The sequence below is a fragment of the Acidovorax soli genome (assembly GCF_014207955.1).
GTDB lineage: Bacteria > Pseudomonadota > Gammaproteobacteria > Burkholderiales > Burkholderiaceae_C > Acidovorax > Acidovorax soli_A.
Window position 1 is genome coordinate 1 of sequence record NZ_JACHLK010000003.1, and the last position, 56,765, is coordinate 56,765.

The 56,765-nt window shown below is 68.4% G+C and carries 49 protein-coding genes (1 of these 49 running past the window's edge); 29 read left to right on the forward strand and 20 right to left on the reverse strand.

The window, feature by feature from the left end; genetic code table 11:
• Positions 1-385: 385 nt before the first annotated feature.
• Entirely contained in the window at positions 386-1,159 is a 774-nt protein-coding gene (locus tag HNP48_RS08790; protein ID WP_184856550.1) for an NAD(P)-dependent oxidoreductase, read from the forward strand.
• Between the two features lie 55 nt (positions 1,160-1,214).
• Here the strand turns inward: HNP48_RS08790 and HNP48_RS08795 are convergent, their stop codons facing one another.
• A complete protein-coding gene (locus HNP48_RS08795) occupies positions 1,215-1,865 on the reverse strand; it encodes a hypothetical protein (protein WP_184856551.1) in 651 nt (216 codons plus the stop codon).
• A 286-nt stretch (positions 1,866-2,151) separates the two neighbouring features.
• Complete coding sequence (gene pmbA, locus HNP48_RS08800; RefSeq protein ID WP_260420169.1) at positions 2,152-3,573, reverse strand: metalloprotease PmbA; 1,422 nt, start codon at positions 3,571-3,573, stop codon at positions 2,152-2,154.
• Positions 3,574-3,636: 63 nt separating this feature from the next.
• On the opposite strand from pmbA, the gene yjgA reads away from it, so the two are divergent.
• On the forward strand, positions 3,637-4,299 hold the full coding sequence (gene yjgA, locus HNP48_RS08805; protein WP_184856552.1) for a ribosome biogenesis factor YjgA: 663 nt from the start codon (positions 3,637-3,639) through the stop codon (positions 4,297-4,299).
• Positions 4,286-4,903, forward strand: a complete 618-nt coding sequence (mog, locus tag HNP48_RS08810) for a molybdopterin adenylyltransferase (protein WP_184856553.1) — start codon at positions 4,286-4,288, stop codon at positions 4,901-4,903. Before yjgA ends, mog begins: the two co-directional genes overlap by 14 nt.
• 76 nt (positions 4,904-4,979) lie before the next feature.
• Here the strand turns inward: mog and cysE are convergent, their stop codons facing one another.
• On the reverse strand, positions 4,980-5,756 hold the full coding sequence (gene cysE / locus HNP48_RS08815; protein ID WP_184857073.1) for a serine O-acetyltransferase: 777 nt from the start codon (positions 5,754-5,756) through the stop codon (positions 4,980-4,982).
• A 34-nt stretch (positions 5,757-5,790) separates the two neighbouring features.
• Entirely contained in the window at positions 5,791-6,552 is a 762-nt protein-coding gene (locus tag HNP48_RS08820; RefSeq protein WP_184856554.1) for an RNA methyltransferase, read from the reverse strand.
• A gap of 159 nt (positions 6,553-6,711) precedes the next feature.
• Between HNP48_RS08820 and HNP48_RS08825 the strand changes: the two genes are divergently transcribed.
• Complete coding sequence (locus tag HNP48_RS08825) at positions 6,712-7,650, forward strand: inositol monophosphatase family protein (RefSeq protein WP_184857074.1); 939 nt, start codon at positions 6,712-6,714, stop codon at positions 7,648-7,650.
• 30 nt (positions 7,651-7,680) lie between these two features.
• Here the strand turns inward: HNP48_RS08825 and HNP48_RS08830 are convergent, their stop codons facing one another.
• Genes HNP48_RS08830 through HNP48_RS08840 form a run of 3 tightly spaced genes read right to left on the reverse strand, consistent with a single transcriptional unit; the run spans position 7,681 to position 16,291 of the window.
• A complete protein-coding gene (locus HNP48_RS08830) occupies positions 7,681-8,811 on the reverse strand; it encodes a two-component system response regulator (RefSeq protein ID WP_184856555.1) in 1,131 nt (376 codons plus the stop codon).
• 25 nt (positions 8,812-8,836) lie between these two features.
• The gene (locus tag HNP48_RS08835) at positions 8,837-13,708 is read right to left on the reverse strand and encodes a PAS domain S-box protein (RefSeq protein WP_184857075.1); all 4,872 of its coding nucleotides are present in this window, start codon (positions 13,706-13,708) and stop codon (positions 8,837-8,839) included.
• 36 nt (positions 13,709-13,744) lie between these two features.
• A complete protein-coding gene (locus tag HNP48_RS08840; protein WP_311773818.1) occupies positions 13,745-16,291 on the reverse strand; it encodes an EAL domain-containing protein in 2,547 nt (848 codons plus the stop codon).
• 364 nt (positions 16,292-16,655) lie between these two features.
• Here HNP48_RS08840 and HNP48_RS08845 point away from each other — a divergent pair, with 364 nt between their 5' ends.
• Together HNP48_RS08845 and HNP48_RS08850 are read left to right on the forward strand one after the other, a co-directional pair.
• Positions 16,656-17,117 (forward strand): DUF2141 domain-containing protein, encoded by a 462-nt coding sequence (locus HNP48_RS08845; RefSeq protein WP_221480156.1) that lies wholly within the window; start codon positions 16,656-16,658, stop codon positions 17,115-17,117.
• A 22-nt stretch (positions 17,118-17,139) separates the two neighbouring features.
• Positions 17,140-18,672 carry a carotenoid oxygenase family protein gene (locus HNP48_RS08850; protein ID WP_184856556.1) on the forward strand — a complete coding sequence of 511 codons (1,533 nt, stop codon included), beginning with the start codon at positions 17,140-17,142 and terminating at the stop codon, positions 18,670-18,672.
• Positions 18,673-18,703: 31 nt separating this feature from the next.
• On the opposite strand, the gene HNP48_RS08855 is transcribed toward HNP48_RS08850, so the two are convergent.
• A complete protein-coding gene (locus HNP48_RS08855) occupies positions 18,704-19,615 on the reverse strand; it encodes a glutaminase (RefSeq protein ID WP_184856557.1) in 912 nt (303 codons plus the stop codon).
• Between the two features lie 175 nt (positions 19,616-19,790).
• On the opposite strand from HNP48_RS08855, the gene HNP48_RS08860 reads away from it, so the two are divergent.
• Positions 19,791-21,953: a bifunctional diguanylate cyclase/phosphodiesterase gene (locus HNP48_RS08860; RefSeq protein ID WP_184856558.1), complete on the forward strand. Its 2,163-nt coding sequence runs from the start codon at positions 19,791-19,793 to the stop codon at positions 21,951-21,953.
• 186 nt (positions 21,954-22,139) lie between these two features.
• The gene (mutS, locus tag HNP48_RS08865) at positions 22,140-24,761 is read left to right on the forward strand and encodes a DNA mismatch repair protein MutS (protein ID WP_184856559.1); all 2,622 of its coding nucleotides are present in this window, start codon (positions 22,140-22,142) and stop codon (positions 24,759-24,761) included.
• Positions 24,762-24,780: 19 nt separating this feature from the next.
• On the opposite strand, the gene HNP48_RS08870 is transcribed toward mutS, so the two are convergent.
• The 8 genes from HNP48_RS08870 to HNP48_RS08905 all read right to left on the reverse strand — a co-directional run bounded on the left by HNP48_RS08870 (position 24,781) and on the right by HNP48_RS08905 (position 31,894).
• Positions 24,781-25,764, reverse strand: a complete 984-nt coding sequence (locus tag HNP48_RS08870) for a tripartite tricarboxylate transporter substrate binding protein (protein WP_184856560.1) — start codon at positions 25,762-25,764, stop codon at positions 24,781-24,783.
• A 118-nt stretch (positions 25,765-25,882) separates the two neighbouring features.
• Positions 25,883-26,689: a 4-hydroxy-2-oxoheptanedioate aldolase gene (gene hpaI, locus HNP48_RS08875; protein ID WP_184856561.1), complete on the reverse strand. Its 807-nt coding sequence runs from the start codon at positions 26,687-26,689 to the stop codon at positions 25,883-25,885.
• A gap of 11 nt (positions 26,690-26,700) precedes the next feature.
• Entirely contained in the window at positions 26,701-27,504 is an 804-nt protein-coding gene (gene hpaH, locus HNP48_RS08880; protein ID WP_184856562.1) for a 2-oxo-hept-4-ene-1,7-dioate hydratase, read from the reverse strand.
• Between the two features lie 6 nt (positions 27,505-27,510).
• Positions 27,511-27,966, reverse strand: coding sequence for a 5-carboxymethyl-2-hydroxymuconate isomerase (locus tag HNP48_RS08885; protein ID WP_184856563.1), 456 nt, complete (start codon positions 27,964-27,966; stop codon positions 27,511-27,513).
• 10 nt (positions 27,967-27,976) lie between these two features.
• Entirely contained in the window at positions 27,977-28,900 is a 924-nt protein-coding gene (hpaD, locus tag HNP48_RS08890) for a 3,4-dihydroxyphenylacetate 2,3-dioxygenase (protein ID WP_184856564.1), read from the reverse strand.
• A 2-nt stretch (positions 28,901-28,902) separates the two neighbouring features.
• Positions 28,903-30,360 (reverse strand): 5-carboxymethyl-2-hydroxymuconate semialdehyde dehydrogenase, encoded by a 1,458-nt coding sequence (gene hpaE, locus HNP48_RS08895; RefSeq protein ID WP_184856565.1) that lies wholly within the window; start codon positions 30,358-30,360, stop codon positions 28,903-28,905.
• 32 nt (positions 30,361-30,392) lie between these two features.
• The gene (locus HNP48_RS08900; RefSeq protein ID WP_184856566.1) at positions 30,393-31,190 is read right to left on the reverse strand and encodes a fumarylacetoacetate hydrolase family protein; all 798 of its coding nucleotides are present in this window, start codon (positions 31,188-31,190) and stop codon (positions 30,393-30,395) included.
• A complete protein-coding gene (locus HNP48_RS08905) occupies positions 31,187-31,894 on the reverse strand; it encodes a fumarylacetoacetate hydrolase family protein (protein ID WP_184856567.1) in 708 nt (235 codons plus the stop codon). Before HNP48_RS08905 ends, HNP48_RS08900 begins: the two co-directional genes overlap by 4 nt.
• Before the next feature lie 123 nt (positions 31,895-32,017).
• Here HNP48_RS08905 and hpaR point away from each other — a divergent pair, with 123 nt between their 5' ends.
• The 3 genes from hpaR (at position 32,018) to HNP48_RS08920 (ending at position 33,163) form a co-directional block, all read left to right on the forward strand.
• Complete coding sequence (gene hpaR, locus HNP48_RS08910; protein ID WP_184856568.1) at positions 32,018-32,479, forward strand: homoprotocatechuate degradation operon regulator HpaR; 462 nt, start codon at positions 32,018-32,020, stop codon at positions 32,477-32,479.
• Positions 32,480-32,588: 109 nt separating this feature from the next.
• A complete protein-coding gene (locus tag HNP48_RS08915; RefSeq protein WP_184856569.1) occupies positions 32,589-32,882 on the forward strand; it encodes an antitoxin of toxin-antitoxin stability system in 294 nt (97 codons plus the stop codon).
• Positions 32,879-33,163 (forward strand): type II toxin-antitoxin system RelE/ParE family toxin, encoded by a 285-nt coding sequence (locus HNP48_RS08920; RefSeq protein ID WP_184856570.1) that lies wholly within the window; start codon positions 32,879-32,881, stop codon positions 33,161-33,163. Before HNP48_RS08915 ends, HNP48_RS08920 begins: the two co-directional genes overlap by 4 nt.
• Before the next feature lie 86 nt (positions 33,164-33,249).
• Here HNP48_RS08920 and HNP48_RS08925 read toward each other — a convergent pair whose 3' ends face one another.
• The gene (locus tag HNP48_RS08925; protein ID WP_184856571.1) at positions 33,250-34,455 is read right to left on the reverse strand and encodes a S9 family peptidase; all 1,206 of its coding nucleotides are present in this window, start codon (positions 34,453-34,455) and stop codon (positions 33,250-33,252) included.
• A 300-nt stretch (positions 34,456-34,755) separates the two neighbouring features.
• Between HNP48_RS08925 and HNP48_RS08930 the strand changes: the two genes are divergently transcribed.
• From HNP48_RS08930 to HNP48_RS08965, 8 genes are all read left to right on the forward strand, one after another.
• The gene (locus tag HNP48_RS08930) at positions 34,756-35,583 is read left to right on the forward strand and encodes a proteasome-type protease (RefSeq protein WP_184856572.1); all 828 of its coding nucleotides are present in this window, start codon (positions 34,756-34,758) and stop codon (positions 35,581-35,583) included.
• A gap of 76 nt (positions 35,584-35,659) precedes the next feature.
• The gene (locus HNP48_RS08935; RefSeq protein ID WP_184856573.1) at positions 35,660-36,475 is read left to right on the forward strand and encodes an alpha/beta fold hydrolase; all 816 of its coding nucleotides are present in this window, start codon (positions 35,660-35,662) and stop codon (positions 36,473-36,475) included.
• Positions 36,476-36,706: 231 nt separating this feature from the next.
• Positions 36,707-37,528, forward strand: a complete 822-nt coding sequence (locus HNP48_RS08940; protein WP_184856574.1) for a carotenoid biosynthesis protein — start codon at positions 36,707-36,709, stop codon at positions 37,526-37,528.
• Positions 37,528-39,018, forward strand: coding sequence for an oxygenase MpaB family protein (locus HNP48_RS08945; RefSeq protein WP_184856575.1), 1,491 nt, complete (start codon positions 37,528-37,530; stop codon positions 39,016-39,018). Before HNP48_RS08940 ends, HNP48_RS08945 begins: the two co-directional genes overlap by 1 nt.
• Positions 39,019-39,110: 92 nt before the next feature.
• Positions 39,111-40,847, forward strand: a complete 1,737-nt coding sequence (locus HNP48_RS08950; protein WP_184856576.1) for a diguanylate cyclase — start codon at positions 39,111-39,113, stop codon at positions 40,845-40,847.
• A gap of 231 nt (positions 40,848-41,078) precedes the next feature.
• A complete protein-coding gene (locus HNP48_RS08955; protein ID WP_184856577.1) occupies positions 41,079-42,860 on the forward strand; it encodes a diguanylate cyclase in 1,782 nt (593 codons plus the stop codon).
• A 1-nt stretch (position 42,861) separates the two neighbouring features.
• Complete coding sequence (locus HNP48_RS08960; protein ID WP_184856578.1) at positions 42,862-44,664, forward strand: diguanylate cyclase; 1,803 nt, start codon at positions 42,862-42,864, stop codon at positions 44,662-44,664.
• A 97-nt stretch (positions 44,665-44,761) separates the two neighbouring features.
• Positions 44,762-46,264, forward strand: coding sequence for an FAD-binding oxidoreductase (locus HNP48_RS08965; RefSeq protein WP_184856579.1), 1,503 nt, complete (start codon positions 44,762-44,764; stop codon positions 46,262-46,264).
• 18 nt (positions 46,265-46,282) lie between these two features.
• Here HNP48_RS08965 and HNP48_RS08970 read toward each other — a convergent pair whose 3' ends face one another.
• Both HNP48_RS08970 and HNP48_RS08975 read right to left on the reverse strand, forming a co-directional pair.
• Positions 46,283-47,608, reverse strand: a complete 1,326-nt coding sequence (locus tag HNP48_RS08970) for a diguanylate cyclase domain-containing protein (RefSeq protein ID WP_184856580.1) — start codon at positions 47,606-47,608, stop codon at positions 46,283-46,285.
• Positions 47,609-47,938: 330 nt separating this feature from the next.
• Positions 47,939-48,763: an undecaprenyl-diphosphate phosphatase gene (locus tag HNP48_RS08975; RefSeq protein ID WP_184856581.1), complete on the reverse strand. Its 825-nt coding sequence runs from the start codon at positions 48,761-48,763 to the stop codon at positions 47,939-47,941.
• Positions 48,764-48,971: 208 nt separating this feature from the next.
• Here HNP48_RS08975 and HNP48_RS08980 point away from each other — a divergent pair, with 208 nt between their 5' ends.
• The 9 genes from HNP48_RS08980 (at position 48,972) to HNP48_RS09020 (ending at position 55,240) form a co-directional block, all read left to right on the forward strand.
• On the forward strand, positions 48,972-49,382 hold the full coding sequence (locus tag HNP48_RS08980; protein WP_184856582.1) for a DUF2306 domain-containing protein: 411 nt from the start codon (positions 48,972-48,974) through the stop codon (positions 49,380-49,382).
• A gap of 58 nt (positions 49,383-49,440) precedes the next feature.
• Complete coding sequence (locus tag HNP48_RS08985) at positions 49,441-50,016, forward strand: DUF6622 family protein (protein ID WP_184856583.1); 576 nt, start codon at positions 49,441-49,443, stop codon at positions 50,014-50,016.
• A 38-nt stretch (positions 50,017-50,054) separates the two neighbouring features.
• A complete protein-coding gene (locus HNP48_RS08990) occupies positions 50,055-50,351 on the forward strand; it encodes a 2TM domain-containing protein (RefSeq protein WP_184856584.1) in 297 nt (98 codons plus the stop codon).
• A gap of 26 nt (positions 50,352-50,377) precedes the next feature.
• Entirely contained in the window at positions 50,378-51,445 is a 1,068-nt protein-coding gene (locus HNP48_RS08995) for a serine aminopeptidase domain-containing protein (protein ID WP_184856585.1), read from the forward strand.
• A gap of 20 nt (positions 51,446-51,465) precedes the next feature.
• The gene (locus HNP48_RS09000; protein WP_184856586.1) at positions 51,466-51,621 is read left to right on the forward strand and encodes a hypothetical protein; all 156 of its coding nucleotides are present in this window, start codon (positions 51,466-51,468) and stop codon (positions 51,619-51,621) included.
• Positions 51,622-51,633: 12 nt separating this feature from the next.
• Positions 51,634-51,936, forward strand: a complete 303-nt coding sequence (locus tag HNP48_RS09005) for a 2TM domain-containing protein (protein ID WP_184856587.1) — start codon at positions 51,634-51,636, stop codon at positions 51,934-51,936.
• 21 nt (positions 51,937-51,957) lie between these two features.
• Positions 51,958-53,022 (forward strand): sensor histidine kinase, encoded by a 1,065-nt coding sequence (locus tag HNP48_RS09010; protein ID WP_184856588.1) that lies wholly within the window; start codon positions 51,958-51,960, stop codon positions 53,020-53,022.
• The gene (locus tag HNP48_RS09015; protein WP_184856589.1) at positions 53,019-53,852 is read left to right on the forward strand and encodes a LytTR family DNA-binding domain-containing protein; all 834 of its coding nucleotides are present in this window, start codon (positions 53,019-53,021) and stop codon (positions 53,850-53,852) included. Before HNP48_RS09010 ends, HNP48_RS09015 begins: the two co-directional genes overlap by 4 nt.
• Before the next feature lie 128 nt (positions 53,853-53,980).
• Positions 53,981-55,240 (forward strand): putative Na+/H+ antiporter, encoded by a 1,260-nt coding sequence (locus tag HNP48_RS09020; RefSeq protein ID WP_184856590.1) that lies wholly within the window; start codon positions 53,981-53,983, stop codon positions 55,238-55,240.
• Here the strand turns inward: HNP48_RS09020 and HNP48_RS09025 are convergent, their stop codons facing one another.
• Positions 55,241-55,852, reverse strand: a complete 612-nt coding sequence (locus tag HNP48_RS09025; RefSeq protein ID WP_184856591.1) for a glutathione S-transferase family protein — start codon at positions 55,850-55,852, stop codon at positions 55,241-55,243.
• Positions 55,853-55,976: 124 nt separating this feature from the next.
• Between HNP48_RS09025 and HNP48_RS09030 the strand changes: the two genes are divergently transcribed.
• A protein-coding gene (locus HNP48_RS09030; RefSeq protein WP_184856592.1) for a YafY family protein crosses the window boundary here: on the forward strand, positions 55,977-56,765 show its 5' portion. Its footprint extends 198 nt past the window's final position; 789 of the gene's 987 nt are visible here — the first part of the coding sequence; its start codon is at positions 55,977-55,979; the stop codon falls past the right edge of the window.

A 56,765-nucleotide genomic window follows, 5' to 3' on the forward strand; every position in this document is an offset into this window, starting at 1 on the left:
CACGAGCGCAAGCCGTTCTACGCTGCAGCGTGGGTCTGGCTGGCGCAGGCCCGCATGCTCTTGGGGCGGCTCAAATAGGTTTCTTCTACACCCTCTTGGCGACGCAAGAGAAAGTTACTGCGCCGCCGGGCGCACATCCCGGCTCCCGCCCTCAACAAAGGCACGCGGCCACTACAGAACACGCCCCGTGAAATCCATCACAAACCAGGCAATGCGATCCGAACATGCATCGGCGGCGACGGCAACAAATGCAACCCAAGCCGTGAACAAATTCACCGCCTCGCCAATGCATCACAGCTCGGGGCAGTGACATCCAGGGGGACTGCATGGAATGATCGCGCCCAGGCTCTCGAAGCCCTCCACACCAACCATCCATCCAGACCCCATGAAACGCATCCTCATCCTCGGCGCCACCGGCTCCCTCGGCCGCCATGTGCTCGAACAGGCCGTCGCCGCCGGCCACCAGGTCTCCGTGCTCGTGCGCAACCCCGCCAAGCTGCCCACAGAAACCCGCTCCCTCATCACCGTGCACCAGGCCGACCTCGGCCAGATCGCCACGCCGGACCTGGCGGCCCTCGTGCGTGGCCACGACGCGCTCATCAACTGCGCGGGCATGGTCACCGAAGGCCAGGTGTTCGTGGACCTGGTGGGGCACATCGCCGAAGCGGTCGAATCGCTGCCTGCCATGGAACGGCCCGTCTGCTGGTTCCTGGGCGGCGCTGCGGCGCTGGACATCGGCAACACCGGCCGCAAGGGCGTTACCCTGCCCAAGGTGCGCGACACCTACTGGCCGCACGGCAAGAACTACGAGCGCATCTGCGCCTCGCCGCTGGACTGGCGCATGCTGTGCCCGGGGCCCATGGTGGAGCAGCCGGCACTCGGCCAGGACCGGATGCGGATCTCCACGGAACACCTGCCCGTGCAGCTGCCCGGCTTTGCGCGCGCGCTGCCGGCCCCCCTGCTTTTGCTGGTCTTCGCGTCCAGGATTCCGCAGATGATCGTGCCATACGCAGATGCCGCAGCGCTGATGCTCGCGCACCTGGAGCCCGCCGACGCAATGTCACGCCACCGCGTGGGGCTGGCACTGCCCGAAGGCATGCGCGGCAAGAAAGACACCTGGGCCGCCCGGCCCGCCGCATCATCATCAGCAGCAGCATAAGGAATCTGGGCCGAAAGCAACGCCTGCCAGGCCCATCCGCCGCAGACGACCCCGCCTATTGGAGCGACAGGTTGAAAAAATACCTCTTGGGTTCGTCCCTGTAGACGCGATCCCAAGGGTCGCGCTTGAGAACCACCGCCGTTTCGCTCCATTGAAGGACATCCTCAATGCGCCAGCCTTCAGGGGTCTTTGCCAGCACGTATCGGTACTGGAAACCGTGCTCAACGCCTTTTTTCGCGTAATTCGGCACCACTTCATCCGGCTTGGGACCTATAGCGTCCCGCATCACCACTTCGATGACGGAACGAGTCTCCGTTTCCATGTGAACCTTCTTGATCTGCCGGTCAATTTTCGTTTTCTGACAGCCACCGAAAAGGGACTGCCGGGCTTTGAGTGGATCGCCGGCGAGCAGAAGGCCGAGAGAGTTGCGGAACTCCGTGACTTCGGATGAGAGCTTTTGGCACGTACGGTACTCGTACTCTTGCTGCTCATCCAGATAGGCCCACCAGGACTTCAAGGCAAAGTCGGGGGTTGACGTATCAATCTTCGGCACAACTGGACTGGGAGCACCGCCAACAGCTGCCGCAACGGTATCTTTCAAGCTCGGCGAGTTCGGCGACTCAACAGGCGCCTTGTCCGAGCACGCCGCCACGGCCGCAGCCACGAACACCCATCCGACCATCTTTTTCTGCACGTTGGTCCCCATCTTCTGCTCCCTTCAGCAGGTTCAATTGCAATACCGCGCGGAAGCGCGTTTGCCCCATGGGCTGGCGCATGTGGCCCCGCCCGGCCCAAATCAGACACGGCAATCGGCTCCCGAGTGGTCACCAAATGCCTGACGGGAGGCGGGCACACGGAGTCTTGCAATGCCCACGGTTCGGCACCGCAATGAAAAGCACCTTGGCAAGCGTGCCGAGCGCCTTGGCTATTTGTCTATTTGCCAGGCTCAAGCAGGAGCGGTGGAAGCACGAACATGCCGCGCAGCGCCGCAATCAGCTGCCCGCCACCTTCATGCGATTGATCAGCACGGACCCCACCGTCTTGGCGCCATAGTTGTAGGTGTCGGCCCCGACCGCCTCGATGCCCAGCAGCATGTCCTTCAAGTTGCCGGCAATGGTGATCTCGTGCACCGGGTAGGCGATGCGGCCCTTCTCGACCCAGAAGCCGCTCGCGCCGCGCGAGTAGTCGCCGGTCACGTAGTTCACGCCCTGGCCCATGAGCTCGATCACGAACAGGCCCGTGCCCAGTTTCTGCAGCATCGCATCGAGGTCATCGCCTGCGCGGGTCAGGCGCGAGCTCAGGGTCAGGTTGTGCGAGCCGCCGGCATTGCCCGTGGTCTTCATGCCCAGCTTGCGCGCCGAGTAGGTGGACAGGAAGTAGCCCTCCACCCGGCCGCCATCGACCACCTTGCGCGGTGCCACGCGCACGCCCTCGTCGTCGAACGGCGAGCTGCCCTTGCCGCCCAGGATGAAGGGGTCTTCTGCGATGTCGATGTGCTTGGGGAACACGCGTTTGCCCAGCGAATCCAGCAAGAAGGTGCTCTTGCGGTAGAGCGCACCGCCGCTCACGGCCTGCACAAAGCCGCCGAGCAGGCCCGAGGCCAGCGTGGATTCGAACAGCACGGGGCACTCGACCGTGGGGATCTTGCGGCTGCCCAGGCGCGACAAGGCGCGCTCGGCGGCATAGCGGCCCACGGCCTGGGGCGAGGCCAGCTCGGCCGCATCGCGCATGGAGCTGTACCAGACATCGCGCTGCATCTCGGCATTGCGGCCGGGCAGCGAGGCGATGGGCGCCACCGAGAAGCTGTGGCGCGACGAGGCATAGCCACCGCGAAAGCCGCGCGTGTGGGCACTGAAGAAATGGCTTTGCTGGGCCGATACGCCGGCGCCCTCGCTGTTGGTGATGCGGCGGCTGGTCTTCAGCGCCGCGGCCTCGCATTCCATCGCCATCTTCGCGGCCTGCTCGCTGTCGATGGACCAGGGGTGGAACAGGTCCAGGTCGCGGTGCGTGTCTGTGGGCGCGATGTCATCGGCATCGGGCAGGCCGGCCATCGGGTCCTCGGCCGTGAAGCGGGCGATGTCATAGGCGGCCTGGGCCGTCTGCTCGATGGCCTTGCTGGAAAAATCCGAGGTGCTGGCATTGCCGCGGCGGTTGCCGATGTAGACGGTGATACCGAGCGACTTGTCGCGGTTGCGCTCCACGGTCTCGAGTTCGCCCTTGCGCACGCTGACCGACAGGCCGCAGCCTTCCGAGGCCTCGGCACCGACGTCGGTCGCGCCCAGCTTCTTGGCATGGGCCAGGGCACGGTCCACCAGTTCCTCAAAGAACGGGCGGCTGTAGCTGAAGCCGCTGTCAGGGGTGCTCGAAGGGGTGGCTGCCGGGGCGCCCAGGGCGTGTTTGGAGGGTTTTTTCATAGCGGCAGCTATGATACTTGCCGCTGTGGCGCGCGCTGCGCCACCCCCCATTTGTCCCCACCCATGTCACGCAAACCCAAAAAAGGCTACTTTGTGAAGGGCCATTTCGTTGCCGAAGGCAGCGAACTGGACCTTCAGCTCAAGGCCGAACTCAAAGGCACGCCCGATGCGAGCCGCACCGATCTCAAGCGTGAAAGCGACGCCCTGCAAGACCTGGGCAAGGAACTGCTGACCCTGCGCAGCGACCTGTTCGACAAGCTGAACCTGCCCGACAAGCTCGCCGATGCGCTGGCCGAGGCCAAGCGCATCACCAATTTCGAAGGCAAGCGCCGCCAGATGCAGTACGTGGGCAAGCTCATGCGCAAGCTCGAGCCCGAGCTGGTGGACGCCGCCCGCCTGGCACTCGACGAGCAGCGCAAGGGCTCGGCCGACGAAAAACTCGCCCTGCACCTGGCCGAGCACTGGCGCGACCGGCTGATCGCCGACGACGAGGCCCTGGACGCCTGGCTGGCCGAGCACCCCGGCACCGATATCCAGCAACTGCGCGCCCTGATCCGCCAGGCGCGCAAGGACGCGCCCCCTGCCGACAAGGCAGCCGAATCGCAGGGCCTGGCGCCGCGCAAGGGCCGCGCCTACCGCGACCTGTTCCAACTGGTGCGCGAGCACCAGGGGGGCGGCCCTGCAGGCGAAGCAGGTGAATCCGAGGACGAGAATGGCGATGACTGACGCAGCAGCGGCCGCCGCCCCGCACGAGCCGGTGCGTATCGGCATCGTCTCCATCAGCGACCGCGCCAGCAGCGGCGTGTACGAAGACAAGGGTCTGCCGGCCCTGCAGGACTGGCTCACGCGCGCCCTGCACAACCCGATCAGCTTTGAAGCGCGCCTGATCCCCGACGAGCAGGCGGGCATCAGCGCCACCCTGGTCGAGCTGGTGGACACCGCCGGCTGCAGCCTGGTGCTGACCACGGGCGGCACGGGCCCGGCCCTGCGCGACGTGACGCCCGAGGCCACGCTGGCCGTGGCGCACAAGGAAATGCCGGGCTTTGGCGAACAGATGCGCCAGATCAGCCTGAAGTTCGTGCCCACGGCGATTCTTTCGCGCCAGGTGGCGGTGGTGCGCGGCCAGGCCCTCATCATCAACCTGCCCGGCCAGCCCAAGGCGATCGCCGAAACACTGGAAGGCCTGCGCGCGGCCGATGGCAGCCAGCTCGTGCCCGGCATCTTTGCCGCCGTGCCCTACTGCATCGACCTGATCGGCGGGCCCTACCTCGAAACCCGCGACGAGGTCTGCAAGGCCTTTCGGCCCAAGAGCGCGGTGCGCCAGCGCTGACCCACCAGGGCGCCAGAAACCCGCACAGTCTACAGCCGCTTACTCAGGCAGCAGGTCCGGCAGCGGGGCTGGGCGCCTATTTGCCGACCAGCTCGTTGAGCTTGCCGGCCTCGAACTGTTCCTTGAGCGCCGCGTCGCAGGGCACGCAGTCCTTGGTGGCCTGCACGGTGGAGAGTTTCTCGATGGCCTGCCACAGGAGCGTGATCTGGTGCTCCTGCGAGGAGGCGTTGTCGATCAGGCCGCGCATGGCCTGGGACAGGGGGTCGTCCTCCTGCGTGATGCCGTAGGCCGTGAACTTGCGCGACTGCGGCTCGGTCACGTCGGCGCTCTGGCCCGCCTTCGAGGGAATGATGCGCGCCGGGATGCCCACGGCCGTGGCCCCCGCGGGCACGGGCTTGATGACCACGGCATTGCTGCCGATCTTGGCGCCGTCGCCGACCTCGAAGCCGCCCAGCACCTTGGCGCCCGCGCTCACCACCACGTCCTTGCCCAGGGTCGGGTGGCGCTTGGCACCCTTGTAGAGCGAGGTGCCGCCCAGGGTCACGCCCTGGTAGATGGTGCAGCCATCGCCGATCTCGGCCGTCTCGCCGACCACCACGCCCATGGCGTGGTCGAAGAACACACGCTCGCCGATCTTGGCGCCCGGGTGGATCTCGATGCCGGTGGCCCAGCGTGCAATGTGCGAGATGAAGCGCCCCAGCCACTTGAAGCCGTGGTTCCAGCACCAGTGCGCGGGCCGGTGCAGCCAGATGGCGTGCAGGCCGGGGTAGCAGGTGATCACCTCCCAGGTGCTGCGTGCAGCGGGATCGCGATCGAGGATGCACTGGATGTCGGAGCGCAGGCGTGCAAACATGGCCATGGTTGTTTTTGGAATATGGAAATGCAGTCTAGCGCTTTGCCTGCGCCGTTTCGATCATGGCTTTTGCGACACCACGCAGGATGTGGATTTCCTCGGGCCCCAGTTGCGCGCGGTTGAAAAGCTGGTTCAAACGCGGCATGAGCTTCTTGGGCGCCCCGGGATCGAGGAAACCGATGTCCACCAGCGCCCGCTCCCAGTGCGTGAGCATGCCGGCCACCTGGGCCGCATCGGCCAGCTCACGCTCCGGCGCTGCAGGGGGCTGCGGCGCGGCACCAAAGCCGCCAAAGCCACCGAGGGCCATGCGCCAGTCGTAGGCGACCACCTGGATGGCCGCGCCCAGGTTCAGCGAGCCAAAACCCGGGTTGGTGGGGATGGAGAGCGCCACATGGCAGCGGTACACATCCTCGTTGGCCATGCCGAAGCGCTCCGAGCCGAACAGGAAGGCCACGCCCGATTCCACCGGAGCGTCGGGCGCTCTCGGTGCGGTCAGCTGCGCGAAGTGCTCGCGCGGCGAACGGGTGGGCGGCCCGAAGTCCCTGGGCGTCATGGCCGTGGCGCACAGGTGGCTCATGCCGTCGAGCGCCTCGTCCAGCGTGGCGACGATGCGCGCCTTGTCCAGCACATCGAGGGCACCGCTGGCGCGCTGGATGGTCTCCTCGCGCCGCAGCACATTGGCCCAGCGCGGCGCAACCAGCACGAGCTCGTCGAAGCCCATGGTCTTCAGGGCGCGCGCGGCGGCGCCGACATTGCCGGCATGGCTGGTGTTGATCAGGACAAAACGGGTCTTCATGGAATGGCAAGGGGCCGGGTGTGCCCCAGAAATGGGACAAAAAGCGGCAAAACAGGTAAAATCAGCGCCCTATTGTCGCCGCCCGCATCGCCGGGCGGTGTTCCACGCTCCTCTTTCGCAAGGCGCCCCCTGCTGGCGCACTGCTTGAAACCACAATTTATGTCGTCCAACCTGCACCCCATGCTCAACGTGGCCATCAAGGCCGCACGCGCCGCCGGCGCCATCATCAACCGCGCGGCCCTTGACGTGGAGGCCGTGCGCATTTCGCAAAAGCAGGTGAACGACTTTGTGACCGAGGTGGACCACGCGGCCGAGAAGGCTGTGATCGATACGCTGCTGGGCGCCTACCCCGGCCACGGCATCCTGGCCGAGGAATCGGGCACCCAGTACGGTGCCAAGGATTCGGAATTCGTCTGGATCATCGACCCGCTGGACGGCACCACCAACTTCATCCACGGCTTTCCGGTCTACTGCGTGAGCATCGCCCTGTCCGTCAAGGGCAAGATCGAGCAGGCCGTCATCTACGACCCCACGCGCAACGACCTGTTCACGGCCACCAAGGGCCGTGGCGCCTACATGAACGAGCGCCGCATCCGCGTGAGCAAGCGCACCCAGCTCAAGGACAGCCTGATCTCCACGGGCTTCCCCTTCCGCCCCGGCGACAACTTCAAGGCCTATATGCTCATGATGGCCGAGGTGATGCAGCGCACCGCCGGCCTGCGCCGCCCCGGCTCCGCCGCGCTCGATCTGGCCTATGTGGCCGCGGGCTTCACCGAGGGTTTCTTCGAAACCGGCCTGTCCATCTGGGACGTTGCCGCCGGCTCGCTGCTGGTGACCGAGGCCGGTGGCCTGGTGGGCAACTTCACGGGCGAAGCCGAGTTCCTGGAGCAGCGCGAATGCCTGGCCGGCGCCCCCCGCATCTATGGCCAGCTGGTGCCCATCCTGGGCAAGTACAGCAAGTTCGCCGGTGCCGGCGACAAGGCCGCCGTGCGCCAGGCAACGGCCACCGAAGACGCTGACCCCGCCGATGCCGCCTCCGAAGGCGATGCCGGCGCGGCGCAGGACAGCGCCGACAAGGACGAGAGCGCTCCGCTCTGATGGATTGCAGGGCGTTCCGCCGCCCTGCCCTCACGCCGGGTCGGGGTATTTCTGCGCGATGACGCGGAAGTCTTCGGCCACCTCCACGAAGGCATCGACCATGTCCGGGTCGAAATGCGAGCCCCGGCCGCGCACGATGGTGCTGCAGGCCTGGTCGTGCGAGAAGGCAGGCTTGTAGACGCGCTTGCTGATCAGTGCGTCGTACACATCGGCCACGGCCATGAGCCGCGCCGACACGGGGATGGCATCGCCCGCCAGACCCTCGGGATAGCCCGAACCGTCCCATTTCTCCTGGTGGCTGTAGGCGATCTCCTTGGACACGCTGAGGAAGGCCACGCGCATGCCCAGGCGCTTTTCGGCGTCCTCGATGGCCGCGCGGCCCAGCGTGGTGTGGGTCTTCATGACCTCGAACTCCTCCACCGTGAGCTTGCCGGGCTTGAGCAGGATGCTGTCCGGGATGCCGATCTTGCCGATGTCGTGCAGCGGTGCCGACTTGTAGAGCAGATCGATCATGCGGTCGTTGAGCGCATGTTCGAAGCGCGGGTGGTGGCGCAGGCGCTCGGCCAGCGTCTTCACGTACAGCTGGGTGCGGCGGATGTGGTTGCCGGTCTCGTTGTCGCGCGTCTCGGCCAGCGAGGTCATGGCCATGATGGTCACGTCCTGGATGGCCTGCACCTCCAGCGTGCGCAAGGCCACCTCGCGCTCCAGGTAGGAGCTCTTGTCGCGCAGGAAGTCGGCCGTGGCCTTGAGCGCCAGGTGGGTGTTCACGCGCGCCAGCAGAATGGGCGGGCTGATGGGCTTGGTGATGTAGTCCACCGCGCCCAGCGCCAAGCCCATGCGCTCGTCATCGGGGTCGGAGCGGGCCGTGAGGAAGATCACCGGGATGTCGCGCGTGGAGGGCGAGGCCTTCAGGCGCCGGCAAACCTCGTAGCCGTCCACCTCGGGCATCATGATGTCCAGCAGGATGAGGTCGGGCGGCGTGCCCGACTGGGCGATCTTGAGCGCCTTCTCCCCGTGGTTGGCCACCTTCACCAGGTAGTGCTCGCGCAGCAGGCTGCCCATCAGCGTGAGGTTGTCGGGCGTATCGTCCACCACCAGTACCGTGGCAATCGGCTTGTCCACAAGGGTCGGCTGCTGAGAGGCGAAGGGCGCGTTGTCCATGGGCTTTCCTGCGGAAGGGGAGCATTCAGGGGGCGTTGGCGGAATCCGGCGAGGATGGCGGCCCGGGTACCACAGTGGCGATGGTATCCAGCGCCTGTTCGAAATCAAAGTTCCGAATGTGCACATCCACCGCCTTGAACACCGGGTCCAGGAATCCCTCCAGCACGCTGGCATTGTGTTGCAAAAACTCGGCGGCTGCCGGGTCGTCCTGCAACAGCAGCGTGCGCAGCTGGTGCAGCAGTTCCGCCGGGGCCTTGGTCGGCACCATGCCGTCGGCATCGACCGGGCCCGGAGCGCTGGCAGACCACGGCTCCAGCGCCTCGATCAGGGGCCCCAGCACCGCGCCCAGCGCCACCAACAGAGGCGCGGTGACCTCCTGCCGCTGCGGCCCCTTGCGCAGCAGGTCCTCCAGCTGGTAGGCGCGGTCGGCCACAGGCTGGGCGCCAATGTTGGCCGCCACCGAGCGCAGCGTGTGCGCCAGGCGCTCGGCCAGGCCCACATCGCCCGCGTCGAGTGCGGCCCCGATCTCCCGCACCGTGCCCGCCTGCCCCTGGGCGAAGCGGCGCAGCATGTCGCCATAAAGCGCGGGCTTGTTCAGGGCCCGCTGCAGCCCCAGCGCCGTGTCCAGCCCGGTCACCAGGGGCCAGGCCACAGGCCGGGGGGGGCTGGGCGGCACGGCGGCACCGTTGCGCAAAGGCAGCGGCGGCGGCAGGCCCTGGGGCACGCCCAGCCCGGGGCGCGGCTGTATCCAGCGCGCCAGGGCTTTCCACAGCGCTGCCGGGTCGATGGGCTTGGCCACGTGGTCGTTCATGCCGGCCTCGAAGCAGCGCTGGCGGTCGGCGTCCATGGCATTGGCCGTCATGGCCACGATGGGCAGGCGCGCAAAGCGCGGGTCGGCGCGCAGTTGCCGGGTGGCGGTCTCGCCATCCATCACCGGCATCTGCATGTCCATCAGCACCAGGTCGTAGCTGTCGTCCTGCAGCCGGCGGATGGCCTCCAGCCCGTTGCCGGCCACGTCCACGTCGAAGCCCGCGTCGCGCAGCAGCTCCACGGCCACCATCTGGTTGAGCTCGTTGTCCTCCACCAGCAGCACCCGCGCCCCGCGGATGGCCAGGGGCAGTTCGTCGGCCACGGGCGGCGGCACATACTGGCGTTGCAGTGCGGGCAGGGAATGCTCCAGCGGCTGCATCAGCGTCTCGAGCAGCAGCGAGGCATTCACGGGCTTGATCAGCACCGTCTCGATGCCCTGCGCGCGCGCCGCGCGCATCACGTCCTCGCGCCCGTAGGCCGTGACCATGAGCATCTGCGGCACCTGGGGCATGCCCAGGCTGCGGATGTGGCCCGCCAGCTCCACGCCATCCATGCCCGGCATGTGCCAATCGAGCAGCAGCAGGCCGAAGTAGCGGTTGCGCGCCATGGCCTCGCGCAGGATCTCCAGCGCCTGCAGGCCCGAGTAGGCCTGCTCCACCTCGAAACCCATGGCCTGCAGCATGTCCGACAGCACGGTGGCCGCCGTGTGGTTGTCGTCCACCACCAGCACCTTGCGCCCCACCAGGTCCGCTGGCGGCAGCACTGCCCGGGCCGGCGCGCCGCGCTCCAGCGGCAGGCTGACCCAGAAGGTCGAGCCATGGCCGAAATCGCTGATCACCCCGACCTCGCCGCCCATCAGCTCGGCCAGGCTCTTGCAGATGGCCAGGCCCAGGCCGGTGCCGCCGTAGCGGCGTGTGGTGGATGTGTCGGCCTGCTGGAAGCTCTCGAACAGGCGCCCCATCTGCTCGGCCGTGAGGCCGATGCCCGTGTCGCGCACCTCGAAGCGCAGGCTCACGCGCGTCTCGCTCTCCTCGAGCAGGCGCACGGCGATGCTGATCTCGCCCTGGTCGGTGAACTTGATCGCGTTGTTGGCAAAGTTGATGAGGATCTGGCCCAGGCGCAGCGAATCGCCCACCAGGTTGGGCGGCACGTTGGCGGCCACATCGCACACCAGCTCCAGCCCCTTGGCGCCGGCCTTGTAGCCCACCACGTCGGTCACGCTCTCGAGCATGCGGTCGAGCACGAAGGGCTGCTTTTCCACCGTGAGCTTGCCGGCCTCGATCTTGGAGAAGTCGAGGATGTCGTTGATCACGCCCAAAAGGTGCTGCCCGGCCTGCTGGATCTTGCTCACATAGTCGTGCTGGCGCGCGTTCAGCCCCGACTTGAGCGCCAGGTGCGACATGCCGATGATGGCGTTCATCGGCGTGCGGATCTCGTGGCTCATGTTGGCCAGGAAGTTGGACTTGAGCGCCGTGGACTCCTCGGCCAGCTCTTTGGCGCGGCGCAGGTCTTCCTCGGCGCGCCGGCGGTCGGTGATGTCCACGAAGGTGCCGATGGCGCCGCCGGGCGAGCCGTCGGCGCGTGCGAAGGCGTGCAGCCAGAACAGGGTGTGGTGCACCTTCCCGTCGGCATAGGGCATGTCCACCTCGCGGTGCACCGAGTCCAGCCCGTTCATCGCCTGCAGGTTGTCGCCCTGGAAGCGCGTGCGCTGCTCGGCCGGCAGGAAGTCCAGGTCGAGCACCGTCTTGCCCACCAGGTCGCTGCGGCGCACCCCGAAGGCCTGCTCGTAGGCACGGTTGAAGCCGATGTAGCGCCCGTCCGCACCCTTGTAGAACAGGGGCACGGGAATCGCATCGATCAGCGCCTGCTGGAATCCCAGTTGCTCCTCCACCTGCTCTTCGAGCTGCTTTTGGTCCTGGATGTCCACGCTCACGCCCACCACACGCACCGCGCGCCCCGCGCCATCGCGCAGGATGCGCGCGGCCAGCAGGAACCAGCGCACCTCGCCATCGGGGCGCACGATGCGCCAGGAATTGCGCAGGTCGGTGTCGCTGCCCTCCAGGCTGGCCCGGAAATGCGCACTGGCCTCCTCGCGGTCCTCCGGGTGCAGGCGCTCGAGCCAGAAGCCCAACCCCGTGGGCTGGGTGCCCGCAGGCAGGCCCAGCATGGACACCAGCTTGTCCGACCAGACCACGGTATCGGCCAGCAGGTCGATGTCGAACACGCCCACCTTGCCGGCCTCCTGGGCGATTTCCAGCCGCTCGTTGGCCTGCTGGATGGCGATCTCGCCCTTGCGCGCCTCGGTCACATCCTCGATGACCCAGATCGAAGCCGAGCGGTAGCCCTCCATGTTGATGCTGCGCCCCGCCAGCCGGGCCTCGAAGCTGCTGCCATCCAGGCGGCGCAACGTGGCGCGCTCGCGCAGCGCCTGGCCCGAGGCGAGCCGCTGCGCGATCAACGCCGTGAAGCTGTCCGACTGCGCCTGGTCGCCAAACAGCGCAGCCACCTCGCCGCCCAGCAACTGCGAAGCCGTGCCGCGCATGAGTTCCACAAACGCCGGGTTGAACTGGCGGAACTGCCCCTCGCAGACCAGCAGGATGGGCGGCGCATTGTCGAAGATGGCCGTCTGCTGCTCCAGCAGTTCGTTGAGCAGGCGCTCGCGCCGCTCCAGCTCGGACTGCGCGCGCATGCGCTCGGAGACGTCTTCGTGCAGCCCGACGATGGCAATGCGTTTGCCACGCCCGTCGAACACCGGCGACAGTGTGGCCTCGTCGTGGTAGATGCTCGCGTCGCGGCGGCGGTTCACGAAACTGCCGCGCCAGGAGCGGCCCGACAGCAGCGTGGCCCACATGTCCTTGTAAGTCTGGGGCGGCGTCTGGTCGGTGGCGACGATGGACGGCTTCTTGCCGCGCACCTCGTCCAGCGCATAGCCGGTGTTGCGCTCGTACTGGGGGTTCACCCAGTCGATGCGGCCTTCCCCATCGGTGATGACCACGGCCACGGGGCTGCTCTCCAGCGCCGCGCCCAGCACCCGGAAACGCTCCAGCGCCGCAGCCATGCGCGCACGGCTGCGCAGCAGGTCCAGCAACAGCAGCCCGAGCAGGGCCAGCAGCACGAAGGCGGCGCCGCCCACCTGCCAGCGCAGCAGGGCCGGCACCAGGGTGCTGACATCGTCGAGCACCACCAGTTGCCACTGGCCGCCGGGGTCGTTCCATTCGATACCGCGGCTCGCCACCGCGTAGGCCACCCCGTTGAGCAGCACCTCGCCGGCATCGGGCGCAAACGGCAGTGCCGAGGCCACGCCGTTCTCGAAATGGCGCCCGAACTGGCGCGACGCGCGGATCGCGTCGATGCGCGCCTGCGTGAGCGGTGGCGCCACGGCGAACTGCCACTCGGGCCGGGTGGACGAGAACGCCACGCCCTGGGGCGACATCAGCAGGGCCGGGATGCCGGTGCTCGCCAGCAGCGCATCGACCACCTCGAAGCCCACCTTGAACATCACCACACCGATGATGGCGCTGGTGGGCGAATCCGTTTCGTACAGCGGGGCCGCGTAGTACAGGCCGCGCTCCTGGCTGTTCACACCGATGGCCGCATAGACGCTGATGGCGCCCTTCATGGCCTGTTGAAAATAGGGGCGAAAGCCCAGGTTCGAGCCCGTCGCGCGCTCGCCCGCCGTCTCGTGCGCGACCACGGTGCCATCGGCCGACATCACGTACACGCCGCTGATCAGGAAGCGCCCGCGCGCCACCGCCAACCGCGCCAGCGAACCCGGGTCATCCGGCGGCGTGTAGCCGCGCGCCATGTCCTTGAGCTGGGGTTCGCTCAGGCCCATGAGCGAGACCGCGCCGATCAGGCCGCCTCCGGTGGTCTGGGTGATCAGCGCATCGGCCGCCTGCTGCACGATGCGCGTGCGCTCCACCGCACGCTCCTGGCCGCGCCAGTAGACCACGGCCTGCACGACCAGCCAGGCCCCGAGCAATGACAAGGCCAGCACCAGCACCAAGCCCCGCGTCCAGGCGGGATCGCGTTCGAGCACACGCTCGAGAAAGCGGCCTTCCTTGTCGCTCCTCGTCACCGGTGCCATGCACAGCCCCCCGTGGCCGGGAGACCCGTCCATGGATCAGCGCGTCGGGTCCAGCATTGCATCGAGTTCCTCCACCGGCACAGGCCTGCCAAACAGATAGCCCTGGAAGCCCTCGCAGCCATGCAGCCGCAAGAACCCCAACTGCCCCGTCGTCTCCACCCCCTCGGCCACCACCTGCAAATCCAGGCTCTTGGCCAGCGCCAGGATCGTGCGCACGATCGCCGCATCGTTGGGGTCGCTCAGCACGTCCCGCACGAAGCTCTGGTCGATCTTGATCTGGTCCAGCGGCAGCCGCTTCAGGTAGGACAGCGATGAGTAGCCCGTGCCAAAGTCGTCCAGCGCGAATCCCACCCCCTGGGCCTTGAGCTGTTCCATGCGCACGATGGTGTCTTCGATGTCTCCCAGCAGCAGGCTTTCTGTCAGCTCCAGCTTGAGCCGCTGGGGTTCTGCCCGGTGGGCTTTGAGGGTGTCCAGCACTTCGGCCACGAAGCCGGGCTGCCTGAACTGGCGCGCGCTGACGTTCACCGAGATGGACAGGTGGGCGGTGGCCGCGTCCTGGCCCCAGCGCTGCAGTTGTCTGCAGGCGGTCTCCAGCACGGTCTGGCCCAGCGGCAGGATGAGGCCGGTCTGTTCGGCCAGGGGGATGAAGTCGCCCGGGCTGATCATGCCGCGCTGGGGGTGGCGCCAGCGCACCAGGGCTTCGGCGCCCACCAGGCGCGCCTGGTGGTCCACGACGGGCTGGTAGTGCACGAGCAGTTCGTTCCTCGCCAGGCCCTGGCGCAGGTCGGCTTCCAGGTTGGAGCGGGCGTTGACGGCAGCCTGCATGTCCGGGTCGAAGAAGCGCTGGGTGTTGCGCCCTGCGGCCTTGGCCTGGTACATGGCCAGGTCGGCCCGCTTCAAGAGTTCGTCCACCGACAGGCGTTCGTCGCCGAACAGGGTGATGCCGATGCTGGGGGTGCTGTAGTGCTGTTGGCCGCCAAGGGCGAAGGGTTGGTTCAGGCTGGACAGGAGTTTTTCTGCGACGGTTTCGGCCTGGGCGGCGGCGTCCTGCAGTTCGGGGTTCAGGTTGTCCAGCATGACGACGAATTCGTCGCCGCCAAAGCGTGCCACGGTGTCGGCTTCGCGCACGCTGCCCACCAGGCGGGTGGCAACCTGGGAGAGCAGTTGGTCGCCCATGTCGTGGCCCAGAGTGTCGTTGAGGTCCTTGAAGTTGTCCAGGTCGATGAACAGCAGCGCCCCCAGGTTCTTGCTGCGCTGGCAGGCGGCGATGGAGCGCTGCAGGCGGTCGAGCAGCAGGCGCCGGTTGGGCAGGCCCGTGAGCGCGTCGTAGAACGCCAGGCGTTCGATCTCTTGTTCTGCGCGCTTGCGGTCGGTGATGTCCATGGTGAAGCCATGGGAGATCACCGAGCCATCGGCCTCGCGGTGCGGTATCGCATTCGTCATGTGCCAGCGGATGCTGCCGTCGGGCATGCGCACCCGGTACTCGCACTGCCAGGGCACGAGCTTGCGCACCGACTGCAGGGCCGAACGCTGCAGCGCCGGCACGTCCTCGGCCATCACCCAGTTGGAGAGCACGCCATGGTCGGCCGTCACCTCGTGCGGCTCCACGCCCATGAAGTCGCGCACCGCATCGCTGATGTACTGCACGCTGGTGATGCCGTCCTGGTGCAGGCGGTACTGGTAGATGAAGCCCGGAATGCGGCTGGCAATGCGCTGGATGAACAGCAGCTGCTCGCGCAGCTGCTCGGCGGCGCGGCGCTCGTCGGTCACATCCTGCACCACGCCCATGTCCACGCGCATGCCGTCCTTGGCCGTGAGGCGGCGCACGCGCGAGCGCATCCAGCGGATCTCACCGTCCGGCCGCTTCCAGCGGTACTCGACATCGGCGCCGGTGCCACGTTCACGCGCAGTCTCGAACACATGGCGGTCTTCGGCCAGGATGCCGCTGACGGCGCGCTCCGGGCTCATCCACTCCTGGCGCTCCACCCCGGCGATGTCGCACAGGCCGGGGGACCACAGCAGCACCGTCTCGCCCGGGTCCTCGATGCGCCGCCAGTGGCCGGTCTGGGCCAGGCTTTCCATGGTGTTGAAGACATCGGTCTGCTCGCGCAGCTCCCGGCGCACGTCCTGCAGCGCATGCTCGGACGCGGCCAGCGCCGCGCGCAGGCTCTCGGCCTCGCTCGCATCACGCACCGAGACAACGATGGAGCCGTTGTCGAGCCGGCGTGCCGACAGGTCCCAAGCCACCAGCAGCCGCCCCGGCTCACGCGCCACCTGGCGGCATTCGAGCGGCACGCCAGTGCGCGCCACGGTGTGCAACTGCTCCACGAGTTTGGTGCCCGCCAGCAGGTCGAACACATCGACCGCATCGGCGCCACTAACGCGCACGCCCCCCAGGCCCGGCATGCGCCGGGCAGCGGCATTGGCCGCACGCAGCAGCAACCGCCCCTCATGGGGGCGAAATTCCATCAGCGCCACGGGCACGGCATCGAGCAGGGCCTGCAGGCGCGCCTGCGCCGAAGACTCCACGAAGTCTTCGCTGGCACCCGCAAACAGATCGGTCAGGAGTTCGGCAGAAATCACAGTCGCTCTGAAACCTCTCGCAAACGATGGGCCCCACATTCTCATGGCGGCAGCAGCCACCAATGTACACCGCAAAGTATGTCAAAACGTAACAAAACGGAATCACCCATTTGGGCAGGGACAACCCCGGTAGCGCACGAACGCATGTTCCCACGTTCTACCGCCATGGCGCGCTTATTTCTTTTGGGGTGCGGTGGTGTTGCAGCGCGCAGCCTGGCCCCAGGGGGTGCCATCGGCGCCTTCCCTGCCCCGTTTCGCGCCGCCTGGGCGCCGCTTCGTCGCACACCGGTGGCGCCGCCGCCGGGGCGTTTCTAGAGTGCGGGCACTGGAGACGCGGTGTCTCCACCCACCCTGGAGAACTGACATGCGCATGGCCCACCCCTCTTTGGCCACCCCTTTTCTTTCTGCCCGCACGGCACGTGCCCTGGCGCTGGCGGGTGCCTGCCTGGCCCTGGGCCAGGCCCACGCCCTGGACCTCACCGTGGAGGTGAAGAACACCAAGGCCGACAAAGGCCCCGTGCTCGGTGCCGTGTACGGCTCGGCCGACAGCTGGCTGCAGTTCAGCAAGGCCGTGCAAAGCGGCATGGCGCCGGTGTCGGGCGACAAGGCCGTGATGGTGCTGCGCGATCTGCCGGCCGGCAGCTATGCGCTGTCGCTCTACCAGGACGAGAACGGCAACGGCAAGCTCGACACCAACCTGGTCGGCATCCCCCAGGAGCGCACCGGCTTCAGCCGCGACGCCCAGGGCAACATGGGCCCGCCACGCTTCCAGGATGCCGTCGTCGAGCTGCAGAGCGACACCACGATCACCATCCAGCTGCGCTGAGCAGGCCCAAGGAGCACGCACCATGGACCGCCGCCTCTTTTGCCAATCCCTGGCCCTGGGAAGCGCCGGCAGCGCGCTGGGCGCCCTGCCCGTGCTGCCGTCGACCGCCCACGCGGGCACACCCGAAGCCGGATCCACACTGAACGCCTTCACCCAGCAGCGCAGCCGCGCCCCCTGGACCCTGGGCTTCGAAGGCTTGCAGAACGACCTGCCCCCTGTGGCGATGCGCCTGCGCGGCCAGTTGCCCAAGGACCTGCGCGGCACCCTGCTGCGCAACGGCCCCGCGCAGCACACCTTGGGCGAAGTGCGCTACCAGCACTGGTTCGATGGCGACGGGATGATCCAGCAGTACCGCTTCAGCGACCAGGGCCTGCACCACCAGGGCCGCTTTCTGCGCACAGAGAAGTTCCTGGCCGAGAACGCGGCCGGCCGCCGCCTGCTGCACAGCTTCGGCACCGAAGTGGCCGGCGCCCGCCCCATGCCGACGGCCGATGCCGGCAACGTGGCCAACACCAGCGTGGTGCACCATGCCGGTGAGACCCTGGCCCTGTGGGAAGGCGGCTCGGCCACGCGGTTCGACGCCAGCACGCTGGAAACCGGCGCCCTCAAGACCTGGACGCCCGAGCACGCGGGCATGCCGTTTTCGGCCCACCCCAAGATCGGCGCCGACGGCAGCCTGTGGAATTTCGGCGTGAGCAGCACCCACGGCCTGCTGTCGATCTACCAGGTCTCGGCCCGGGGGCAGGTGCGCACGGCCACGCTCAAGGTGCCCGACATCGCCATGGTGCACGACTTCGCGATGACCGAGCAGCACCTGGTGTTCCTGCTGCCGCCGCTCATCTTCGACCGGGAGCGGGCCCATGCGGGCAGCACCTTCATGGACAGCCATGTCTGGAAGCCGGAGCTGGGCATGCGGGCCCTGGTGCTGCACAAGGACCGGCTCGACCAGCCGCAATGGATGGAACTGCCCGCCGGCTTCCTGTTCCATACCGGCAATGCCTGGGAAGACAGGCACGGCGTCATCCACCTCGACTATGTGCGCACGGCGGATGCCTCGGGCGTGGCCCAGGGCTTTCGTGCCCTGATGCGCGGCGAGTTCAGCGGCGAGCCGGCGCACGCCGTGGCCCTGGTGGAGCTCGACACGCGCAGTGGCCGCGCCCGGCAGACGCTGCTGCCGCACCACGCCGAGTTCCCGCGCATCGACCAGCGCTTCGTCGGCCGCCGGCACACGCAGCTTTTCATGGCCGAACGGGTGGCCGTGTCGGACCGCCCGGGCTTCGACAGCGTGGCGCGGCTCCACCTGGAGAGCGGCAAGGTCGACCGCTACCGCTACGGTGCCGACGTGATGGTCGAGGAGCATGTGTTCATCCCCGCGCGCCGCGCAGGCAGCAAGGAGGGCGAAGGCTGGCTGGTGGGCTCGGCGCTGGACCTGCGCAGCCAGCGCACACTGCTGTCGGTGTTCGACGCGCGCCGGCTGGCCCAGGGCCCGGTGGCCCAGGGCAGCATGGACCGGCCGTTGCCGCTGGGCTTTCACGGCACTTTCATCGCGGCCTGACGGTGGCCCTGACCGGTAGCATGCGGCGGGCCTAGAACACCGACAGCCCGGTTCGGGCCGTGAACAGCTCCAGCGCCCGCATGCCCAGGAGCGAGTTCCCCGTGGCATCCAGCGCGGGGGACCATACGCACAGGCTCAGCCGGTCGGGGACCACCGCCACGATGCCGCCCCCCACCCCGCTCTTGCAGGGCAGGCCGATGCGGAACGCGAACTCGCCGGCCGCATCGTCGGTGCCGCAGGTGAGCATCAAGGCATTGATGCGGCGCGTCTGCCGCTCGGTCAGCAGCGGCTCGCCGCTGAAGGGGTGGCGGCCGTCGCGGCAGAGGTAGCCGGTGGCGCGGGCCAGCTGCAGGCAGCTCATGCGCACGGCACAGTGGTGAAAGTAGGCGTCCAGCACCGCCGACACATCGTTGTCGATCTTGCCGAAGCTCTTCATGAAATTGCCCAGCGCAATGTTGCGAAAGCCCGTGGCAGCTTCGGAGGCGGCCACCTCCTCGTCGAAATGCACCGGCTCGTTGCACAGGCTGGACAGCAGCGCCAGCATGGCGGCCTTGGCATCGCCTTGACTGACCAAGCGGTCCGTCACGGCAATCGCTCCGGCATTGATGAAGGGATTGCGCGGGGTGCCCTGCTCGGCTTCGAGCTGCACCAGGGAGTTGAAGGGGTTGCCCGAGGGCTCGCGGCCTATGCGCTCCCAGAGCATGTCGCCCAGCGCCTGCATGCCCAGCGTCAGGGCAAAGAGCTTGGAAATGCTCTGTATCGAGAACGGCGTGGCGCTGTCGCCGGCCTGCGCCTCCTGCCCATCGCAGGTGCGCAGCGCAATGCCGAACTGGGCGGCCGGCACCCGCGCCAGTGCCGGTATGTAGCGGGCCACCTGGCCCTGCGCACCCAGCAAAGGGCGCACGGTCTCGACGATGTCTTCAAGAATGGGCTGGAACTGCATGGCGTGATTGTGGGCCCGCCGGCAGGCGCCCGGGCGCCGCCGATGCGATGCGGCTTCGGGCAGTTGGCCTACAGCGTTCGCCGTGCAGGCGGTGGATGATGGCCGGATTTGCAATTCCTCACGGTTGTTTCCTTGCAGCGCAGGTACGCTGTGCGGCCAGGATCGGAAGTTCCACATGACAGCGTTCATGCCTTTGAGCTACAACCTCTTTCTGGTGGCGGGTTCGCTGGCCATGGCCGTGTTCGCCTCGTACGTAAGCTTCGACATGGCCCGGCGCGTGCGCACCTCGCAGCGCGGTATCGGCCTGGCCTGGTGGGCCGCGGGCTCGCTGGTCATGGGCACGGGCATCTGGGCCATGCACTTCATGGGCATGCAGGCGCTGGAACTGCCCATTCCCATCGGTTTCTCCCGGGGGCTGACCTTCGTGTCCTGGGCGGCTGCGGTGGCCGCGTCCGGCGTGGCGCTGGAACTGGCCAGCCGCAAGCGGCTCGACAACGCGCGCATCCTGCTCGGTGCGGTGGCCATGGGCGGGGGCATCATCGCCATGCACTACCTGGGCATGGCAGCCATGGGCATGTCGCCCGGCATCACCTGGGACGTGCCGCTGGTGGCGCTGTCGGTGCTGGTGTCCTTTCTCGCGTCGGCCCTGGCCCTGCTCATCTTTCGCTTGCTGCGCCAGGTCGAGCGGCCCCGGCGCACCGGCTACCAGCTCGCAGCCTCGTTCGTCTTTGCCCTGGGGATCTGCGGCACCCACTACCTGGGCATGGCAGCGGCCAGTTTCGCGGTCGGCTCGGTCTGCCTCACGGCCGACGAACTGGGTGGCCCCGGCCTGCAGACGGCGGTGGCGATGATCGCCGGCGGCCTGCTCGTGGTCACCCTGCTCACCTCCATCCTCGATGCCCGGTTGCAACGCGCCGCACGCCGCGCCGCGCACTCCATGCACGAGAGCAATGCCCGCCTGCAGGCAGCAAACGAGGAGCTGCAGCAGCGGGCCTTTGCCGACCCGCTGACGGGCCTGCCCAACCGCCTGCTGTTCGAGGACCGCCTGGCCCAGGCCACGCGGCGGCTGGAGCGCAGCAACCACGAGGGCGTGGTCGAACGCATGGCCGTGCTGTTCGTGGACCTGGACGGTTTCAAGCCCATCAACGACTCGTTCGGCCATGCCGTGGGCGACGTGGTGATCCGCAAGGCGGCCTCGCGGCTGCGCGACGAGGCGCGCGACTGCGACACCGTGGCCCGGGTGGGCGGCGACGAGTTCCTCATCCTGCTCAACGATGTGGCGGACGACGAAGCCTGCATCGCCGTGGCCAGGCGGGTGCTGGCATCGCTGTCGCAGCCCTTCGAGGCAGCGGGGCGGCGCATCGAGATCTCATGCTCCATCGGCATCGTGGTACACCCCGGGCCCGGCGAGCGCCACAAGATCGTGGCCAATGCCGATGCCGCGATGTATGCCGCCAAGCGGGCAGGCGGTAGCTGCTATGCGCTGTTCGAGCCGCACATGGTGTCCGACGTGTCCGAGCAGCTGGAACTGCAAAACGAGCTGCGCCACGCGCTGGAGCGCGGGCAGTTGTCCCTGCACTACCAGCCCAAGATCGATGGTCGGCGCGGCCAGATCAGCGGTGTCGAGGCCCTGCTGCGCTGGAACCACCCGCGCCATGGCCTGGTCAGCCCGCTGGTGTTCATTCCCCTGGCCGAACGGATCGGCCTCATCGGCAAGCTGGGCCAGTGGGTCATCGACGAGGCCTGCCGCCAGATTGCCGAATGGGGACGCGATGGCCTGCGCATGCGCGTGTCGGTCAACCTGTCGCCGCACCAGCTGCGTGACAAGGGCCTGGTCGACCGCATCGGCCAGACCCTGCAGGAGCATGGCCTGGACGCCACCCAGCTGCTGTGCGAGATCACGGAGACCGTGGCCATGGAGGACATCAAGGCCGTGCAGCGCACCTTCGAGGGGCTGGGCGCGATCGGTGTGTTCCTGTCCATCGACGACTTCGGCACCGGCTATTCCAGCCTGCGCTATCTGAGCCAGCTGCCGGCCCAGCAACTCAAGATCGACCGCAGCTTCGTGAGCGACCTGGAGCACAGCGCCAATGCACGCGCCGTGGTCGCCGCCGTGGTGGGCCTGGCCCATGCCCTGGGCCTGCGCGTGGTGGCCGAAGGCGTGGAGACGGTGCTCCAGCGCGACATCCTGCTGGCCATGGACTGCGATGAGCTGCAGGGCTTTCTCTTTGCCCGGCCCCTGCCGCCCGCCGCCCTGCTCGCCTGGGCCCACGGCGCCAAGCCCGAGGGCGCGGCGGACTTCACGCCCTCGGTGGTAGGGGCGCTGTCCCCGCTGTGAGGCGCCCGCCCGGCCCGGCAAGCGCTGCGGCTGCGCAAATCCCCCTGGTGTTTGGTTTATGGTCGGCGGATGGATGGAGAATCCCCCTCCGGCGCCTGAACACGTCCGGCAGCGTCTGCGCGCCCGGGGCCGCCCCCGCATGTGCCGCCACCCGGCCGCCAAAAAATTTATAAGTTGTTGATTTCAATGGACAAAGTGGATCTTTCCTCGCATACGCCGATGATGCAGCAGTACTTCACCCTGAAGGCTGCGCACCCGGACACGCTCGTCTTCTACCGCATGGGCGATTTCTACGAGCTGTTCTATGCCGATGCGGAGAAGGCCGCGCGCCTCCTGGACATCACGCTGACCCAGCGCGGCCAGTCCGGCGGCCAGCCCGTCATCATGGCCGGCGTGCCCTTCCATGCGCTGGAGAACTACCTGGGCCGGCTCATCAAGATGGGCGAGTCGGTCGCCATCTGCGAGCAGGTGGGCGACGTGGCCACAGCCAAGGGGCCGGTGGAGCGCAAGGTGGTGCGCGTGGTCACCCCGGGCACGCTGACCGACAGCGAACTGCTCTCGGACAAGACCGAATCCCTGCTGCTGGCCGTGCACCAGGGCCCGCGCGCGCGCTGCGGCCTGGCCTGGCTGAGCGTGACCCAGGGCCGGGTCTACCTGGCCGAGTGCACGCAGGACGAGGTGGGCACCTGGCTGGCGCGCGTGGCACCCAGCGAGGTGATCTACAGCGCTGGCGTGACCGAGCGCTTCGAGCAGCAGCTGCAGGTGCTGCGCCAAGGTGGTGCCTTCACCTGCCCCATGGGCCCACGGCCGGACTGGCAGTTCGACGCCACGCTGGGCGAGCGCAAGCTGCTCGAACACCTGGGCGCGGCCAGCCTGCAGGCCTGGGGCGCGCAGGATCTGGCCCAGGCCCATGCGGCCGCCGCCGGCCTGCTGGCCTATGCCGAACACACCCAGGGCCGCACGCTCACGCACGTGCACAGCGTGCAGGTGCAGCGCGGCGACGACCTGATCGACCTGCCGGCCAGCACCCGGCGCAACCTGGAGATCACGCGCACGCTGCGCGGCGAGGATGCCCCCACGCTGTTCTCGCTGCTCGACACCTGCATGACCGGCATGGGCAGCCGCCTGCTCAAGACCTGGCTGCTGGAGCCCCCGCGCGATCGCACGGCCGCGCGCCGGCGCCTGGCCGCCACCACGGCGCTGCGCGGTGCCGCAGGCGCGGGCGGCGGCAGCGGCCCCTGGGCCACGCTGCGCGGCGAACTCAAGGGCGTGAGCGATGTGGAGCGCATCACCGCGCGCATTGCCCTGCGCCAGGTGCGCCCGCGCGAGCTGGTGGCCCTGTGCAAAACGCTGCACAAGGCGGCCCTGCTGGCCCAGGCCGGCCAGGCGGCCGAGCCCTACCTGGCGGAGATCTTCGGCCAACTGCACCCGCCGGCGGACTGCCCCGAACTGCTGCTGCGCGCCATCACCGAGGAGCCTGCCGCGCTGGTGCGCGATGGCGGTGTGATCGCCACGGGCTTCGACAGCGAGCTCGATGAGCTGCGCGCCATCCAGACCAATTGCGATGCCTTCCTGCTCGACCTGGAGACGCGCGAGAAGGCGCGCACCGGCATCGCCAACCTGCGTGTGCAGTTCAACAAGGTGCACGGCTTCTACATCGAGGTGACCAGCAGCAACCTGGACAAGGTACCCGACGACTACCGCCGCCGCCAGACGCTGAAGAACGCCGAGCGCTTCATCACGCCCGAACTCAAGACCTTCGAGGACAAGGCCCTGTCGGCCAGCGAGCGCGCGCTGGCGCGCGAGAAGTGGCTGTACGAGCAGGTGCTGGACCAGCTCCAGCCCCATGTGCCCGCCCTCACCCGCCTGGCCCAGGCGCTGGCCGCCCTGGACGTGCTGTGCACGCTGGCCGAGCGTTCGCTCACGCTGGACTGGTGCGCGCCGCAGTTCGTGGCCGAGCCCTGCATCGAGATCGAAGACGGCCGCCACCCCGTGGTGGAAGCACGTCTGGCCGAGGTCTCGGCCGGCAGCTTCATCGCCAACCACACGCGGCTCAACGCCAACACGCGCATGCAGGTCATCACCGGCCCCAACATGGGCGGCAAGTCGACCTACATGCGCCAGGTGGCGCTCATCGTGCTCCTGGCCAGCATGGGCAGCCATGTGCCGGCCAGCGCCTGCCGCCTGGGCCCCATCGACGCCATCCACACCCGCATCGGCGCGGCCGACGACCTGGCCAACGCGCAGTCGACCTTCATGCTGGAGATGACCGAGGCCGCGCAGATTTTGCACGCCGCCACGCCGCACAGCCTGGTGCTGATGGACGAGATCGGCCGCGGCACCAGCACCTTCGACGGCCTGGCCCTGGCGAGCGGCATCGCCACGCACCTGCACGACAAGACGCGCGCCTTCACACTGTTCGCCACGCACTACTTCGAGCTGACCGAGCTGCCCGCCAAGGCCAGGCATGCGGTCAACATGCATGTGAGTGCGGCCGAGGCGGGCGCCGACATCGTCTTTCTGCACGAGATCCAGCCCGGCCCTGCCAGCCGCAGCTACGGCATCCAGGTGGCCAAGCTCGCGGGCGTGCCCGGCCCGGTGCTCAACCATGCGCGCCACACCCTGGCCGCGCTGGAAGAGCGCGCGGGCGAGGACGAGCTGCAGGTGGACCTGTTCGCCGTGCCGGCCATGCCCGAGAGCGCGGGCGCCAGCCCGGTCGAGGCGCTCTTGGCCAGCATCCACCCCGACGCGCTGAGCCCGCGCGAGGCGCTCGACGCGCTCTACCAGCTCAAGAAGCTGGCGGGGTAAGCGCTCCAGCGCTGCCGGTTCAGTCGATCTTCAGGCCGATGTCCTTGATCAACTGGCCCCAGCGCGCGCGTTCGACCTTGGCGTAGGCGTTCATTTCCTCGGCCGTGCCGGGCACGGCCTCCACGCCCAGGGTCTGGAAGCGGGCCTTCACCGGCGTGGAGTTCAGGGCCTGCTGCAGGGCCGCGTTCAGGCGCTGCACCTCGGCGGCAGGCATGGCGGCGTTGACCGACAGGCCCTGCCAGGCAAAGGCCTCGAAATCCTTCACGCCCTGCTCCCTCAGCGTGGGCACCTCGGGCAGGGTCTCCATGCGTTTGGCGCTGGCCACGGCGATGGCACGCAGGTTGCCGCCCGTGATGTTGGGCATGCCGCCGGCCGACTCGACGAACATGAAGGGCACCTGGCCGCCCATGATGTCCTGGATGGCGGGGGTCACACCGCGGTAAGGCACATGCGTCATCTTCAAGCCTGTGCGCTGGCGCAGCAGTTCCATGGCCAGGTGGTGGGGCGTGCCGGCGCCGGGGGAGGCGAAGTTCACGCCCTCGGGCTGGGCCTTGGCCCAGGCCAGGAACTCCTGGAAGTTGCGCACCGGCAGCTTGGGCGAGACCACCAGGATCAGCGGAAAGCGCACCAGCATGCCCACGGAGGCCAGGTCCTTGTCCACGTTGTAGCTGAGCTTGCTGTACAGCCAGGGGTTGGTGGCCAGCACCGCGTAGTCGCCCGTGAGCAGCAGGTTGCCCGGTGTGGCCGAGCGCGCCACATAGTCGGCCGCGATGTTGTGCGCGGCGCCGGGCTTGTTGACCACCACGATGGGCTGGCCCAGGGTCTTGGCCATCTGGTCGGCCACGGAACGGGCCACGATGTCGGTGCCGCCGCCAGGGGCCATGCCCACCACCCATTCGAGCGGGCGCTTGTCCTGGGCTTTGGCCCACGGGGACAGGCAGGCGATGGCCAGCGTGGCGGCGGCGCGCAAGGTGGAACGGCGGGTGGAATGGGTGCTTGGCATGGTTTGTCTCCTCACGGTGTGGTGGGTTGGAAGGCGCGGGAAATTTGGAGTTAATGAATTAATTAACTAGCTCATGGATTAAATGAAAGCCGTGGCGGTGCCGTGGAATGGAGCCGGTTCAGTAGGGGCTGGCCTGCGCGGCCTGCACCGGCGCGCGCTGCGCGAAATGCCCGGCCAGCTCGGTCGCGGCGCGCACCAGCAGCGTGGTGTCCACCCCCACGGCAACGAACAGGGCTCCAGCGTCCAGGTAGGTCTGCGCCAGCGTCCGGTCGGCCATGAGGATGCCGGCGGCCTTGCCGGCCCGCCGCACGGTGGCAATGCCGTCCAGGATGGCGCGCTGCACCTCGGGGTGCCCGGGCTGGCCGCGGTAGCCCATGGAAGCAGACAGGTCGGCCGGGCCAAAAAACACGCCATCGACCCCATCGGTGGCGGCAATGGCCTGCAGGTTCTGCAGTGCCAGCGGCGTTTCGGCCTGCACCAGCAGGCACATCTGGCCGTTGGCGCGGTTCAGGTAGTCCTCCACCTGGTTCCAGCGCGAGGCGCGGGCCAGCGCGGCGCCCATGCCGCGGATGCCCTCGGGCGCATAGCGCATGGCGCGCACCATCAGCGCGGCCTGCTCGGGGGTGTCCACCATGGGGATGAGCAGGGTCTGCGCCCCCACATCCAGGTACTGCTTGACCAGGGCCACCTCGCCCTGCACCGGGCGCACCACGGGCTGCACCGGGTAGGGCGCCACGGCGCGCAACTGGTCGAGCACGGTGCGCACATCATTGGGCGCGTGCTCGCCATCGAGCAACAGCCAGTCGAAGCCGCAGCCGGCCAGGGCCTCGGCGGCATTGGCGTCGGCCAGGCCAACCCACAGGCCGATCTGCGGACGGCCCGCGCGCAGCGCGTTGCGGAAATGGTTGTCAGGGATCTGCTGCATGGTGTGTGCGCTCAGGCAAAGCGGAACGACACCGAGCCCAGCGGCCCGTAGTCCACATGGAAGTTGTCGCCCTGCGCGGCCGCCACGGGCCGCGTGAAGGAGCCTGCCAGCACCACGTCGCCCGCGTTCAGTTGTTCGCCATGCGGCGCGATCTTGTTGGCCAGCCAGGCCACGCCCGTGGCCGGGTGGTTGAGCACGGCCGCCGCCAGGCCCGTCTCTTCGATCACCCCGTTCTTGTGCAGCAGCGCGCCCACCCAGCGCAGGTCCACGTCCAGGGGCTTCACGGGGCGCCCGCCCAGCACGATGCCGGCATTGGCGGCAAAGTCCGAGATGGTGTCGAACACCTTGCGCATGGCCTTGGTGTCGCGGTCGAACTGCTCGATGCGCGCGTCGATGATCTCCACGGCCGGCACCACGTAGTCGGTGGCCGAGAGCACGTTGAACAGCGTCACGCCCGGGCCCTTGAGCGGCCGCGCCAGGATGAAGGCCAGCTCCACCTCCACGCGCGGCGCGATGAAGCGCTTGAACGGGATGTCGCCGCCCGCGTCGAAGAACATGTCGTCCATCAACGGCGCGTAGTCGGGCTCGGTGATCTGGCTGGCCTGCTGCATGGCGCGCGAGGTCAGGCCGATCTTGCGGCCCTTGATGGTGCGGCCGTCGGCCTGCTCCAACTCCACCCAGGCGCGCTGGATGGCATAGCCGTCTTCGATGGTCATGCCGGGGTGCTGGGCCGAGAAGTGGCGCAGCTGCGTGCGCTCCTTGCGCGCTTGGTAGAGCTGCTGCGCCAGGGCGGTGATGGTGTCGTTGGAAAGCATGGATGGTCAGCCCTGTGCAGGCTTGTGGAACAGGGGGTGGAGGGAGCTGTGCTTGGCGTCGAAGACCTCGAGGCCCTCGTCGATCTGCAGGGTGACGCCGATGGGGCGCGCCGCGAGCAGGGGTGCGAAATGCGCCTTGGCCACGGCCGACAGCGCCTGGCCCACGGCCTGGTGCGTGGCGGCGCTGCGGCCCCGGCCCATGCGCAGGTTGAGGTAGACGAAGCCATAGCCGGGTGGCGTGCCGCCCGCGGGCGCGGCATCACTGTCATCGGCCACCGCATGGTGGGCGGCCGGGTAGGCCAGCACGCGGATGCCGCCGGTGGGGAACACCGGCTTGCCTGCCTCGTCCACCTGCTGGCGCATGGCGGCGGCCAGGGCGCGGCACAGCGCACCCATGTCGCTGCCGCCCTGCGCCACGGGCCGGTCCAGGTCGGGGGTATAGAGAATCACCAGGTGCGGCATGGCGCGCTCCTCACAGCCGGCTGGCCGATGGCGCACCACCAGCAACCGAGGCCTGCGGCCCGGGCACGGCGGCGCCAGTCTGCGGCGTGACCGGGAACACGGCATTGATCTGCCCCGTGCCCGAGGCGCCGAAGTACGGCGTGAGCACCTCGGCGCGGCCGGTGTAGTCCGACCAGCCCAGCGCACCCATGAGCATGGCCGTGTCGTGCATGAAGCCCTCGCCATGGCCCTTGGCCGCGTACTCGGGCAGCATGGCGCAGAAGGTGGCCCAGTCGCCCTGCTCCCACATCTCGATCACACGGTGGTCCAGGGTTTCGAGGAAGGGGCTCCAGATCTTCGTGGCGAAGTCGGGCGCCGTGCCGTTCTGCGCAAAGCGGTGGCTCAGGCTGCCGCTGGCCAGGATGGCCACGGTGCCCTCGTACTGCTCCTCGATGGCCTGGCGCATGGCCCAGCCCAGGCGCGCGCTGTCGTTCAGGTAGTGCACCTGGCACAGGGCCGAGACCGAGACCACCTTGAAATGCTGGTCCGCATTCATGTAGCGCATGGGCACCAGGGTGCCGTACTCGGGCGCCAGCGTGGTCGCGGGGTGGGCCAGCGTTTCCACGCCCTGGGCGCAACAGGCCTTTGCGAGCAGTTGCCCCAGCGCCGGGTTGCCCGGGAAGGCGTAGCGCATGTTGCTGATGAAGTGCGGCAACTCGTTGCTGGTGTACACCCCCTCGAAATGCGGTGCGCAGTTGATGTGGTAATTGGCGTTCACCAGCCAGTGCGTGTCGAACACCACGATGGTGTCCACGCCCAGTTCGCGGCAGCGCCGGCCGATCTCCACATGGCCGTCGATGGCGGCCTGGCGAAAGCCCTTGCGCGGCCCGTCGAGCTCGCTCAGGTACATGGACGGCACATGCGTGATCTTGGCAGCCAGTGCGAGGGTACCCATGCTCAGACTCCCCAGTGTGGGATGTGGTGGCTGCCCAGCGAAACGGCGACGTTCTTGGGCTCCAGAAAGACCTCATAACTCCAGGTACCGCCCTCGCGCCCGGTGCCGCTGCCCTTGGTGCCGCCAAAGGGCTGGCGCAGGTCGCGCACATTCTGGCTGTTGACGAAGCACATACCGGCCTCGATGCCTGCGGCCACGCGGTGCGCGCGGCCGATGTTCTCGGTCCACACATAGCTCGACAGGCCGTACTGCGTGTCGTTGGCCAGGCGGATGGCCTCGGCTTCGTCGGCAAACGGGATCAGGCAGGCCACGGGGCCGAAGATCTCGTCCTGCGCGATCTTCATGCGGTTGTCCACATCGGCGAACACGGTGGGACGCACGAAGTTGCCTTGCCTCAGGTGGGCCGGCAGGTCCGGCGCCTCCAGCCCGCCGCACAGCAGCGTGGCGCCCTCCTTGGGCCCCAACTCGATGTAGCTGCGCACCTTGGCCAGGTGGGCCGGGCTGATCATGGGGCCGATGGTGGTCTTGTCGTCCATGGGGTCGCCCACGGTGATGCGCCGGGCACGCGCCGCAAACTTCTCGGCAAAGTCGGCGTAGATCGACTTCTGCACCAGGATGCGCGAGCCCGCGGTGCAGCGCTCGCCGTTGTTCGAGAAGATCATGAACACCGCGGCATCGAGCGCGCGGTCCAGGTCGGCATCGTCAAAGATGACGAAGGGGCTCTTGCCGCCCAGCTCCATGCTGAACTTCTTCAGGCCCGCGGCCTGCACGATGCGGTTGCCCGTGGCCGTGGAGCCGGTGAACGAGATGGCGCGCACATCGGGGTGGGCGCACAGCGGCTCGCCCGCCTCCTTGCCAAAGCCATGCACCACGTTGAGCACGCCGGCCGGGATGCCGGCTTCGAGCGCCAGCTCGCCCAGGCGCGCGGCCGTGAGCGGCGACAGCTCGCTCATCTTGAGCACCGCCGTGTTGCCGAAGGCCAGCGCGGGCGCCACCTTCCACGTGGAGGTCATGAAGGGCACGTTCCACGGCGAGATCAGCGCGCACACGCCCACGGGGTGGAACAGCGTGTAGTTCAGGTGCGTGGGCGTGGGGTAGGTGTGGCCGTCCACGCGCGTGCATATCTCGGCAAAGTAATAGAAATTGTCGGCCGCGCGCGGGATCAGCGCCTTGCCCGTCTGTGCGATGACCTGGCCGGTGTCGCGCGTTTCGGTGGCGGCGATCTGCGGCACCTCGGCCGCGATCAGGTCGCCGAGCTTGCGGATGAGCTTGGCGCGCTCGGGCGCCGGAAGGCCGGCCCAAGCGGGAAAGGCGTCCTTGGCGGCCGCCACGGCCGCGTTCACCTCGGCCGCGCCGCCGCTGGCGACTTCGGCCAGCACCTCTTGCGTGGCGGGGTTGACGGTCTCGAAATACTCGCGGCCCACTACGGGCTTGCCGGCGATCAGGTGGTCTATGCGCATGGGATCAGTCTCCAGAAATTCAGTGGCAGGGCTCAGCGCCCGAAAGCTCCATCGCCCACGATGGTGTTGACCAGGCGGCCGATGCCCTCGATCTCGCACACCACCTCGTCGCCCACGTCGACGTTGACCACGCCCTCGGGCGTGCCGGTCAGGATCACGTCGCCCGCACGCAGGGTCATGAAGCTGCTCAGGTAGGCGATCAGCTCGGGAATATCGTTGACCATGTTGCCGGTATGGCCCTGCTGGGTCACCTGGCCATTGACCAGGGTGCGCAGCGTGAGGTCGTGCGGGTCGGGCACGTCGGCCGCGTCCACGAACCAGGGGCCCAGCACGGTGCAGCCGTCGCGGTTCTTCACGCGCAGGTTGGGGCGGTACCAGTTTTCCAGGTAGTCGCGGATGGCGTAGTCGTTGCATACGGTGTAGCCGGCCACATGCTGCAGGGCATCGGCCTGGCTGACCTTGCACGCGGTCTTGCCAATCACCACGGCCAGTTCGCATTCGTAGTGCATGAAGCCCACACCCGCGGGGCGGCGCGTCTGGCCGCGGTGGCCGATCAGCGTGCCCGGGCCCTTGAGGAAGACCAGCGGTTCGTCCTTGGCGGTCACGGTGAGTTCGCCCGAGAGTTCCTTGAGGTGGTCGGCATAGTTCAGCCCCAGCGCAATGATGGTGCCCACCTCGAAGGGCGGCAGCCAGACCACGGCGTCTTCTGCGAGCACGCGGCCATCGGCCAGGCGGATCTGCCCGGTGCCGTGCTGCGCGGCTTCATGCTGCGCGCCGTAAGGTGTCGCCTCGTGTATCCCGCCCGCGTACGCAACTTTCGCCCGCTTCATGGCGCGCCCCCTTCGGCAATGAAATGGTTGTGCAATTCCCCCAGGCCCTCGATGGCGATGCGGGTGCGCTGGCCGGCACGCACGCGCGGTGCGCCGGCCGAGGCCCCGAGCAGCAGCACATCGCCGGGCGAGAGGGTCATGAACGCACTGACCTCGGCCAACAGCTGCGCCACCGGGCGGCAGCGCTCGCCTGTGGTGGTGGTCTGCACCAGGGCGCCATCGACCTCCACGCGCACAGCCAGCGCATCGGGGTCCGCAATCTCGTTGCGCGGCACCACACGGGGGCCCATGGGGCAAAAGCCATCGCGCGCCTTGAAGCGCACCGAGGGGCGGTAGAACACCCCGTGCGGCACGCTCACGTCGCCCACGATGGTGTAGCCCGCCACATGGGCCAGCGCATCGCGCTCGGCGACGCCGCAGGCGGTGCGGCCGACCACGATGCCCAGCGAGGTACCGAGCTCGAGTTCCGGCGCATCCGCAGGCACCACGATGGCATCGCCATCGCCGGCCAGCGTGTTGCGTGGCTTCACATAGAGCACGGGCGCCACGGCCGGGGCCTTGTAGGGCAGTTGGTGCGCCGCATCGCCCAGCGCCGCCAGGGCCGGCTGGTGGTTGAGCAAGGCGCCGTAGACGACGCCGGACAGGCGAAAGGGCGCGAAGCCGAACTCCAGGCGGCAGGGGGCACTTTGCGGGGTCTGGTACATTGCTAACATGTGAGTAGTTTATTTACTAACATGCGAGTAAGTCAACCAATCGCTTGTGCCTTTTTGTCCGGGTTTGTACCGAGGGGTGCCCTGGCGCCCCGCTTTCAAGGATGATTCCGCCCCATGGCTTCCCCTCCCCCGCAGCTGACCCATCGCAACCTGCCGCTCTTGTTCCTGCAGGCGCGCGAGAGCGTGTTTGCACGCTTTCGCCCCATTCTTCACACCGTCGGCCTGACCGAGCAGCAATGGCGCGTGGTGCGCGCCCTGCTTGACCACGGCCCGCTGGAGCCGCGCCAGATCGGCGACATCTGCCGCCTGTCGAGCCCCAGCCTGGCCGGCATCCTGGCGCGCATGGCGGACCTGGGCCTGGTGCTGCGCGAACGGCTCGAGCACGACCAGCGCCGGGTGATGGTGTCGGTCACCCCAGAGGGCAAGGCGCTGGCCGCCAAGCTGGCGCCCACCATTGAGGCGACCTACCGTGCGCTGGAGGAAGAAATGGGGGTGGAGTTCATTGCGCAGCTGTATGCCACGCTCGATGCGGTGATCGCCCGGCTCGGCGAGGCGCCCGGGGGCGAGGACGGCTGATGGTGCCGCCGCACCTCAGGGCGGCATCCCCAGGAACCGGCACAGAATGCAACGCAAAAGTATCGACGTTGTATATACTTCGTTGATATCAACGTTCCCGGAGCAGGCCATGTCCAAAGAAGCCATGTTCACCATGAAGCTGGAGCCGGAGTTGCGCGATGCCTTCATGGCCGAGGCCGAAGCCAGCCACCGCCCTGCGTCGCAGGTGGTGCGCGAACTGATGCGCGAGTTCATCGAGCGCCAACGGCAGGCCCGCGAACACGACGCCTTCCTGCGCGCCAAGGTCGACTTGGCGCGCGCGCAGATCGCGTCCGGTCAATATGCCAGCGACGCCGATGTCGAGGCGCGCGCTGCTGCCCGTCGCACTGCACTGCGGGCCAAAGCCGGCGGCGCAGACGCATGAGGGTCCTGTGGACCTTGTCCGCAGAGAAAGACCGCGCCGACATCGTCGACTTCATCGCCCAGGACAACCCGCTCGCCGCCATCCGCATGGATGAGATCTTCTCGGCAGCGGTCGGGCGGCTGGCCGAGCACCCCCTGCTGGGACGGTCCGGACAGATCCCGGGCACCCGTGAGTTGATCCCACACGAGAGCTATAGGCTGGTCTATGAGGTACAGGCCGATACCGTCTGGATCTTGGCCTTGGTGCATACGGCCCGCCTATGGCCGCCGGCCCGGTCGTGATGGGAGGCCGGCAAGCAAAGCACGATGACGAGGACTGCGAAAAAGGTACCCAGGCGGGTTCCAGTCCTCGACAGACACCGAGAGAATCAGAGATCCTGCGCCACCGGCGCCAGCTGGCCCAGCATGTAGTTGAGGAAGGGCGGCACGCAGCCGATGTGGCTGGACGGGACCGCAGGGCAGTCGACCAGGGTCACGAGGTCGCCCGCGCCCTGGGCGCGCATGGCCTGCAGGGTGCTGACCGAGCTGCCATAGGGCACGGTGACATCGTCGCGGCCGTGGTACAGGCGCACGGGCACCTGGGGCTTCCAGTCGTGCACGCTGCTCACGCGCGCCACGGCCTGCACGTCGTCGGCCAGGAAGTTGTCGATGAACTGGTTGTCGAAGGTCACGTCGGCATCGTCGGGCAGCAGGGCTTTCAGCAGCGCACGGCGCACCTCGCGCTGCACGCTGCCGCCCAGATAGCGCAAAAAGCCCGGGTTGATCAGCGCCCCCAGCACGGGCTCACGGTCGCGCACCACGTTCACCAGGCCATCGAGCGTGGCCTGCACGTTGTAAGGGCCGGCGCCCGCCACCACCATGCGCAGCGCCTGGCGCTCAGGGGCATTGCCGGCCTGCAAGGCGCGGTGCGCCGCCATCGTGGCATAGCCGCCCTCGGAATAGCCGGTCAGGAAGAGCTGGCCATTGTCGGCCGCGTTGCCCTGGGCACGCCAGGTGCGCGCAGCCGTAAGCATGTCCAGCGTGGAAGCCGCCGTGGGCGCCGACAGCAGGTAGGGGTGGGGCGTGCCCTTGGACACCCCATAGCCCACATAGTCCGGCGCCACCACGATGTACCCCAGCGAGGCCATGACCACCGCCACCTCGGAACCCACGGCATTGTTGCTCGGGGCCTCGGCGCTCTTGAAGATGGTGCCGTGCTGGTAGCTCAGCACCGGGCTCCTGGCACCGAGCGCCTTCACGGGCACGCTCACCAGGCCCGAAGCGCGCACTTCCTTGCCCTGGGCGTCGGAGGTCATGTACTCCAGCCGGTAGGAGGTGACGGCGTAGCGCGGCACGATGCCCTGCACCTTGGAGGCGTCCTTGGACAGGGCCTCGGTGATCTGGGCCGGCGTGATGGTGTTGAGCAGGGCCGCGGACTTGAGCTCGCCCGCCGTGGCGACCGGCGGCGGGGGGGGCTGCGGAGTGTCGTTCTTGCTGTCCCCGCCACCGCAGGCGGCCAGGGTCATGGTCGCCGCCAGCAAAGCTGTGCGCGCCAGCCCTGCGGCGGGCAGGACGGGGGTAGAAAAGTGGAACAAGATGCAGCCTCCCGGTATGAAATGTGAATGATAGTAAGTGCCAGCGCCGGGGCCTGTAACGTCAGGCAACAGGCCGCTGCAATGTCGGACATGTCCCACCCGCCGACAACCTGCCGGACGGACCGGCGGCACGGCACCGGCCGATTCGCCCTAAAATCGGGGATCGCTGCCGCACTGCCAGGGCCGTTTTGCTATTGTTTTCATAGTATGCGGCGCCTTGCAGGGGGGCACCACCCCACCGCAGGCCCCGGCCCGCGGCGGATGCATTACAACGATTCCCTACTTGCCGTCTTTGCCCCCATGACGTATTGCGTCGCCATCAAACTCAATGCCGGGCTGGTTTTCCTGTCCGATTCCCGCACCAATGCGGGCCTGGACCAGATCAGCTCGTTCCGCAAGATGATGCTGTACGAGAAGGCGGGCGACCGCTTCATGGTGCTGCTGTCGGCCGGCAACCTGTCGATCTCGCAGTCGGTGCGCGAGATCCTGCAGACCGAGCACATCGTCGACCGCGACGAGGAAGAGCCCATCACCATCTGGAACGCCAAGAGCATGTTCGATGCCGCGCGCGTGCTGGGCGCGGCCGTGCGCCATGTGCACGAGCGCGATGGCGCGGCGCTCAAGCGCTCGGGCGTGGACTTCAATGTCTCCATGGTCTTCGGCGGCCAGATCAAGGGCGAGGGCATGCGCCTGTTCCAGGTGTACTCGGCGGGCAACTTCATCGAGGCCACCTCCGAGACGCCCTACTTCCAGGTCGGCGAGTCCAAGTACGGCAAACCGGTGCTGGACCGCGTGCTCACCCCCGAGACCCCGCTGGACGAGGCCGCCAAATGCGCCCTGGTGTCCATGGACAGCACGCTCAAGTCCAACCTCTCGGTGGGCCTGCCGCTGGACCTGGTGGTCTACGAGGTGGACCGCTTCGCCACCGACAAGATCATCTGCATCGACGAGCACAACCCCTACTTCCGCATGCTGCACGACAGCTGGGGGCAAAAACTGCGCCAGGTCTTCGACAGCATCGAGGACCCGGCCTGGGGCGGCGGCGACACGACCGTGCCCATCATGGTGAACCCGGCGCGCAGCAAGCCGCTGAAAAAGATCACCAACCACCTGGACAAGCTCATCTGAGGGCCGTGCGCGCATGCCAGGGGGCGGCCTGCCGCCCCGGCCGCGCGTGCACGCCTTCCTGACCCGCCGCCCGCCCATGCTCCCCATCGTCTTCTCGCACGCCAACAGCTTTCCCGCGGGCACCTACCGCCTTCTCTTCAAGCTGCTGCGCCAGCGCGGCTTCGACATCAGCGCGGTGGAGCGCTTCGGGCATGAGCCCGAGTACCCGGTGTCCAACAACTGGCCGCACCTGGTCCAGCACCTGGCGGACTTTGCGGGCGAGCAGGTGCAGCGCCTGGGCGAACCGGTGTTCCTGGTGGGGCATTCGCTGGGCGGCTTCCTGAGCGTGATGGCCGCGGCGCGCCACCCCCAACTGGTGCGCGGCGTGCTGCTGATCGACTCGCCGCTGATCGGCGGCTGGCGCGCCAATGCGCTGGACGTGGCCAAGCGCACCCAGGTGGTGGGCTCCATCTCGCCCGGCAAGATCAGCCGCCAGCGCCGCAACACCTGGGCCAGCAACGAGGAAGCGCTGGAGCATTTCCGGCGCAAGAAGGCCTTTGCGCGCTGGCACCCCGAGGTGTTGCACGATTACATCACCCATGGCCTGGCCGACCAGGACGGCAAGCGCGTGCTGGGCTTCGACCGCGCAGTGGAAACCGCCATCTACAACACCCTGCCGCACAACCTGGGGCGCCTGCTCGCCCGGCACCCGCTGCAATGCCCGGCCGCCTTCATCGGCGGGCGCGACTCCGAGGAGATGAGGCAGGTCGGCATGGCCATGACGCTGCGCATCACCGAGGGGCGCACCATGATGCTCGACGGCAGCCACCTGTTTCCCATGGAGCAGCCCCAGGCCACGGCTGCGGCCATCGAGGCCTCGCTGCTGAACCTGGCCGCCGTGGCGGCGCGCTGAGGCCCCGGGGCCTCCCGCAGGCCCAGGTTCTTTGCACATGGAGCGCCCCCTGAATGGGTGGCTCTCTAATCCTTCCTGTCTATTCACGCCCAAAGGCATTGGCCCCACAATGCCTGAACCGATAAATAGAGGGAGAAAAGCGCGCAGTTGGCGGCTTCTCAGTGCAAACAAGCAGGGGATGTGTCGCAACAATCCCCTACACTGGGGGTTTGTAACAGCGTGTACATATTCATGCCTGCTTCCAATCTGCTGACCGTCCGGCTGCCCGTGCTGGTCTTCGTGCTGGTGTCCGCCGCGTTGATCTACACCTCCATCGGCCCCGGCAAGGGCGTCACCCTGGCCATTGCGGTGGCTTCGGTACTGATGTTCGCCGCCACCTGGGCCAGTGCCGCGCGGCTGCTGGGAGCCTCCGCCGCCCTGCACTTCCTGCTGATCGCCGTCAGCCTGGGCTGGTTCGCCGAGCAGATGGGCAGCACCCATGGCTGGTTCTTCGGCAGCTACACCTACACCGAGGTGCTGGGCCTGCGCTGCGTGGGCGTGCCCGTGGTCATCCCCATGATGTGGTTCGCTCTGACCTATGCTGCCTATGTGATCAGCAACCTCATCGTCTGGCAGGCGCCCGTGGACGGGGCGCCTGGCGTGGGCAATGCGGTCTTCCTCTCGTTCCTGGCCGCCATGATCGTCACGGCCTTCGACCTCGGGGCCGACCCCTACCTGGTCTACGTGCTCAAGGCCTGGATCATGACCAAGACCGACGGCGCCTGGTTCGGCGAGACCGTGCAGGGCTTCTTCGGCTGGGTCTTCGTGAGCTTCTGCATTCTCTGCGCCTTCCGCTTTGCCACGCGCAAGATGGCGCTCAAGGCCGGCTCGGTGAACTTTCTGCCGCGCCACGCCACCGTGCCGCTGGGCATCTACAGCGCCGGCCTGGTGTTCCAGGTGTTCCTGGGCCACCCGGTCGAGATCAAATCCATCGCCCCGTTTGCCATGGGCATCCCGCTGCTGTGCGCCCTTGCCGGCCTGCAGCGCTGGCGCAACCAGCTGAAGGCCGTCTGATGAGCACCCACCCCACGCCGGCCATTTCCGATGCGGACCTGGCCTCCATGCAGCAGCATGCCGATCCGCTGGCCGACAAGACCATCGCCGACATCCTGGGCCCCTGGCCCCCGGGCCTGCCGCCTGAGAATGCACCGCAGTGGGCGCAGATCAAGACCGTGAACCGCCTGTTCGGCGAGTGGACCACCAATGCCAGCATCCAGGGCTGGACGGCCACGGGCGACGGCGTGAACGAGGAGATGGCCAAGGCGCTGCAGGACTACCTGGCCCAGGGCCAGGTGCTGCCCGCATGGGCCGATGCGCACAAGATCGAGCGTGCCGAGAAGATCTTCTTCGACCACGGCGCGCTCTCGTGCATCCTGCTGTTCTGCGCCAGCCTGCCCGAGTGCTATGTGATCCCCGACCTCTCCAGCGTGCTGCACACCGCAGGCCAGCTCGAGGAGCACACCGAGTACCGCATCCGCTCCACGGCGGCCATGATCTTCCCGGTGATGATGCACGGTGGCCTGACCCGTGGCGACGGTGCGGGCGTGGCACAGATCCTCAAGGTGCGCCTGATCCACGCCACCATCCGCAACCTGATACTGCGCGGCACGCCCGAGGCGGCCGTGCAGCACCTGCAGGCCCAGCAGGGCATCGTCGGCGCGGGCCTGCTCGGCAAGCTGCCCGGCCTGCCGCCCAGGCACAGCATGTACCAGGCGCTGTTCGCGCGCGGCTGGGATGTGGCCGGCGATGGCCTGCCCTGCAACCAGGAAGAGCTGGCCTACACGCTGCTCACCTTCGGCTATGTGTTCCTGCGCAGCATGCGCCGCCTGGGCATCGGCCTGCCCCGGCACGATGAAGAGGCCTACCTGCATGCCTGGAACGTGGTCGGCCACATCCTGGGCATCGAGCGCGGGCTCATGGTCGAGACCATGGACCAGGGCGAGGAACTCATGGCCCGCATGCAGGCCCGCGGCCGTGCCGAGCCCGTGACGCCCGACCCGCGCCCGGGCCTGGGCCAGGCGCTCATGGCCACCATGGCCAATTCCATCCCCTGGAACATCGCCAAGCCCATGCCCCAGCTGATGACGCGTTTCCTGTGCGGCAAGGCCACGGCGGGCGACCTGGGTCTGACCCAGCCCGTGCCCTGGTCCTCGGCCTTGCTGTTCTGGGGCGTGCTGCTGGTGGCCCGGGTCATCGACTGGGTGCTGCGCCTGGTGCTGCCGCGCTTTTCCATCGTGCGCACGCTCACGCGCATCCTGGGCTACCACTTCATGAGCCGCGTGCTGATGAGCCAGACCCGGCCGCTGCAACTGCCCAGCGAGCTGCTCAACCAGGTGGACGGCGTGGTGCACAACTGGAGCGACGACCCGCATGTGCCCAAGTGGATCAACCGCATCGAGGACCGCCTGACCACCCAGGGCACCTGGAGCCTGAAGCTGGCCGCCAGTGCCCGCCCGGCCACCGCGGCCTCCCAGCCTGCCGCCACGGCGCAGGAGACGGCGTAGCCCCCATGGCCCGGCACCCCACCGCCCCCCGCCGCACACCGGCAGGCGCCGCGCGCCAGACGCCCGCGGGGTGCGGTGCATGGCGGCGGTGGATGGCATGGCTGGCCCTGGCACTGCTCTGGCCGGTGCTGTCGGCCGCAGCCACACCGGCCACCCAGCCGCTGGTGCTGGTCGATCAGCAGCCCTCGGTGAATGCCTGGCCCCATGTGCGCATGCTGCCCGACGCCAGCCGGCATCTCGGCGTGCAGCACATGCTCGCCCGGCTGCCCGAGTTCACGCCCCCCACCGGGGCCGAAGGCACGCTGGGCGTGCGCCAGGATGCGGTGTGGCTGCACCTGCCGCTGAGCGTGGCACAGGCCCCGGCCCATCCCTGGATCCTGAGCATCGACTACCCCGTGCTCAACGAGGTGGACGTCTACCTCACCGAGAACGGCGCGGTGGTCCAGCAGGCCCTGATGGGCAATCTGCGCCCCTTCTCCGACCGGCCGCTGCGCGGGCGCACGCCGTCGATGATGCTGAACCTGCAGCCCGGCCAGCAATACGACCTGCTGGTGCGCGTGCGCACCGGGGGCGCGATGATCGTGCCGCTGGTGCTCAGCAAGGCCCCGGTGCTGCTGCCGCAGGCGTTGCGCGAGCAGATGCTGCAGGGCCTGCTGGCCGGTCTGGCGCTGTGCCTGGTGGTCTACAGCCTGAACCAGTGGGTCAGCCAGCGCGAGAAGCTGTTTCTCTTCTACGCCCTGCTGGTCACCGGCAGCGCGGGCTTTTCCATCCAGTTCTTCGGCATCGGCAGCCAGTTCCTGTGGAGCGACAACCACTGGATGGAGGTCCACGCCGCCAGCGCCGCCGGGCTGCTGGCGCTGGCGGCGTCGTTCCTGTTCATGGGCCATGCGCTGGCGGGGGACCAAGCACGCAGCCGCTTTCTGGCCCTCATGCACGGCGGTGCCACGCTGTGCGGCCTGGTGGGCATCGCCTTCCTCACCGACCTGATCGACACCCGGCAGGCCACGGCCTTCCTGAGCCTCTTCGGCCCGCTGCCCTCGCTGCTCAGCCTGCCGCTGGCCATCAAACGGGTGCGCCAGGGCGACACCGTGAGCGCCACGCTGCTGGCCGCCTGGCTCGCCTACTTCGTGGCAGCCGCCGTGATGGTGGGCCTGGTGCAGGGCTGGGCCCCGCTGTCGTTCTGGACCCTGCACTCCTTCCAGATCGGCGCCACGGTGGACATGCTGCTCTTTCTGCGCGTGCTGGCCCTGCGCACCGATGCGCTGCGCGCCGCCACCGACGACGCATTGCGCGAGCGCGACGCCATGCGCGCCCTGGCCTATACCGACGCGCTCACAGGGCTGCCCAACCGGCGCGGCCTGCAACTGGCCCTGAACTCGGCCATCTCACTGTGCGCGCCCAACCGCCTGGTGGCCGTGTACCTGCTGGACCTCGATGGCTTCAAGCCCATCAACGACCTGCATGGCCATGACGTGGGCGACGACCTGCTGGTGGCCGTGAGCCACCGCCTGCAGGACCATGTGCGCCGCAAGACCGACGTGGTGGCGCGCCTGGGCGGCGATGAATTCATCATCATGGCGGCCGACCTGCTGCGCGCCGAGCAGGCCGAGGACCTGGGCAACGCACTGCTGCACGCCTTCCGCGAGCCCTTCGTGATGAGCCACCTGCAGATGCACGTGGGCCTGACCATCGGCTATGCCCTGGCCCCCATCGACGCCGCCGAGCCCCGCGAACTGATCCGCCTGGCCGACGCCGCCATGTACAAGGGCAAGCAAAGCGGCAAGCACTGCCTCATCCGCAACGATGCCAGCATGGCATTGACGGCCTGATGACCCCGATGCGCCTGCCCAGCCCCGCCGCCTCCCTGGCCGGCACGCTTTGTGCACAGGCATTGCGTTCCGCAGGCATACTGGTTGTCCCGCCATCCAGGCCCGCCACCGCACCTGTTGTCTCCTGAGCACCATGTCCAGCGCCCTGCCCTCCTGCCTTGCCGATGCGCCGGCGCCACTGCGGTGGCGCATGGCTGGTTGCGGGCATGGGGCCCTCTCCGCAGGTGTGCAATGAGTGCACTGCACGGGTTCATGCGCTCGATGGCCCACCGCGCTGCCATGGTGGCCGCAGCGGTGCTGTGCCTGCTCATGCTCCCGGGGCTGCCTGCACGCGCCGCCACGCCGCTGGTGCTCACGCCCGGCTCCCAGAACCTGGACGCCTGGAGCGTCGCCAGCCTGCAGGCCGATGCCTCGCGCGAGCGCACGGCCGGCGACATGCTGCGCCGGCTCGACCGGTTCGAGGCACCGCCCCACCGCGGCGGCTCGATCGGAGCGCACCAGGAAGCCATGTGGCTGCGCATTCCACTGGCCGTGCACGAGGCCCCCACGCACCAGTGGATCGTCAACCTCGACTACGGCGCCCTGCAGGAGGTCGACATCTACCTGGCCCGCAATGGCGAGGTGCTGCAGCAGGCGCTGCTGGGCTACCTGCGCGCGCCCGGCAAAGCCGCCGATGCGAGCCGGACCCCGGGCCTCGCCCTGGACCTGCAGGCCGGGCAGGCTTACGAGCTGCTGATCCGCGTGCGCACACTGGGGCCGATGATCCTGCCGATCACGGTCAGCGAGGCGCCCTACCGCCTGAAGCTGGCGCTGCGCGAGCAGATGCTGCAGGGCCTGCTCCACGGCCTGGCCTTCTGGCTGCTGCTGTACAGCCTGCTCCAGTGGGCCGGTCAGCGCGACCGCCTGTTTGCCTGCTATGCGCTGGTGGTGCTGGGCAGCGCCGGCTTCTCGCTGCAATTCTTCGGCATCGGCTCGCAGTTCCTCTGGCCGGGCAATGTGTGGATGGAGATGCATGGGGCCGTCCTCTTCGGCCTGACGGCGCTGGCGGGCTCCTTCCTCTTTCTGCGCCAGGCGATGGCGAGCGACGCCCCGGACAGCCGCTATGCCCGCACCATGCTGGGGGGCGCCGCCCTCACGGCCCTGGTGGGCCTGGCCTTCGCGTTCGACCTGCTGAGCGTCAAGGCCGCCACCGTCTTCATGAGCCTGTTCGGCATGGTGCCAAGCCTGCTGAGCCTGCCCGCCGCGCTGCGACAGGCACGCCAGGGGAACCCCATCGGTGCCACGCTGCTGGTGGCCTGGACCGTCTACGGCGCCGCCGCCCTCGTGATGGCGGCCCTGGTCCAGGGCTGGGTGCCGGTGAATTTCTGGACCCTTCATGCCTTCCAGTTCGGCGCCACGCTGGACATGCTGCTCTTCCTGCGCGTGCTGGGGCTGCGCTCGGAGGCCTTGCGCCAGGCCACGCTCGATGCCCAGCGCGAGCGCGATGCCATGCGCTCGCTGGCCCATACCGACCCGCTCACGGGCCTGCCCAATCGCCGCGGCATGCAGATTGCGCTGAACGCGGCCCTCCAGCAATGTGCGCCCGACCGCATGGTGGCGGTGTTCCTGCTCGACCTGGACGGCTTCAAACCCGTCAACGACACGCACGGCCACGACGTGGGCGACGACCTGCTGGTGGCCGTGGGGCAGCGCCTGTCGGCCCATGTGCGGCGCCAGACCGACCTGGTGGCGCGCCCGGGCGGAGACGAGTTCATCATCCTGGCCCCCCATCTCACACGGCCCGAGCAGGCGCGGGAGATCGGCGAAGGCCTGCTGCACGCATTCCGCGAGCCCTTCACGCTGCGCAACCTGCGCGTGCACGTGGGCCTGACCATCGGCTATGTGCTGGCCCCCTTCGACGGCAAGGAGGTGCGCGAGCTCCTGGGCAAGGCCGACGCCGCCATGTACCGGGGCAAGCAATCCGGCAAGCACTGCCTGCTGCGTGGCGATGGCCCCGCCGCGCTGGCCTCCTGAGATGCAAGCCTTGGCATACCACCACCCCACCGCCCACCCGCAGCCCGCCTGGCGCAGGCTCTGGAAGGTCCTTGCAGGGCTGGTGCTGCTGCTGGGTCTGCTGGCGGGTGCCGGCAGGGCCCACGCGGCGCAGCCCCTGGTGCTGCACGACAGCGCCGGTTCGGTCGAGGTCTGGCCGGCCGTGAGCATGCTGTCCGACCCCACGCTCAAGCTCGGGCTGGAGGACGTGCAGGCCCGTGCCGGTGACTTCACCCCCCCGCCCTCCCGGGGCGCCACGCTGGGCGTGCGCTCGGACGCCATCTGGCTGCGCGCACCGCTGTCGGTGCACCTGACCTCCGACGGCCGCTGGACGCTGGACATCAACCACCCCGACCTGAACCGGGTCGACGTCTTCGTGCTCAGCGCAGGCCATGTGACCCGGCATGTGGTGCTGGGCAGCCTGCAGCCTTATTCCGAGCGGCCGCTGCAAAGCCGCTCGCACGCCGTGGCGCTGGAGCTCCTGCCCGGCCAGGCCTACGAGCTGCTGATGCGCGTGGAAACCCGGGCTGCCATGATCCTGCCCATCACGCTCAACAAGTCGTCGGCCATGCTCGCCACGGCGGTGGACGAGCAGATGCTGCAGGGCGTGCTCACCGGCCTGGCGCTGTGCCTGCTGATCTACAGCCTGGCCCAGTGGGCCAGCCTGCGCGAGCCCTTATTCATCTTCTACGCACTGCTCATTTCGGGCAGCCTGATGTTCTCGCTGCACCTGTTCGGCATCGGCCGGCAGTACCTGTGGAGCAACAGCCTGTGGTTCACCGAACATGCCTCAGGGCTGTCGGCGCTGCTGGCCACCTGCGGTTCCTTCCTGTTCATCAGCCAGGCCCTGGCGGGAGACCGCCCCCAGAGCCGCTTCCTGCGCGCCATGCGCTGCGGCGCCGTGCTCTGCGTGGTGCTGGGCATCGCCTACGGCCTCGATGTGCTGAGCACGCGCGCCATTGCCGCCATCGTGAGCATCCTGGGCCTGGTGCCCGCGCTGATGGGCATCCCGGGTGCGGTGCGCAAGGCCATCGCGGGCGATGGCGTGGGCACCAGCCTGCTGGCGGCCTGGCTGATCTACTTCGTGACCACGGCCGTGATGATCGGCGTCATCAACGGCTTTGTGCCCGTGAACTTCTGGACGCTGCACTCCTTCCAGTTCGGGGCCACCATCGACATGCTGCTGTTCATGCGCGTTCTGGGCCTGCGCACGCATGCCCTGCAGCTGGAGGCCCTGCACGCCAACCGCGAGCGCGATGCCATGCACTCGCTGGCCCATACCGACCCGCTCACCGGCCTGCCCAACCGCCGCGGTCTGAACATGGCGCTGGCCGCCGCCCTGCCGCGCTGCGGCAAGAACGACCTGCTGGCCGTCTACATGATGGACCTGGACGGCTTCAAGCCCGTCAACGACCAGCATGGCCACGATGTCGGCGACGAGCTGCTGGTGGCCGTCACGCGGCGCCTGCAGGGCCATGTGCGGCAAAGCGATGTGGTCGCGCGCCTGGGCGGCGACGAGTTCGTGGTGATGGCCGGCCACCTGGCGGGTACCCAGCAGGCCCAGGAACTGGGGCTCAAGCTGCTCGACGCCTTCCGCCTGCCCTTCTCGCTGGGGAGCATCCAGGTCCACGTGGGCCTGACCGTGGGCTATGCCATCGCCCCCGACGACAGCAGCGACGCCGCCACCCTGCTCAAGCTCGCCGATGCCGCCATGTACAGCGGCAAGCAAAGCGGCAAGTTCTGCCTGCGCCGCAACACCGGGGACCTGGCCCTCTCATCGGCGTAGGGTCCCGGGGCATGGCACCTGGGGAATCCATTGCTGGTCAAATGCCGGGCGTTCCGTTACACAGGAGGCCTCGCAACTTCCCAACGGATCCCGTGCCATGGCCCATCGCAAAAGCCCCGCCCGCATTGCCAAAGCTGCGCGTGTCGCGCAATTCCACGCCCTTGCCGCATCGGCGGCCGATGCGGCGGGAGGCGCCGGCGAGACCTCCGACACCGCCATCGCGCTGGAATCGCTGGCCCACCTGGAGCACATGCTGGTGGGCCGGGTGGTGCTGCCCTCGAGCCCCGACTACGACCAGGCCCGCCAGGAGTCGAACCCCGCCTTCCAGTCGTTCCCCAAGATCATCGTCTACTGCGCCGTCGAGAACGATGTGCTCGAATGCCTGGCCGTAGCGCGCAAGTACAAGGTGCCCGTGGCCGTGCGCTGCGGCGGCCACAGCACGGCCGGCTACTCGGTCAACAACGGCATGGTGATCGACCTGAGCGACATCCAGGGCGTGGTGCTGGACCCGCCGAACCAGCGCGTGCACGTGCGTCCCGGCACCGACTTCGACCACTTCAACGGCGCCATGAACCACACCGGCTGGCATGTGCCCACGGGCGCCTGCGGCAGCGTCTGCGTGGGCGGCTTCGTGCAGGGCGGGGGCTATGGCTATACCTCGCGGCGCTACGGCATCCAGAGCGACCTGGTGGAATCGCTGCGCGTGGCCCTGGCCGATGGGACCATCGTCACGGCCAGCGAGACCGAGAACCCGCTGCTGTACTGGTCCATGCGCGGTGGCACGGGCGGCAACTTCGGCGTGCTGCTGCAGGTCACCTACACCATGGTGCCGCTGGACACCGTGTGGGCCTGGTCCATCGGCTGGGACATGTCCCAGGCCGCCAACGTGCTGACCATGATGCAGCAGCGCTACATGCAAAGCGGCGCGCCCGATGCGCTGGGCTACATGATGAACCTGGGCTACTACGGCGGCCAGCCGGTGGCCATGGTGCAGGGCATGTTCTGCGGCACGCGCGAGGCCGGCCTGCAGGCCATTGCCCCGCTGATGGAGATCCCGAGCGCCCAGCTGCTGGTGGACAAGACCGGCACCTACCCGGACATGAACATCTGGCTCGAAGACCATCCTTACTCCCTGCCCGACAACCTGCCCGACGGCATTGCCGAGAGCAAGGCCTCGGGCTACATCAGCCGCCCGCTCACCACGGCGGACTGGCAGTCCATCATCGACTACTTCAAGACCTCGCCCAACCAGTGGTCGCTGGCCTACCTGGAGCCCTATGGCGGCGCCATCAACCGCTACCCCATCGAGGCCAGCGCCTTCATCCACCGCCGCGTGGATGCCGACCTGGTGGTCGACGTGTTCTGGCGCAACCCGGCCGAACGCGCCCAGACCGAGGCCTGGCTGGCCGGCTTCATGCAACTGGTGCAACCCTTCCTGAACGGGCATGTGTACCAGAACTACCCCGATGCCAGCCTGCAGGACTTCGAGAACGCCTACTGGGGCCCGGCCTACCCGACCTTGCAGCAGGCCAAGCGCGCCTACGACCCGACCAATTTCTTCAAGTTCCAGCAGAGCATCCGCCTGCCCAGGGAAGAGTAGGGCGCGGCCCGGCGCTGCTCACTGCAGCGCCGCCGGCTGGGCGTAGTGCAGGCGCCCCTTGCCGGCGCGCTTGGCGGAGTACATGGCTTGGTCGGCGCGGTTCATAAGGGCGTCGATCTCGCCCTCCAGCGGGGGGTGCATGGCCACGCCGATGCTGGCGCCGATGTGCAGGGCGCGCCCGTCCACCCACATGGGCTCGTGCAGCGCATGGATGATGCGCTGGCCGATGCCGTCGGTCACGTCGCGCGTGACCTCGCGGTCCAGCATCACCAGGAACTCATCGCCTCCCAGGCGGGCGATGGTGTCGCCCGCGCGCACCATGGAGGACAGGCGCTGGGCCACGATGCGCAGCACTTCGTCGCCCGCGCTGTGGCCTTCCAGGTCATTGACGCGCTTGAAGCCGTCCAGGTCGATGAACAGCAGTGCCACCGCCCCGGCGCTGCGCCGCGCCCGGGCCAGGGACTGCTCCAGCCGGTGGTGGAAGGCTGCACGGTTGTACAGCCCGGTCAGCGAGTCGTGGTTGGCCAGGTACTGCTGCTGGCGCGCGATCTGGATCTTGGCCGACACATCTTCCACCAGGGCCATGATGGAGGTCACCCGCCCCTCGGTATCGGTCAGCGCGGAATTGAACCACTCGCAATGCACCTCCAGGCCATCGCCGCGCACGAAGGAGGTTTCCGCCCGGTTCTGCGCCTCCTGCCCGGCCTGCAGCCGCTGCAGGGCCTGGTGCAGGCCTTCGTCCGAGGTGTGGCCCAGCAGGTCGACGAGCGACTGCCCTTCCAGGTGGGCCACGGGCAGCCAGCCCATCAGCTGCACGGCCCGCTGCGAGCAGTGCAGCAGGCGCAGGTCCTGGTCCATCTCGAGCACGGCCAGGGGGCTGTTCTCCATGTGCGAGGACAGGCGCTGGTTGGCCGTGCGCAGGGCATCCATCGTGACCTGCAGTTCGTGCACGTCCAGTGCGGTGGTGATGAAGCCGTCGATGACGCCGTTGCGCGCCGGCCAGGGCGTCAGGCAGATGGTGCGCCACTCATCGAAACCGTAGGGCGTGCGCAGCAGGCGCTGGTACTGCACCCGCTCACCACGGAGCACCCGCTCGACAAAGGGCATGAAGCGCGCGCAATCGTGCTCGCCATACAGATCGACCAGGGTCTTGCCCACCAGGCGCTCGGGCGTGCTGTCGAACCAGCGCGCATATTCTTCGTTCACGTAGATCATCCGCAGATTGCGGTCCACGGCCGCCAGCGTGGCGCCCACGCTGCGCGTGATCAGATCGAGCAGCTCTTCGGCCGACCAGTCCGTGGGCCTGGCAATGGGGTGCGCAATCTCTGGCTCGTCTGGCGTCATGTGGCGAAAGTCCCGGGGCAAGGGTCGTCGGCAGGCAGGCGGAAACAGGCTGCGCGAACGGACAGCGCAACCATGCGTTACAGCTTATCACTTCCAGACCCCAAAGACCCTCCGGACATTGCCACCCCGGGCCGGGCGTTCCGCAGGGGTGCTCATGCGGATTGGTTGTCTATCGCACCACGCGCCACCCACGGCGCATGAAACTGGCGCGAACCAAGCCAGTGCCCCCGTGCAAGGGCCGCCCCGCCGCACTGGGGGCGTCCCCCTCCCGACTCGCGCAGCGGGGAGAGAGAGGGGTGAAGGCGCGAAGCGCCTCAGGGGTGCTTCGCCTCATTCAGCCCACTGCACCCAGCCCATCCAGGCCGTGAGCAGCACCACGATGCCGAACACGATGCGGTAGTAGGCAAATGGCACGAAGCTGTGCGTGCTGATGTAGCGCAGCAGCCAGCGCACGCACAGCCAGGCGCTGATGAAGGAGAACACCAGCCCGGTGGCGAACATCGGGATGTCGGCCACCGACAGCAGGGCACGCTCCTTGTACAGGCTGTACACGCCCGCACCGATCAGCGTGGGCATGGCCAGGAAGAAGGAGAAATCTGTGGCCGCCTTGCGCGACAGCCCGAGCAGCATGCCGCCGATGATGGTGGCGCCGCTGCGGCTGGTACCGGGCACCATGGCCAGGCACTGCACCAGGCCGACCTTGAGCGCGTCCAGCGGCGTCATGTCGTCCACCTCGTGGATGCGCGTGGCCGCGGCCGGGCGTTTTTCGGCCCAGAGGATGATGAAGCCGCCCACGATGAAGGTGCTGGCCACCACCACCGGGATGAACAGGTGCGCCTTGATCGCCTTGCCCAACAGCAGGCCCAGCACCACCGCCGGCAGAAAGCCGATGAGCACGTTGAGCACCAGGCGCTGCGCGCTGCGCTCGCGCGGCAGCGCCACCAGGGTGGCGCGGATCTTCTGCCAGTAAACCAGGATGACAGCAAAGATGGCGCCGGTCTGGATGGCGATGTCAAAGACCTTGGCCTTGGCATCGTCGAAACCGAGCAGGGACCCCGCAAGGATCAGGTGGCCGGTGGAAGAGATGGGGAGAAATTCGGTCAGGCCTTCGACCACGCCCATGAGGGCGGCCTTGGCCAGCAAAACGAGGTCCACGCGTGCGTCCTTTTGGCCCACAGGGCCGGCAAAAGCTGCCGATTATCCCCGCCGCTCACCCCTGAGCAGCACCAAAACACCTGCACTTTGCTCCGGCGCACTGCATTTCGCGCCCCCGCCCCTGCATTCCGTCGCAGGCCGATGGCAGGCCCGGCAGGCGATCGGCACAGTACGCCCATCGACGAACACCGCCCCACCGGAGCCCACCATGCAGATCACCCCCGCCATCGCCATCCACCTGGCCGCCGCGCTGGCCGCCGTTGCCATCGGCCCGCTGGCGCTGTGGGCCCGGCGCGCCCGCGACCAGCGCCCGCGCCTGCACCGCGCCGCTGGCTACGCCTGGGTCACGCTGATGGTGATGGTGGCCCTCTCGGCCATCTTCATCAGCGGCGACAAGGGCCCGCGCCTGGCCGGCTTTGGCGTGATCCACCTGCTGGTCCCCATCACGCTGGGCCTGATCGCCCTGTCGTTCTACTTCCTTTCACGTGGCAACGTGAAAGCGCACCGCCTGCTCATGCAGGGCACCTACGTCGGTTCCTGCCTCGTGGCCGGTGCCTTCACCCTGCTGCCCGACCGCCTGCTCGGCCAATGGCTGTGGAGCCAGCTGGGCATCGCCTGAACCCCTCGTCCCGCCACCTTCGTCCCCCCATTCTTCGTCCCTCTACCGGAGCAACGCCATGATCATCGACCTTCTGATCCACCACCCCGAAGCCCTGCCCACCGTCCTGCAAAAGACCCCCACCTGGGTCTGGGGCCTGCTCGCCGCACTCGTCGCCCTGGGCGCCAGCCAGCTCGTGGCCCGCACCGCCAGCCTGACCCGCGTGGCCGTGATGCCCGTGGCCATGACCCTGTTCTCGGTCTATGGGCTGGTATCGGCCTTCGGCGGCTCCGGCCAGGTGCTGGGCACCCTGGCCGCCTGGCTCGCCGCGGCCGCCGCTGTCGCCACCCTCACCCTGGTGCTGCGGCCCGCCGTGCCGGCCGGCACCCGCTACCTGGCCGATGCGCGCAGCTTCCACCTGCCCGGCAGCCCCCTGCCCCTGCTGCTGATCCTGGGCATCTTCCTGACCAAGTACCTGGTCGGCATCGAGCTGGCCATGCAGCCCGCCCTGGCCCACGACGCCACCTTCGACCTGCAGATCGCCGCGCTCTACGGTGTGTTCAACGGCCTGTTCATCGCCCGCTCGGTCCGCCTGTGGCGCATGGCCCTGGCGCCCCAGGCTGCCCGCAGCGCACCCTGCCACGCCACCGCCTGAATCCCTTCCCCTCCCCCCATTCCCCAAGGAGAACCACCATGTCCCGCCGCTACCCCCTGTCCAACGACCCCATCGAAAACCTGGCCCGCCGCCGCGCAGGCGCCAAGCTGGGCTGGCTCATCCATGCCACCGTCTATGTGCTGGTCAACCTGCTGCTGGTCTCGCTGTCGCTGTCCAGCGGCCGCCACTGGGCCGTGTTCCCCGCCGCGGGCTGGGGCATCGGCCTGCTGGTGCACGGCATGGTGGTGTACTTCATCGCAGGCGGCTCGAACTGGCATGAACGCATGGTCCAATCCGAGCGCGACCGCATTGCCCAGAACAACAACCGCGCCTGAACACGGCACGGCAAAAGGAGACCGCCATGCACCATCCCATCCATCTGGCACTGGCAGGCCTGCTGGCCTTGTCCGCCAGCCTGGCCCAGGCCGGGGTCGGCCTCCGGGAGATCGCCGGTCTGCAGGGCGATGGCCCGGTGACGGTCTACTACCCCAGCAGCGCCGCCGACCAGCCCCTGCAGCGCGGCCCCTTCCAGCTGCAACTGGCCTGGCAAGGAGCGCCGGTGGCGGGCAACGGCCGGCTCGTGGTGGTCTCGCACGGCTCGGGCAGCAACCCCTGGGTCTACTCGGACCTGGCGCGCGCCCTGGTGGCGGCCGGCTTCGTGGTGGCCATGCCCGAGCATGCGGGCGACAACGCCAAGGACCCGTCCAAACCTGGGCCCGACAGCTGGAAGAAACGCCCCGCCGAAGTCTCGCGCGCCATCGATGCCGTGGCCCAGGATGCCGCGCTGGCGCCCCTGCTCTCGCTCGACCGGGTGGGCATGTACGGCATGTCCGCCGGCGGCCACACGGCCCTGAGCCTGGCCGGCGGGCGCTGGTCGCCCGCCCTGTACAAGCAGCATTGCGAGGCGAACATCGCAGACGATTTCTCCACCTGCGTCGGCCTGCTCACCGAACTCAAGGGCAATTTCCTCGATGGCATCAAGAAAAGCGTCGCCGTGGGCGTGATCCGCCAGCGCTACGACGACGCCACCTGGTACACGCACGACGAGCCGCGCATCGCCGCCGTCGTCTCGGGCGTGCCCGCGGCAGCCGACTTCGACATGGCCTCGCTGGCAAAGCCGCGCGTGCCGCTGGCCCTGATCACCTCGGGCAAGGACCTGTGGCTGGTGCCGCGCTTCCACAGCGACCGCGTGCTCGCGTCGTGTGCCGAGCGCTGCACCGTGCTCGCCGCCCTGCCCGATGCCGGCCATGGCGCCCTGCTCTCGCCCCAGCCGCCGCTGGCCCAGATGTCCGACCTGGCCGTGCGCCTGCTGGGCGACCCGCCCGGCTTCGACCGCGGCCAGATGCGCGCGGTGGACACGAAGATCGTGCGCTACTTCGAGCAGCACCTGCCGGTGGCCGCCGCCCCCGCGCCAGCCAAGGCGCCGTGAGCCCAGCGCAGGACACATCCATGCTGTCGATCCTCACTCTGCTCGCCCTGCTCGGCCTGTTGCCGCAGGACCACCCGCTGCGCCGCACGGCGTGCCGCGCGGCATCGGCCATCGTGCTGGCATGCACGCTGCGGCTGCCCGGCGCGGGCTGGCAAAGTCGCCACGCAGCAGCCTAGAATCCACTCTCCATGACCGCCCCCCTGACCCCTGAAGCCATCGAACAACTCGCCCGCAAGCGCGCCGGCGCCAAGCTCGGCTGGTACCTGCATGCCGTCCTGTTCGTGGTGGTCAATATCGTGGTGTTTTCCATGTCGCGCTACGGCTTTGGCAACCGCCCCTGGTCGGTCTACCCGCTGCTGGGCTGGGGTCTGGGGCTGGCCTTGCACGGCGTCTCGGTCTTCGTGCTGGGCACGGGCAGCGGCCTGCGCGAGCGCATGGTGCAGAAAGAGCGCGAGCGCCTGCTGCGCCAGCGCGACAACGAGCAGCGCTGACCTCACAGGCAGCAAGGCGCCATGAAGATCGACTGGCTCGACAAGCTCCAGCGCCTGCTGCAGACCCTGGCCTTCTGCCTGGCGATCTCGGGCATCCAGTACGCCTTCCGCCCCGAGAAGCCCTACTACATTCCCGCCACCTACTCGCTGGCCATCGGCACGCTGACCTGGGCGCTGATCGACTTCGGCCGCCACCTGTTTCCCTCCAGCCATGAATACGGCTGGCCCAAGGGTGTGGCCGGCGTGGCGCTGCCCCTGGTCGGCATCGTGCTGGGCTACCTGGGCGGCACCCTGCTGGCGGACTGGTGGTGCGGTGTCTCGTCGTGGGATACCGAAGGGCGCGCCCAGTTGCGCATCTCCATCGGCATCACCGTGGTGGCAGGCACCATCATCAGCTACTACTTCTACGTGAACGGCAAGAGCGCCTGGCTGCAGGCGCGCATGGCCGAAGTGCACAGCCAGGCCACCGAGGCCCAGCTCAAGCTGCTGGAAACGCAGCTGGAGCCGCACATGCTGTTCAACACCCTGGCCAACCTGCGCGTGCTGATCGGTACCGACCCGGTGCGTGCGCAGGAGATGCTGGACCGCATGATCGCCTACCTGCGCGCCACGCTGAACGCCTCGCGCAGCACCCAGCATCCGCTGGCCGACGAGTTCCAGCGCCTGACCGACTACCTGGAACTCATGGCCGTGCGCATGGGCCCGCGCATGGCCTACACGCTGGACCTGCCCGAGGCCCTGCGCGAGCTGCCCGTGCCCCCGCTGCTGCTGCAGCCGCTGGTGGAAAACGCCATCCGCCATGGGCTCGAACCCGAGGTGGAAGGCGGCCACATCACGGTGCAGGCGCGCACCCAGGCCGGCCCGGCGGGCCGCACGCTGCTGGTGCTGGAGGTGAGCGATACCGGCGCCGGGCTGGATGCGGCCCCACAGCCCGCTCCCGCCAGCCCGGGCTCCAGCTTCGGCCTGGCCCAGGTGCGCGAGCGCCTGGCCACGCTGCATGGCGAGGCCGGCCATTTCGTGCTGGCGGCCAACACCCCCAAGGGCACGCGCGCCACCATCACCTACCCCTTGAGCACCTCCGCATGAACACCGCCACCGCCGCCCCGCGCGCCCTGATCGCAGAAGACGAACCCCTGCTCGCCGCGGCCCTGCAGCAGGAGCTGACCCGCGCCTGGCCCGGGCTGCAGATCGCTGCCACCGTGGGCGATGGCCGCTCGGCCGTGCGCCAGGCACTGGCGCTGCAGCCCGAGGTGCTGTTCTTCGACATCCGCATGCCGGGCCAGACCGGGCTGGACGCCGCCGTGGAGCTGGCCGATGCCTGGCCCGCGGACAAGCCCTTTCCGGCCCTGGTCTTCGTGACCGCCTACGACCAGTACGCCGTGCAGGCCTTCGAGGCCCAGGCCGTGGACTACCTGCTCAAGCCCGTGCAGGCTGCGCGCCTGCAGAAGACCGTGCAGAAGCTGCAGCAGGCCCTGGCAGCCAAGGCCCCCGCCGCCGATGCGCTGGAGGCCACCATGGCCCAGTTGCGCCATCTGCTGGCCGCCCCCGGCGTGGCGACGGCCGCGCCTGCCAGCCCCCCTGCCCCGGCCGGCCCCCTCACCATGATCCAGGCCAGCAGCGGCAACCAGATCCACATGGTGCCGGTGGCCGAGGTGCTGTACTTCGAGGCGGCCGACAAGTACGTGCGCGTGCTCACGGCCGCACGCGAGTTCCTGATCCGCACGCCGCTCAAGGAACTCACCGAACAGCTCGATGCCAGCGTGTTCTGGCAGATCCACCGCAGCACCCTGGTGCGCGCCAGCGCCATCACCACCGTGACGCGCGACGAGGCTGGCAAGCTGCACCTGGCGCTGGCAGGCCGGCCCGAGAAACTGGCCGTGAGCCGGCTCTACGCCCACCTGTTCAAGGCCATGTAGGCCGGCTTTACCCCCTTCTGTTAAAATGGGGGCTGGGTGTTCGTGCTGCAATACGCTGCGAGATAGCGCGACAGGTACAGCGTCGGTCGGGCCGCCACGCGGTCTGTCTGCGACTGGAATTTCTGCCCATGCAAGCCCACACCATCCACTGGATTGCCGCCGCCCTCTTCGGCATCGCCCTGCTCCACACCTTTGCCGCCGGTCTGTTCGAGCACCTGGCGCACCGCTACCCGCGCCATTCCGGCCTGTTCCATCTGCTCGGCGAGGTCGAGGTCGTCTTCGGCTTCTGGGCCATCGTGCTCGTGGTCACCATGGCCTTTGTCTCGGGCGGCAGCCAGGCGCTGGACTACGCCGAGTCGCGCAACTACACCGAGCCCCTGTTCGTCTTCGTGGTCATGGTGATCGCCGCCTCCAGCCCGGTGCTGCGCAGCGTGGTGGCCGTGGTCGACACCCTGGCGCGGCACTTGCCCGTGGCCACGCCGCTGGCCACCGCCTGGCTGGGCCTGGCGGCCGTGCCGCTGCTCGGCTCGCTGATCACCGAGCCGGCGGCCATGACCATTGCCGCGCTGATGCTGGCGCCGCAGATCTTTCGCCGCGCCGTACCCGAGCGCGTGAAGTATTTCGCCCTGGGCACGCTGTTCGTCAACGTGTCCATCGGCGGCACGCTCACCTCCTACGCCGCGCCGCCGGTGCTCATGGTGGCCAGCACCTGGCAGTGGGACAGCGCCTTCATGCTCGCCCACTTCGGCTGGAAGGCCGCGCTGGCCGTGCTGCTCAACGCCACGCTCTGCACCTTCGTGCTGCGCAGCCACCTGCAGCCAGCACAGGGCGCGGACAAGCCCGCCGCGGCACCCGCCGTGCCCCTGGCCGTGGTGGCCGTGCACCTGGGCCTGCTGGCCGCCGTGGTGGTGTTCGCGCACCACCCGGTGGTGTTCCTGGCGCTGTTCCTGATGTTCCTGGGCTACACCCAGGCCTATGCAGAGCACCAGTCGCCGCTGATCCTCAAGGAAGCGCTGCTCGTGGGCTTCTTCCTCGCGGGCCTGGTGGTGCTGGGCGGCATGCAGCAGTGGTGGCTGCAGCCCATCGTCGAGGGCCTGCAGCCCCTGGCCCTGTTCGCGGGTGCCCTGGGTCTCACGGCCATCACCGACAACGCGGCGCTGACCTACCTGGGCTCGCTGATCGAAGGCATCTCCGACCCGGCCAAGTACATGCTGGTGGCCGGTGCCGTGGCCGGCGGCGGCCTCACGGTGATCGCCAACGCGCCCAACCCGGCCGGCGTGGCCCTGCTCAAGGGCGGCTTCACCGACGGCAGCGTGGGCGCGGGCGGCCTGCTGCTGGGGGCGCTGCTGCCCACCGCCGTGGCAGCCGCCGCCTTCCTCATTCTGTGATCAATCCGCCTTGAGCTGCATGGACGGGCGCGCCTGCACCCGGGCCAGCCAGGCCTGCACATGCGGGTGGGCGGCCACGGGCGCACCGATGTAGGCGCTGTAGCCGATGACCGCGCCCACGATCAGGTCCACCAGCGAGAAGTCGGCACCCATCATCCAGGGCTGCGCGGCAAGGCGTGCATCGAGCAGGGCCAGCAACTGGTCCAGGCCGCTGCGCGCCGCATCCGCCCAGACTTCGCTGCGCAGCGCTGCGTCGCCCTGCGTGGACAGTTGCAGACGCACCAGCACCGCGCCGTAGGTCACATAGGCCCAGGTCGCCCAGGACATGGCCTGCAGGCGCTCGGGCGTGTCCTCCTGGGGCCACAGGCCGCGTTCCACACCGTACTTGCCGGCCAGCCAGAAGTGGATGGCCAGGGTCTCGAACATGGGGTTGCCGTCCACCACCACGGTAGGCACCTTGCCATTGGGATTGAGGGCCAGAAACTCGGGGCGGCGCTGGTCGCCGGCCTGCAGGTCCAGCGTGACGCGTTCGTGCGGCAGGCCGAGTTCGACCAGGGCGTTGGCAATGGGGGTGGCGCTGGACATGGGGTGCCAGTAGAGGACGATGGACATGGAAGACTCCTTGGAGAGGTTGTTGAGGGGTTCGATCCGTTGCGGCACTGCGCCGTGAACGTGGGTCCAATGTAGGATGCATTGCGGACAGATTCCGCCCTCGATTCGACGTACATTCATTTCCATGCTGTCCTCGTCCTCCCGCCTCTTGCGCGTGCTCTCCCTGCTGCAGACCCGCAGCCACTGGACCGGCCCCGAGCTGGCCGAGCGGCTGGAGATCCACCCGCGCACCCTGCGCCGCGACATCGACCGCCTGCGCGAGCTGGGCTACCCCATCCACGCCAGCAGCGGCGTGGCCGGCGGCTATGCCTTCCGCGCCGGCCAGGCGTTGCCGCCGCTGCTGCTCGACGACGAGGAGGCCCTGGCCGTGGCCATCGCCCTGCGCATGGCCACGGCCGGCACCGTGGGCGGGGTGGAGGAAAGCTCGCTGCGCGCCCTGGTCAAGCTCGAACAGGTGATGCCCACGCGCCTGCGCAAGCGCATCGACGCGCTGCGCTCGGCCATCCTGCCCACCGAGCACATGGGCCCCACGGTGCAGGCCGCCGCACTCGCGGTGCTGGCCGCGGCCTGCCGCGACCAGTTGCGGGTGGCCTTCGCCTACCTGGACGCCAAGGGCCAGGCCAGCCAGCGCACGGTGGAGCCCCAGGGCCTGGTGCACACCGGCCACCGCTGGTACCTGGTGGCCTGGGACCCGGCGCGCAGCGACTGGCGCAGCTTTCGCATCGACCGCATGGTGGGCGATGCCGTGGCCGGCGCCCACTTCGCGCCACGCCCCGGGCCGGACGGGGGCGACCTCAGGGGATATGTCTCGCGCTCGGTGGCGCTGTCGCAGTTTCCGCAGCAGGCCCGCGTGGTGCTGCACCAGCCCCTGGCCACCATGGCGCGGCGCATTCCGGCCTCGGCCGGTGTGCTG

Excerpts from the sequence above, each read along its gene's own strand:
- HNP48_RS08850 (WP_184856556.1), top strand. The coding sequence starts at position 17,140 with ATGGACCGCCGCCTCTTTTGCCAATCCCTGGCCCTGGGAAGCGCCGGC.
- HNP48_RS08945 (WP_184856575.1), top strand. The coding sequence starts at position 37,528 with ATGAGCACCCACCCCACGCCGGCCATTTCCGATGCGGACCTGGCCTCC.
- HNP48_RS08965 (WP_184856579.1), top strand. The coding sequence starts at position 44,762 with ATGGCCCATCGCAAAAGCCCCGCCCGCATTGCCAAAGCTGCGCGTGTC.
- HNP48_RS08845 (WP_221480156.1), top strand. The coding sequence starts at position 16,656 with ATGCGCATGGCCCACCCCTCTTTGGCCACCCCTTTTCTTTCTGCCCGC.
- yjgA (WP_184856552.1), top strand. The coding sequence starts at position 3,637 with ATGTCACGCAAACCCAAAAAAGGCTACTTTGTGAAGGGCCATTTCGTT.
- hpaI (WP_184856561.1), bottom strand. The coding sequence starts at position 26,689 with ATGCAGCAGATCCCTGACAACCATTTCCGCAACGCGCTGCGCGCGGGC.
- HNP48_RS08935 (WP_184856573.1), top strand. The coding sequence starts at position 35,660 with ATGCTCCCCATCGTCTTCTCGCACGCCAACAGCTTTCCCGCGGGCACC.
- HNP48_RS08955 (WP_184856577.1), top strand. The coding sequence starts at position 41,079 with ATGAGTGCACTGCACGGGTTCATGCGCTCGATGGCCCACCGCGCTGCC.
- HNP48_RS08860 (WP_184856558.1), top strand. The coding sequence starts at position 19,791 with ATGACAGCGTTCATGCCTTTGAGCTACAACCTCTTTCTGGTGGCGGGT.
- HNP48_RS08900 (WP_184856566.1), bottom strand. The coding sequence starts at position 31,190 with ATGAAGCGGGCGAAAGTTGCGTACGCGGGCGGGATACACGAGGCGACA.
- HNP48_RS08905 (WP_184856567.1), bottom strand. The coding sequence starts at position 31,894 with ATGTACCAGACCCCGCAAAGTGCCCCCTGCCGCCTGGAGTTCGGCTTC.
- HNP48_RS08830 (WP_184856555.1), bottom strand. The coding sequence starts at position 8,811 with ATGGACAACGCGCCCTTCGCCTCTCAGCAGCCGACCCTTGTGGACAAG.
- HNP48_RS08980 (WP_184856582.1), top strand. The coding sequence starts at position 48,972 with ATGCAGATCACCCCCGCCATCGCCATCCACCTGGCCGCCGCGCTGGCC.
- HNP48_RS08990 (WP_184856584.1), top strand. The coding sequence starts at position 50,055 with ATGTCCCGCCGCTACCCCCTGTCCAACGACCCCATCGAAAACCTGGCC.
- hpaD (WP_184856564.1), bottom strand. The coding sequence starts at position 28,900 with ATGGGTACCCTCGCACTGGCTGCCAAGATCACGCATGTGCCGTCCATG.
- HNP48_RS08985 (WP_184856583.1), top strand. The coding sequence starts at position 49,441 with ATGATCATCGACCTTCTGATCCACCACCCCGAAGCCCTGCCCACCGTC.
- HNP48_RS08950 (WP_184856576.1), top strand. The coding sequence starts at position 39,111 with ATGGCATGGCTGGCCCTGGCACTGCTCTGGCCGGTGCTGTCGGCCGCA.
- HNP48_RS08790 (WP_184856550.1), top strand. The coding sequence starts at position 386 with ATGAAACGCATCCTCATCCTCGGCGCCACCGGCTCCCTCGGCCGCCAT.
- HNP48_RS09005 (WP_184856587.1), top strand. The coding sequence starts at position 51,634 with ATGACCGCCCCCCTGACCCCTGAAGCCATCGAACAACTCGCCCGCAAG.
- HNP48_RS09010 (WP_184856588.1), top strand. The coding sequence starts at position 51,958 with ATGAAGATCGACTGGCTCGACAAGCTCCAGCGCCTGCTGCAGACCCTG.
- cysE (WP_184857073.1), bottom strand. The coding sequence starts at position 5,756 with ATGTTTGCACGCCTGCGCTCCGACATCCAGTGCATCCTCGATCGCGAT.
- hpaE (WP_184856565.1), bottom strand. The coding sequence starts at position 30,360 with ATGCGCATAGACCACCTGATCGCCGGCAAGCCCGTAGTGGGCCGCGAG.
- HNP48_RS08930 (WP_184856572.1), top strand. The coding sequence starts at position 34,756 with ATGACGTATTGCGTCGCCATCAAACTCAATGCCGGGCTGGTTTTCCTG.
- HNP48_RS08915 (WP_184856569.1), top strand. The coding sequence starts at position 32,589 with ATGTCCAAAGAAGCCATGTTCACCATGAAGCTGGAGCCGGAGTTGCGC.
- HNP48_RS08870 (WP_184856560.1), bottom strand. The coding sequence starts at position 25,764 with ATGCCAAGCACCCATTCCACCCGCCGTTCCACCTTGCGCGCCGCCGCC.
- HNP48_RS08995 (WP_184856585.1), top strand. The coding sequence starts at position 50,378 with ATGCACCATCCCATCCATCTGGCACTGGCAGGCCTGCTGGCCTTGTCC.
- HNP48_RS09000 (WP_184856586.1), top strand. The coding sequence starts at position 51,466 with ATGCTGTCGATCCTCACTCTGCTCGCCCTGCTCGGCCTGTTGCCGCAG.
- HNP48_RS08970 (WP_184856580.1), bottom strand. The coding sequence starts at position 47,608 with ATGACGCCAGACGAGCCAGAGATTGCGCACCCCATTGCCAGGCCCACG.
- HNP48_RS08960 (WP_184856578.1), top strand. The coding sequence starts at position 42,862 with ATGCAAGCCTTGGCATACCACCACCCCACCGCCCACCCGCAGCCCGCC.
- HNP48_RS08940 (WP_184856574.1), top strand. The coding sequence starts at position 36,707 with ATGCCTGCTTCCAATCTGCTGACCGTCCGGCTGCCCGTGCTGGTCTTC.
- HNP48_RS08795 (WP_184856551.1), bottom strand. The coding sequence starts at position 1,865 with ATGGGGACCAACGTGCAGAAAAAGATGGTCGGATGGGTGTTCGTGGCT.
- HNP48_RS09015 (WP_184856589.1), top strand. The coding sequence starts at position 53,019 with ATGAACACCGCCACCGCCGCCCCGCGCGCCCTGATCGCAGAAGACGAA.
- pmbA (WP_260420169.1), bottom strand. The coding sequence starts at position 3,573 with ATGAAAAAACCCTCCAAACACGCCCTGGGCGCCCCGGCAGCCACCCCT.
- HNP48_RS08920 (WP_184856570.1), top strand. The coding sequence starts at position 32,879 with ATGAGGGTCCTGTGGACCTTGTCCGCAGAGAAAGACCGCGCCGACATC.
- HNP48_RS08825 (WP_184857074.1), top strand. The coding sequence starts at position 6,712 with ATGTCGTCCAACCTGCACCCCATGCTCAACGTGGCCATCAAGGCCGCA.
- HNP48_RS08835 (WP_184857075.1), bottom strand. The coding sequence starts at position 13,708 with ATGGCACCGGTGACGAGGAGCGACAAGGAAGGCCGCTTTCTCGAGCGT.
- hpaH (WP_184856562.1), bottom strand. The coding sequence starts at position 27,504 with ATGCTTTCCAACGACACCATCACCGCCCTGGCGCAGCAGCTCTACCAA.
- HNP48_RS08885 (WP_184856563.1), bottom strand. The coding sequence starts at position 27,966 with ATGCCGCACCTGGTGATTCTCTATACCCCCGACCTGGACCGGCCCGTG.
- HNP48_RS08855 (WP_184856557.1), bottom strand. The coding sequence starts at position 19,615 with ATGCAGTTCCAGCCCATTCTTGAAGACATCGTCGAGACCGTGCGCCCT.
- mutS (WP_184856559.1), top strand. The coding sequence starts at position 22,140 with ATGGACAAAGTGGATCTTTCCTCGCATACGCCGATGATGCAGCAGTAC.
- hpaR (WP_184856568.1), top strand. The coding sequence starts at position 32,018 with ATGGCTTCCCCTCCCCCGCAGCTGACCCATCGCAACCTGCCGCTCTTG.
- HNP48_RS09020 (WP_184856590.1), top strand. The coding sequence starts at position 53,981 with ATGCAAGCCCACACCATCCACTGGATTGCCGCCGCCCTCTTCGGCATC.
- HNP48_RS09025 (WP_184856591.1), bottom strand. The coding sequence starts at position 55,852 with ATGTCCATCGTCCTCTACTGGCACCCCATGTCCAGCGCCACCCCCATT.
- mog (WP_184856553.1), top strand. The coding sequence starts at position 4,286 with ATGGCGATGACTGACGCAGCAGCGGCCGCCGCCCCGCACGAGCCGGTG.
- HNP48_RS08820 (WP_184856554.1), bottom strand. The coding sequence starts at position 6,552 with ATGAAGACCCGTTTTGTCCTGATCAACACCAGCCATGCCGGCAATGTC.